Source organism: Paracoccus binzhouensis, assembly GCF_016446475.1.
Taxonomy (GTDB): Bacteria; Pseudomonadota; Alphaproteobacteria; order Rhodobacterales; family Rhodobacteraceae; genus Paracoccus; species Paracoccus binzhouensis.
In genome coordinates, this window is sequence record NZ_JAEHFP010000003.1 from 1 (window position 1) to 54580 (window position 54580).

The window sequence follows — 54580 nt, forward strand, 5'->3', positions numbered from 1 at the left end:
CGGCGCCCTCGCGGCCGCGCAAGGCCAGGCGCGCCGCCAGCACCGGGGCGGGGGCGGTGACCAGCAGCACGGCCAGGCCGGGCAGGCGCGCGGCGGCCTCGGCCAGGATGGCGCGGCTGGCATTGAACAGCACCGTGCCCGGCCCTGCCAATTCGTCGGCAGGGATGCCGTAATCCAGCCCATGCGCATGCCAGTGCAGGGCGAAATCGCCGGCAGCCCGGCGGCGGGCGAATTCCGCCGGGGTCACGGGGTCGAAATCCTCGCCGCCGGCATTGGCGGGGCGGGTGATGACCCGGCGGGCGGCGCGGATCCGGTCCGGCCGGGCGGCGCAGGCCATCGCCATCAGCGTGTCCTTGCCGGCGCCCGAGGGGCCGACGACGGCGACCAGCCGGGTCATGCCGCGGCCCCGGGCGTGAAGCCGGAGACATCCACCAGCCGGTCGCAGACCCGGTTGCGCGCCGCCTCGTCGTGGAAGATGCCCAGGATGGCGCCGCCGCGGGCCTTGGCCTCCTCGATCAGGGCCAGCACGACCTCGCGATTGGCGGCATCCAGGCTGGCGGTGGGCTCGTCCAGCAGCAGCAGCGGATAGGGATGGGCGAAGCCGCGGGCGATGTTCACCCGCTGCTGCTCGCCGCCCGAGAAGGTGGTGGGCGACAGGCCCCACAGCCGTTCCGGGATGTTCAGCCGCGCCAGCAGCGCGGCGGCGCGGGCGCGGGCCTCGGATTCGGGCGTGCCGAGCAGGCGCAGCGGCTCGGCCACCACCTCGATGGTGGGGACGCGGGGGACAACGCGCAGAAACTGGCTGACATAGCCCAGCCGGTCGCGGCGCAGGGCGATGATCTGGCGCGGCTGGGCCGTGACCACATCCACGCCCGCCACCCGGATCGCGCCCGAGGCGGCCAGGTAATTGCCATGGATCATCCGCATCAGCGTGGATTTCCCGGCCCCCGACTGTCCGGTCAGCCCGACGCATTCGCCGGCCTCCACGGTCAGGTTCGCCCCCTCCATCACCCGCAGGATGGCACCGCCCTGGTTGTGCAGGGTAAAGGTCTTGGACAGGTTCTCGATGCGGATCATGGGATTACACCTGCAGGACAGAGGATACGAGAAGCTGGGTATAGGCGTGCTGCGGATCGTCCAGCACCTGGTCGGTCAGCCCGGTTTCCACGACGTGGCCCGATTTCATCACCATCAGCCGGTCGGCCAGCAGCCGCACCACCGCCAGGTCATGGGTGACGATCACCACCGACAGGCCCAGGTCGCGCACCAGTCCGCGCAACAGGTCCAGCAGCCGCGCCTGCACGCTGACATCCAGGCCCCCGGTCGGCTCGTCCATGAAGACCAGCCGCGGCCCGGTGACCAGGTTGCGGGCGATCTGCAGCCGCTGCTGCATCCCGCCGGAAAAGGCCGAGGGGCGGTCGTCGATGCGTTCGGCGGCGATCTCGACCCGACCCAGCCAGTCGGTCGCCGTGTCGCGGATGGCGCCGTAATGGCGCTGGCCGACGGCCATCAGGCGTTCGCCGACATTGCCGCCGGCGCTGACGCCCATGCGCAGGCCGTCGCGCGGGTTCTGGTGGACATAGGCCCAGTCGCCGCGCAGCAGGCGGCGGCGCTCGGCCTCGGAAAAGCCCAGCACGTCGCGGCCCTCCCACAGGATCGCGCCCTCGTCGGGCCGCTGCAAGCCCGCCAGGCAGGACAGCAGCGTCGATTTGCCCGAGCCGCTTTCGCCGACGATGCCCAGGACCTCGCCCGGCCACAGATCGAAGGCGACCTCCGCGCAGCCGATGCGCGGGCCGTAGCGTTTCGTCAGCCGCTGGACCGACAAGAGCGGCATGGTCAGGTTCGCGCCGTCCATCACGCCACCTCCTGCGCGGAAAGCCGGCCGCGATGCCCGGCCGCCTGCCGCGCATTGCAGAAATCGGTGTCCGAGCAGACGAACATCCGGCTGCCGCGGTCGTCGGTGATGACCTCGTCCAGATAGCTCTCGGACGCGCCGCACAGGTCGCAATCGTGATCGGCCTTGGAGGCGACGAAGGGGTGATCCTCGAAATCCAGGCTGACCACCTGGCTATAGGGCGGCACGGCATAGATGCGGCTTTCGCGGCCGGCGCCGAACAGCTGGATCGCCGGATTGTCCGCCAGCTTGGGATTGTCGAATTTCGGGATGGGCGAGGGGTCCATGACATAGCGCCCCTCGACCTTCACCGGATAGGCGTAGCTGGTCGCGATCTCGCCATGGCGGGCGATGTCCTCGTAAAGCTTGACGTGCATCAGCCCGTATTCCTCAAGCTCGTGCATCTTGCGGGTCTCGGTCTCGCGCGGTTCGAGGAAGCGCAGCGGTTCCGGGATCGGCACCTGGTAGACCAGGATCTGCGCTTCGGTCAGCGGCTGTTCGGGGATGCGGTGGCGGGTCTGGATGACGGTCGCATCAGCGGTGCGTTCCGTCACGGCCACCCCCGCCGTCCGCTGGAAGAAGCGGCGGATCGAGACGGCGTTGGTGGTGTCGTCGGCGCCCTGGTCGATGACCTTCAGCCGGTCCCCGGGCGTCAGGCAGGCCGCCGTCACCTGCACGCCGCCGGTGCCCCAGCCGTAAGGCATCGGCATCTCGCGGCTGGCGAAGGGCACCTGATAGCCGGGGACGGCCAACGCCTTCAGCAGCGCGCGGCGGATCATGCGCTTGGTCTGTTCGTCCAGATAGGCGAAGTTGTAGTCGCTCACGGCGGTCCCCTTTCGGTCAGGGCGGTTTCCGGGGCGCGCCGCCCGGTCCTGCGGTGGCATGGCGCGTGACGGGGTGCGAGGGGCGCTCATTCGGCGGCCTCGCGCAGGGCCGTGGCCTCGGCCCGCAGGCGGCGCACCAGTTCCAGCTCGGACTGGAAATCGACGTAATGCGGCAGCTTGATATGTTCCAGGAAGCCGGTGGCCTGCACGTTGTCGCAATGCGACAGCACGAATTCCTGGTCCTGCGCCGGGGCGCCGGTGAAATCCTCGCCCAGTTCCTGCCAGCGCAGGGCGCGGTCCACCAGGCTCATGGAAATGGCCTTGCGTTCCGACTGGCCCATGACCAGCCCGTAGCCGCGGGTGAATTGCGGCGGCTCGGTCTTCGAGCCCTTGAACTGGTTCACCGTCTCGCATTCGGTCAGCTCGACCTCGCCGATCTCGACGGCGAAGCCCAGCTCGGGCAGCTCGACCTCGACCGCGACGCGGCCGATGCGCAGCTCGCCAACGAAGGCATGGGTGCGGCCATAGCCGCGCTGCGTGGAATAGGCCAGGGACAGCACGAAGCCCTCGTCCCCGCGCGTCAGCGCCTGCAGGCGCAGCGCCCGGTCGGCCGGCAGTTCCAGCGGCGTCCGGGTCAGGTCGGCGGGGGCGTCCTCGCCGGGCGGTTCGGCCTCGATCAGCCCGTCGCGGTCCAGAAGCCCGGTGACATGCGGCACCGGCTCGGCCGCCGCCGCGGCGGTCGGGGCGGGCGGCACCTCGCTTTCGGCCATCAGGGCGAAATCCAGCAGGCGGTGGGTATAGTCGAAGGTCGGCCCCAGGACCTGCCCGCCCGGCAGGTCCTTGAAGGTCGCCGAGACGCGACGGTCCACCGCCATCGCCGCCGTGTCCACCGGCCGCGAGGCGCCGAAGCGCGGCAGGGTCGTGCGATAGGCGCGGATCAGGAACACCGCCTCGATCAGGTCGCCGCGGGCCTGCTTGATCGCCAGCGCGGCAAGGTCGGGATCGTAGAGCGAACCCTCGGCCATCACCCGGTTCACCGCCAGCGCCATCTGTTCGCGGATCTGGGCGACGGTCAGCTCGGGGATGGCGGGATCGCCCCGGCGCTCCTCGGCGAGCCAGGCATGGGCGGCGTCGATGGCGCGTTCGCCACCCTTGACGGCGACATACATCAGCAATCCTCCACGATGGTGCTGCGGGGCAGGGCGGCCAGCCGGTCGCCGCAGGTCAGGATGATGTCGAAGCCCAGCGGGAACAGCGCCCGGTTGGCCCGGAAGGCGGCGGTTTCCGGCAGCGACAGCCGGGCCGTGTCCCGGATGCCGGGACCGGTCAGCCGCGGGCCGTCGGGTTCCAGCCGCTCGACCTCGACGATCAGCGTGGCCGAGCGGTCGGGAAAGGCGGGCTCGCCGATGCGGAAGCGCGTCACCGGCTGCAGATCGGGCCAGCGGCCAAGTGCGAAACCGGCATCCGCCGCCGCGGCCAGCGGCGCGCCGGTGTGGAAGGCGATCCAGCGGCGCAGGGCGTCATTGTCAAGAGCGCCGGCCAGGTGCAGGGCCGTCGTGGCATCGGTCAGCGTCAGCAGCACCGTGGCCGCCGCTGCCGACAGCCCCGGCGCGGCGCCGCCGGACACGGCATGGATGCGGCCGGGGCGGGCCATCGCGTCCAGGACGGCGCGGAAGGCATGGGCGGCGTCGCGGGCGGGATCGGCGAAGCCGCCGGCCAGCGGCGAGGTCAGGGGGGCGTTCATTGGTCCTCTCCGCGCATCATGGTGAAGAATTCGACCCGGGTGGCCGCGGCCTTTTCGGCGCGGGCGCCGCGGCGGGCCTGTGCCTCGGCGCGCAGCGGGGCGATGACCCGGGCCTCGATCCGGCCGGCCTGCTCGCCCTGCAACAGCGCGTCCAGCACCGCGGCGCGGCGGGCATGGTCGCGGTCGCGGCCCTGCACGCAGGCATGGCCGACCGCATCGCCCAGCCGGACCGAGCAGCGCGTCACCGTCATCTCGCCCAGGTTGAAGCGGCTGCCGGTGCCGCCGATCCGTCCCTCCAGCATGACGGCGCCGATCTCGGGTGCGCGCAGCAGCTCATGGGTGGGCAGGTCGGGGGCCAGGGCGGCAAGCCGGGCGGCCGGCGCCCTGGCAAGAAGCGACATCCAGTCGCGGCGGCGGGCGGTTGCTTCGGTCTGCGACATTGTGTGCCTCGACATCTTGCCAGCTTGTCTAGATTACTATACAACTAGACAAGTGATAACCCGCCGGAGCTCCCGGCTCAAGTCCCGAGTTGTGAATTTTCGATGACGACCAAGCAGCCGATCTGGAAATCCATCGCCGCCACGCTGGCGGCCGAGATCGCCGACGGGCATTACCGCCCCGGCGACAAGCTGCCGTCCGAGGCGGATCTGGCTGCCCGGTTCGGGGTCAACCGCCATACGGTGCGCCATGCCCTGGCCTCGCTGGCCGAGGCGGGGACGGTGCGCAGCCGGCGCGGCGCCGGCGTGTTCGTCGCCTCGGTGCCGACCGATTATCCGCTGGGGCGGCGGGTGCGCTTCCACCAGAACGTCGCGGCTTCGGGGCGCGCGGCCTCGCGCCGGCTGACGCTGCTGGACACCCGCGGCGCCGATGCGAAAGAGGCCGAGGCGCTGGCGCTTGCCCCCGGCGCCCCGGTGCATGTCATCGAGGGGGTGTCGCTGGCCGATGGCCAGCCGCTGGCGGTGTTCCGCTCGGTCTTCGATGCCGGCAGGTTTCCCGGCCTGCTGGCGCAGCTCGAGGCGCATGCCTCGGTCACGCGGGCGCTCGCGGAATGCGGGCTTTTCGACTATACCCGCGCCTCGACCCGGCTGACGGCGAAGATCGCGCCGGCGACCATGGCGCTGATGCTGGAACTGCCGCAGGGCGCGCCGGTGCTGCGCTCGGTGGCGATCAACGTCGATGCGGACGGACGGCCGGTCGAATTCGGCACCACCTGGTTCGCGGGCGACCGGGTGACGCTGACCGTCGCGCCCGAGAGCTAGGCGCCCTTGATGAGCTTGCGGCGCAACCAGCCCGACAGGCTGTCCATGGCGATCACGGTCAGCACGATCAGCACCATGTAATAGGCCACGTCCTCCCAGTCCTTCTGGGTCTGGATGGCCTGGGTCAGCAACAGGCCGATGCCGCCGCCGACGATGGCGCCGATCACCGTGGCGCCGCGGGTGTTGGATTCCAGGAAATACAGCACCTGGCTCAGCAGCACTGGCGTCACCTGCGGGATCACCCCGAAGCGCGCGCGCTGCAGGGTATTCGCGCCGGTCGAGCGCAGGCCTTCGACCTGCTTCTCGTCGATGTTTTCCAGCGCCTCCGAGAACAGCTTGCCGAAGCTGCCGGTATCGGTCAGCAGGATCGCCAGCGATCCGGTCATCGGGCCGGGACCGAAGGCGCGGGCCAGAACGATGGTCCAGATCAGCGCATCGACGCCGCGGATGAAGTCGAAGACCCGGCGCAGGCCGAAGCGCAGCGGCCCCAGCGGGTTCATGTTCGAGGCCGCCAGGAAGGCCAGCGGCAGCGAGATGATCGCCGCGCCGAAAGTGCCCAGAAACGCCATCAGCACCGTCTCGAACATCGCCCAGATCACGTCGCCGTGCCGCCACATGCTGTTGGTCCAGAAGTCATGGGCCATGGCGGCGATGTTCGGCCGGTCGGGATCGACCCGCTGACCCCACAGCGCCGAGGCGGCCAGTTCCGGCCAGCTCATATGCGCAAACGGGCTGTCCAGGGTGAAGAAGAACAGCGGCCAGCCTGCCGCATAGCGGAAGGTTTCGACCTTGCTGCGGGTATAGGCGAAGCGCCCGGCCCCGGTGGTGATGCTGACGCGGCTGTCCGAGGCGTTGATCCAGTCGGGCAGCGGTTCCGGTGCATCCAGCAGCAGCCGGTTGCCGTCCGGGCGGATGGCGATGGTGCCGGCCTCGGGGTGGAGATAGCGCGCGCCCTGGGGGTCGTAGACCACGCGGTGGCCCCGGCCCAGGTCGATGGTGGTGGTGTCGCCGGCGGTGGTGACGAAATCGGGCAGCCGGCCCTCGGGCCAGGTGCCCTTGGCCTCGCCCTCGACCGCGACGGTCAGCTTGCCGCTGCGGTTGTCGCGGGTGACATGGGTCTTGTGGCGCCAGAAATCCGACAGCAGCACCGCGGCATTGTCCATCCGCGCCCGGCTCGCCAGCCCGGCCAGGTCGAAGGCGACGGCGGCATAGGCCAGATAGGCCAGGATCGCCAGCGGCACCGCGAAAGAGATCATCCGGCGGCGCGCGAAGCCCGCCAGGATCGGCGCGGCGGGATGGGCGGCGGTCATCGGCGTTGCGTCGGTCATGCGTTGCGGCCTTTCACCAGGCGGGTGCGGGCGTGGTCGGACAGCCGGTCGATGGCCACGATGGTCACGAACAGCAACAGGAAGATCGCCACCACCTCGTCATAGCGGCCCTGGCCCCATTGCATGGCGATCTTCAGGTCATAGCCGATGCCGCCCGAGCCGACGAAGCCCAGGATGGCGCTGGCGCGCACATTGATCTCGAACCGCATCAGGCCGTAGGACAGCCAGTTCGGCGCCACCTGCGGCAGGACGCCCAGCCACATGCGCTGCCCCCAGCCGGCCCCGACCGAGGCCAGCCCCTCGACCGGCTTCGGGTCGGCATTCTCGGCCACCTCGGAGAACAGCTTGCCAAGCGCGCCGGCGGTGTGCAGCGCGATGGCGGCGACGGCGGGCACCGGGCCGCCGCCCAGGATGTAGATCAGCATCAGCGCGATGACGATTTCCGGGATGGCGCGGGTCGCGTCCATCATCCGCCGGAACAGCGGCGTCAGCCGCGGCCAGCGGGCCAGCCCGCGCGTCGAGAGCAGCGCCAGCAGCATCGCCGCCAGCCCGCCCAGCAGCGTCGAGACGGCGGCGATGTTCACCGTCTCGACCAGCGAGGGCAGGTGTTCCAGGACCATGCCGGGCAGGTTGGCGCGGTTCCGCCAGGCCTCGGACAGGACCTCGGCCGGGAAGGACAGCAGCATCGGCAGCCCGTCGACGAAGCCGCCGGCATTGCGCGCCTCGGCCAGACGGAAGCCGGACGCCATCAGCGCCACGAACAGGATCAGCAGGATGCCGCCATACATGCGGCGGCGGCGCGTCAGCTCCAGATAGGCGGATTCGATCTGGCGGGTGCCGGGGTCGCGCGGCGGTCCGAAGGCGGTGTCTACCATGTGATCCTCGGCACGGGAAATGCGAAAGCCGCGCCCGGTGGGGGGCGCGGCCGGGAACAAGGGCGGATCAGCTGTTCGATTCTTCCAGCTTGCGGGCGGCGACGACGCCCTCATAGGCGCTGTGATCGACCGGCACGAAATCCTTGGCCTCGCCATGGGCGACGCCGAAGGCGCAGGCCTTGTCGGTCTCGTGCAGGTCGGCGGTCAGCTGGATCACCTTGTCCTTGACCTCTTGCGGCAGGGCGTTGCGCACCACCATCGGGCCTTCCGGGATCAGCTTGGACTTCCAGATCTCGACCACGTCGTTCATGTCGACCAGCCCGGCATCGGCGGCCTTGCGCAGCGCGCCGGAATTGTAGCCGTCCTCCCAGTCGCCCAGGCCGTCGGCCCAGGTGACGCCGGCGTCGAAATCGCCATTGGCGACGCCGACGATGGTCTGCTCATGCCCGCCCGAGAAGCGCAGCTCGCCGAAATAGTCGTCCAGCGGGCCGTATTCCGCGCTCAGCTCGGCGGCCGGCACCAGGTAGCCCGAGGTCGAGTTCGGATCGGCAAAGGCGAAGCGCTTGCCCTTGGCATCGGCGATCGAGGCGATGCCGCTGTCCTTGCGCGCCAGGCCGATCGAGTAATAGCCGGTCGAGCCGTCGATGTTCTGCTTGGTCAGCACCGGGGTCACGGCCTGGGGATCGGTCAGGTAGATCTTGGCATAGCCCGAGGCGCCCAGCCAGGCCATGTCCAGCGTGCCGCCCAGCAGGCCCTGGATGACGCCGTCGTAATCGGCCGGGGTGAAGACCTTGACCGGGACGCCCAGGGCCTTCTCGATGGCGGCGCGGTAGCATTCGTTCGAGCTCATGCGGTCCTGGGCGTTCTCGCCGCCCAGGATGCCGATGTTGAACTGCTTGATCTCCTGCGCGGCGGCGGCGATCGGGGTCAGGGCGGTGGCGGTAACGGTGGCGGCGGCAAGCGCCAGGGCAGGAGTTTTCATGGTCTCTCCGTGGGATGATGCCTCGGCCGGGCGGCCGGGGCGGGTTCAGGCCAGCATGCGCGCCGCATAGGCGTCGTCCGGGGCCTTGTCGGCGGGGATCGCGGTCGAGGTGGCGGCCTCGTTGAAACTGTCGTCGGCGCCGTAGATGTCGCGCGCCGCGCCGGTCGAAAGCTGGTCGGGGGTGCCGTCGAAGACGATGCGGCCGTCGCGCATGCCGATCACCCGGTCGCAATAGCGCCGGGCGGTGTCCAGCGTGTGCAGGTTGGCGATGACCATGCGGCCGTCCTCGACATTGATGCGTTTCAGCGTGTCCATCACCACCTGGGCATTCATCGGGTCGAGGCTGGCGATGGGCTCATCGGCCAGGATGATCCGCGGATCCTGCATCAGGGCGCGGGCGATGGCGACGCGCTGCTGCTGGCCGCCCGACAGCGCCTCGGCCCGCTTGGGCGCCTGTTCGGCGATGCCCAGCCGTTCGAGGATGGCGATGGCCCGCAGGATGTCCTGGCGCGGCCACAGGTTGAACATCGTGGCCAGGGTCGAGCGGCGGTTCAGCAGCCCGTGCAGCACGTTCGACACCACGTCCATGCGTGGCACCAGGTTGAACTGCTGGAAGATCATCGCGCATTCGCCCTGCCATTGCCGGCGGGCCGCGCCGCGCAGCGCAAGGATGTCGCGCTCCTCGACCAGGATCTGCCCGGCGCTGGCATCGGTCAGCCGGTTCATCATGCGCAGGAAGGTGGATTTGCCGGCGCCGGAACGGCCGATCACGCCGACGAAGGCCGGCCCCTCGACCGAGAAGCTGATATCGTCCACCGCGGCTCTGCGGCCGAAGATCCTGGTCACGTTCCTGACTTCAAGCACCGATGGCCCCTTTCCGTCGTCCACGGGGCTGATAGGCCGGCGATGTTTCAGTTCTTCGGCATTGCGGTGAAGTTTCCGTGACGATCGCAGGACAGCCGCGGGCAGGGGCAGGGCCCCGGGACACCCGCGCCGGCCGTGTCGGGCAGGTGGCGGTCAGGCCGGCAAGGCGCGATCCGGCCACCATGCCCGATCCGGCGGGGCCGGTGCGGCGCCCGCCGGTCCTGCCGGCTGCCGTGCCGCAAGCGCGGCAGCCGGCGAAGGGTCAGGCCGCGTCCTCGATATGGCCGCCCAGGAACAGCTGGCCGACGCGCGGATCCCGAAGCAGCGCGTCGGCCCTGTCGAACATCCGGGTCTGGCCCAGTTCCAGCACCAGCCCGTAATCGGACATGGCCAGCGCCGCCTTGGCGTTCTGTTCCACCATCAGCACCGTCACCCCCTGGTCGCGCAGCCGGATCAGGGTCTGGAACACCTCCTGCACCAGGTTGGGCGACAGCCCGATCGAGGGCTCGTCGATCAGGATCAGCTTGGGGTCCAGAAGCAGGGCGCGGGCGATTTCCAGCTGCTTCTGCTGGCCGCCCGACAGTTCGATGGCCTTCTGGTCGCGGCGCTCGCGCAGCATCGGAAACTGGTCCATGACCTGCTCCATCCGCTGCCGGACCTTGGATTGGTCGCGGGCGGTGATGCCGCCCAGTTCGAGATTGTGGAACACCGACAGCTGCGGCACCACGTTGCGGCCCTGCGGCACATAGGTGACGCCGCGGGCGATCATCTCGGCCGGGCGCTTGCGGGTCACGTTCTCGCCCTCCAGCAGGATCTGGCCGGAATGGATGTTCAGCAGGCCGAAGATCGCCTTGAATACCGTGGATTTCCCGGCGCCGTTCGGCCCGATCACCGTGGTGATCGAGGCCTTGGGGATGCTGAACGAGGTGCCATTCAGGATGGTGATGCGGCCATAGCCGCCGGTGAGATCCTTGAGTTCCAGCATGTCAGCCCCCCAGATAGGCGTCGATGACCATCTGGTTCGCCCGGATCTCCTGGGGCGAGCCTTCGGCGATGATCTCGCCCTGCGCCAGCACGATGATGCGGGTGCAAAGCGACATGACGAATTCCATGTTGTGCTCGATCACCACGAAGGTGGTGCCGTGCTCGCGGTTATAGGTCAGCAGCCGCTCTTTCAGATGCGCCAGCATGGTCAGGTTCACCCCGCCCGCCGGCTCGTCCAGCAGCACGATGCGGGGACCGGCCATGAAGGCCATCGCGGCATCGACCAGCTTCTGCTGGCCGTAGGAGAGCGAGCCCGCCTCGGTGTCGCGATAAGGGGTCAGGTTGAAGAACTCGATCAGCTGCTCGGCCTTGCCGGTCAGGCCCGCGTCGGACTTGCCGAACAGCCGGCTCAGCATCGAGCCCTCGTGCTCCTGCCCGGCCAGGATGACGTTGTCGAGCACCGTCATGCGCGGAAAGACCGATAGCTGCTGGAAGGTGCGGCCGACACCCATAAGCGACAGGTCGGCCGGCCGCACGCCGTCGGTCGAGCGGCCGTTTATCTGGCAATGGCCGGCGCTGGGGCGCAGCTGGCCCAGGATGCAGTTGAACAGCGTCGACTTGCCCGAGCCGTTCGGGCCGATCAGGCCCAGGATCTCGCCCTTCTGCACGTCGAAGCTGACATCGTTCACGGCGCGGATGCCGCCGAATTGCTTCGAGATGTTGCGGACGGAAAGCACGGGGGCGGTCATAGCTGGAATCCCTTCTTCATGTCGCGGCGCGTCTCGTGCCGGGGGCGGAACTGGTTCCACAGCTTCTGACCCAGCCCGATCAGCCCCTGGGGCGAGAACACCATCAGCACGATCACCAGCGCCGAATAGATGATGAGGTAGTAGCCCTCGGTAAAGCGCAGGAGTTCCGGCAGCAGGATGACCACGGCCGCGCCCAGCATCGGGCCGAAGAAGAAGCCGGCGCCGCCCACCACCACCATCAGAAGCAGCTTCAGCGAATGGATCAGCGCAAAGCTGCCCGGTTCGATGAACTGCACCAGCGGCGATTGCAGCGCCCCGGCCAGCCCCCCGAAGGCCGAGCCGATGGCGAAGGCCAGAAGCGTCTGGCGGCGGATCTTCAGCCCCAGGCTCTCGGCGCGGATCGGGTTCTCGCGCAGTGCCTTGAAGGCCCGGCCCCAGGGCGAGCGCAGGATCCACCACATCACGAAGGCCGAGACCAGAAAGCAGGCCAGCGCGAAATAATAGAAGTTCAGGTTGCTGTCGGTGGCGATGCCGAAGACCGAGGGCCGAGGCATGCCGACCAGCCCGAAGGAACCGCCGGTGATCTCTTCCTCGTTGCGCAGCACCAGGAACAGCAGCGTGTTGAACGCCAGCGTCACGAAGGCCAGGAAATGGTGCTGCACGCGCAGCGCCGGCCAGCCAAGCAGCAGTCCGACCGCGAAGCAGGAGGTGATCGAGATCAGCGCCGCCGCGATCCAGGGCACGCCCGCCAGGGTCAAGAGCGCGGTGACATAGGCGCCGATGCCCATGAAGCCGGCCTGCGCCAGGCTGACCTGCCCGGCATAGCCCAGCGTCAGGTTCAGCCCCATGGCCGAGATCGAGAACAGCAGCCAGGAGGTCAGCGTATAGATGATGTAATTGCCCTGGCCGATGGGCGCCGCGACCAGCGCCGCGATGCCCAGGGCGATCAGGATGATGCGGATGCGGGTCATACGGCGCGTCCCTCCTTGGTGCCGAGCAGCCCCTGCGGGCGCAGCAGGATGATGGCGATGAGCAGGATCAGCGGCATGGCCGAGCGGTATTCGGCCGAGACATAGACCGCCGAGAGGTTGTCGATGACGCCGATCAGCAGCCCGCCGACCAGCGCGCCGCGGATCTGGTTGAAGCCGCCGACGATGGCGGCGATGAAGGCCACCAGGCCCAGCGTCTCGCCATTCGAGAACTTGGCCAGGTAGATCGGCGAGATCAGCACCGAGGCGATGGTTGCCAGCGCCGCGTTGATCAGGAAGGTATACATCACCATCCGCTTGACATCGACGCCCAGGATCTCGGCCACGGCGGGGTTCTGGGCGCTGGCCTGCATGCAGCGCCCGGTGCGGGTGCGGTTCAGGAACAGCTGCAAGCCGCCAATGGCAAGCATCGACACGGCCAGGTTGCCAATATCCTGCACCGAGACGCTGGCGCCGGCGAACTGGTAGACCTTCTGCGGAAAGATCGCCGGAAAGGGCTGGGCGGTGGCGCCGTAGAATTCCTTGACGCTTTCCTTCATCAAGAGGCCAAGCGCGATGGTGGCGATGACCAGCGGCAGGGTGCCATGCGGCAGCATCGGCTCGACCACCAGTTTCTTGAACAGCGCGCCGAGGATCAGAAGCGACAGGATCAGCGCGAAGCCGATGGCGGGCCACATCGGCAGGCCCAGCCCCATGCCGACCAGCACGAAGAAGGCCGGCAGCATGACGAATTCGCCCTGCGCGAAGTTGATGGTCTGCGACGCCTGCCACAGCAGGGTGAAGCCCACCGCGGCAAGGGCATAGATGGAACCGGCGGCAAGGCCGGAAATCAGGATCTGGATTAACTCGGCCATGAGAGCCTCACGTCAGGTTGACGGATACGGGGGCAGGCCGGCGGAATGCCGGTGCCAGCCTGCCTCGCGCTGTGTGGGCCGGTCAGTTCGGCGGCAGGATGGCCTTGACCACCTGCTTGCCGTCCTGGACCTCGACGAAGAAGCTTTCGCGCGACATTTCGCCGGTCTCGTCCCAGCTGACGTCCATCAGCACGCCGGGGCATTCGGCCACCGTCAGCGTCAGGCCGTGCATCTTGTCGGCGATGGCCTGGCTGTCCGCCTCGCCCACCATCTCGGCCACGCATTTGATGGTATAGGCGGCCGTGTAGCCCTTGATGGCGTTGTGATCGGGCGTGTAGTTGAACTTGGCCTTGAACTTCTCGACCATCTCGGTCATCGCCGGGATGTTGGCGTCGGGGGTCAGGCCGACATGGCCCATGGCGCCGTTGGCGGCGTCGCCGGCCAGCTCGATGACCTTGTGGCCGATCAGCGTCGTCTCGCCCACCAGCGGCAGGGTTACGCCCTGCTTGCGCGCCTCGCGCAGGAAGCGGGCGCTTTCCTCCTCGGTCAGGTAGACGAAGGCGGCGTCGGCCTCGATGCCCTTCAGCTTGACGACATCGGCCGAGAAATCGGTCTGTGCCTGTTCGGTGGGCAGGTCGGCGACGATCTCGAAGCCATGGGCCTCGGCCTCCTTCAGGAAGGATTCGTGCCCGCCCTTGCCGAATTCGGTATTGGCCCAGACCACGGCAACCTTCTTCACGCCCATCTCATCGGCCATGTATTTGGCCATCTTGGGCACGCCCTTCTGCGAGCCGAAGGCGGTGCGGAAGATGTAGGGGTTGTTCATCGCGGTGATCGAGGGCGCCTCGGAGCCGGTGAATTGCGGGATGCCAGCCTGTTTCGCCACCAGCATGTTCACCACCGTCGAGGACGAGAACACCGTGCCGGTGATCGCCACCACGCCGTCGTCGATGGCCTTCTGCACCATGGCGCGGCTGACCTGCGGGTCAGTCTGGCTGTCATATTCGGTGACGGCGACCTGTTCGCCCAGGATGCCGCCGGCGGCGTTGATCTCCTCGAAGCCCATCCGCACGCCGTCGCGGAAATTGGTGCCGGCGGCGGCGCCGGGGCCCGAAAGCTCGACGATCGAGCCGATCTTCAGCTCGGCCAGCGCCGGCATGGCGATCAGTGCCAGCGCGGTCGCGGCGCTGGCGGTCAGAGTTCTGAACATGGTGTTTCCTTCCTCCCTGGTTCGGACCCTGTTTTGCATGGGATCTCCTCTTCCTTCCGGTAATCTGCCATGGCATGCCCCGGGCGAACATTGCAAAACGTGCCGCGATGCATAATCGGCCGGTTATGAGGCGGCCCCGGGGCGTCCTTGGCGCGGCCGGTCAGTCCGGTTCGACCGGCCGGACCCCCATCAGCAGCTCGGCCAGCAGCAGCGCCTGCGCCTCGAACATGCCCGAGCCCGGCATGGTGCCGCAGCCCTTCGCGCGCGCGACGGCGATCAGCGGCGGCAGGGCCGGGCGGGTGACCACGTCGGCGACGAACTGGTCTGCGGTCAGCAGGTCCGTCTCGACCGGCAGCGGGTCGCCCTCGGCCATGCCCAGCGGCGTGGCATTGGCCACCAGCGCAAAGCCGCGCGGATCGGTGCCGCCGATGCGGACCCGGCCGGGAAAGGCGGCCTCCAATCGCGCGATCAGCGCGTCACGCCGCGCCGCGTCGATGTCGTGCAGCGCCAGTTCCGAGGCGCCGCGGGCCAGGATCTCGTAGGCGATGGCCGATCCGGCGCCGCCGGTCCCGACCAGCAGCGCCGGCTTTCCGGCGACGTCGAAGCCCTGTGCGGCGATGCCGTCCATGTAGCCCTGCCCGTCGGTGGCGTCGCCGATCCAGCCGCCGTCCCGGCGCAGCATGATGTTCACCGCGCCCGCCGCCCGCGCCCGCGCCGTGAGGCGACTGCAGAAGGCCAGACAGGGCGCCTTGTGCGGCACCGTCACCACGATGCCCGGGCAGTTCTGCACCGAGCCCGCCTGTGCCAGCCAGCCGGGCAAATCCCCGGGCAGGACATGGATCGGCACCACCATGCCGTTATGGCCGCGATCCGCCATGATCTGGCTCAGCGAGGCCGGCGATTTCACCTGGCCGATCGGATGACCGATGATGGGAAAGATCGCCGTCTCTCCGTCGATGCGCAGCGGTTGTGCCATGGGCTGGTTCCTCTTCCCTTGCGGCGGCCGATTCCGGGCCTCCTCCTGTTCGAGATGGAAGATTGCAGAATCTGGAATATCATTCAATATTAAAATTGACTTCTGATTCAACTTCTGGCTTGATGCCGGCAATGCAGCAAGGAGGGAAGCATGGATCGGATCGCTGTTGCCGTCATCGGTGCCGGTGTCATCGGGCGCACGCATATCGACACGCTGGCGCGCATGCCGGACCTGCAGCTGTCGGCGCTGGTCGATCCCGCCCCCTCCGGCCGGGCGCTGGCCGAATCGCTGGGCGTCCCCTGCCTGCCGGACGTGACGGCGCTGGTCGATTCGGGGCTGGCGCAGGCCGCCATCGTGGCGACGCCGAACGAGACGCATCTGCCGGTCTCGACGGCGCTGCTGGCCGCCGGCATCCCGGTGCTGCTGGAAAAGCCGGTGGCCGAAAGCCTCGATTCGGCGCGGCAACTGATCGCGGTGGCGGATGAAACCGGGGTGCCGCTGCTGGTCGGCCATCACCGGCGGCACAATCCGATCATCCGCGCCGCGCATGAGGCGATCCGCGGCGGCATGCTGGGCGATCTGGTCATGGCGACCGTGACCTGTTCGCTGGCCAAGCCCGATGAATATTTCCAGGCGCCGTGGCGGCGCAGCAGGGGCGCGGGCGGGCCGCTGCTGATCAACCTTGTGCACGAGATCGACCTGCTGCGGCATTTCTTCGGCGAGATCGCCGAGCTGCAGGCCATCGCCAGCCATGCCCGCCGCGGCTTTCCGGTCGAGGATACGGCGGCGGTCTGCCTGCGCTTTGCGGGCGGCGGGCTGGCGACGCTGTGCATCTCGGATGCGGCGGTCGGGCCTTGGGCCTGGGACCTGACGGCGGGCGAGAACATGGCGCGGTTTCCGGCGCATCGCGTCCCGGCGCATCACTATGCCGGCAGCCGGGCGGGGCTGTCGCTGCCCGACCTGCTGTTGTGGCAGCCGCCAGGCGCGCCGGACTGGACGCAGGAGCTGCGGCCCCGTCCACTGCCCGTCCGCCATGGCGACCCCTATCAGGCGCAACTGGCGCATTTCGCCGATCTGGTGCGCCATGGTGGCGCGCCGCGGGTCTCGGCCCGCGACGCCACCGCCAACCTGATCGTGCTGGACGCCATTCGCGCGGCGGCCGAGACGGGGCAACGTGTCGCGGTTGACCTTTCGGCGCTGAATCGCGAACCTGAAACCGTCTTCAACAGCGGAAGCAGATCATGAGCAGCGTTCTGGAAAAAGCCCTCGCCATCGTCGAACTTCTGGTCGATCACCCGATGGGCCTGCCGGTTACCACCATCGCGGCGGTGACGGAACAGCCGGCCAGCGGCGTGCACCGCACCCTGCAGGAACTGGCGCGGTTGGGCTATGTCCGGCAGTTGCAGGCGGGCGGCGATTACGCGCTGACCATCAAGCTGCCGGCCCTGGGCCTGGGCTTCATGGGCCGCGCCGGCATCACCGATGTCGCCCAGCCGGTGCTGGACCAGCTGGCCGCCGACAGCGGCGAGCTGATCCGCCTGTCGGTAATCGACGGCGAGCGGCTGATCTGGGTGGCGGTGGCGCAGGGCGCGACGCGCGGCTTGCGCTATGACCCGGGGCAGGAGCAGGGCGTGGTCGTGCACCTTGCCAGCTCGGCCGGCGGCAAGGCCTGGCTTGCCAGCATGAACGACGACGAGGCACTGGCGCGCGTCGGCGCGCAGGGCCTGCTGCGCCAGGCCGAGGGCATGGGACCGAACGCGCCGACCAGCATCACCCTGCTGCTGCAGCAGCTGGCAGAGGCGCGGGCGCGCGGCTATGCGACGGCGGTGGACAGCTATATCGCCGGCATGGCGGCCATGGCGGTGCCGGTGCGCTATCACGGCGACGGGCCGGTGCTGGGCTGCCTGTCCATCGCTGGTCCGGCGGTGCGCATGACGCCCGAGCGGATGGCGGAACTGGCGCCGCGCCTTCAGGCCGCGGCCGGGGAACTGGGCGCCGCCGCCGCGGGAACCAAGTATTTTCAGGCAAATGTCAGGGCGATCGACGCCGATGCCGAGGACGGGCGGAAAAGCGCATAGGCTTTTTCCCGGCTCGCGCCCCTGACGGGCAGGAGAGAATGGACGTTTCATCCGAACGCAGGCTGGCCTGCGATGTGCTGGTCATTGGCTCGGGGGCCTCGGGGCTGGCGGCTGCGGTCACGGCGGCGCATTTCGGCCTGCGCGTGGTCCTGGCCGAGAAGGCGCCGGTCTTCGGCGGCACCTCGGCCTGGTCCGGGGGCTGGCTGTGGATCCCACGCAATCCCCTGGCCCGCGCCGCCGGTATCGACGAGCCGCCGGAAGCGCCTCGTGAATATCTGCGCAGCGAACTCGGCAACCGCGCCAGCGACCCGCGGCTGGAGGCGTTTCTGGAAAACGGCCCCGAGATGGTGGCCTTCTTTCAGGACCATACGGCAATGCGCTGGGTGGACGGCAATGCGGTCCCGGATTTCCATGAGACGCCGGGGGCGGCGAAAGGCGGGCGTTCGGTCACCGCCATGCCCTATGACGGGCGCGAACTGGGCGACTGGATCGGCAAGCTGCGCCCGCCGCTGGACGTGGCGAGCCTGTGGGGCATGGGCATCGCCAGCGGCGCCGACATGCGGCATTTCTTCCGCGCCAGCCGCAGCCCGTGCTCGGCGCTATACGCGGCGGGGCGGATCGCGCGGCATCTGCGCGATCTGGCGCTGCACCGGCGCGGCATGCAGCTGGTCAACGGCAATGCGCTGGTGGCGCGGCTGCTGCGCTCGGCGCTGGACAAGGGCGTGGTGCTGCTCGACAGCGCGCCGGTCTTGGCGCTGGAACGGCAGGGCGGCCGCGTCGCGGGCGCGCGGCTTTCGACGCCGCAGGGCAAATTGCTGGTCGAGGCGGCGCGCGGCGTGGTGCTGGCCACCGGCGGCTTTCCGCATGATCCGGCGCGGCTGGAGGCGTTGGCCCCGCAGGCGGGCGGCGGGGCGGGGCATTTCTCGGCCGCGCCACGGGCCAATACCGGCGACGGGCTGCGGCTGGCCGAGGCTGCGGGCGCCACGGTCGATGGCGAGCTGGCCTCGAACGTCGCGCTGGCACCGGTTTCGCTGGTGCCGCGCCGGGACGGGACATCCGCGCATTTCCCGCATCTGGTCGAACGCGCCAAGCCCGGCATCATCGCCGTGACCCCGCAAGGCCGGCGCTTTGTCAGCGAGGCGGACAGCTATCACGATTTCATGCGGGCGCTGATCGCCGCCACGCCGCCGGGTGAGGCGCCGCATTGCTGGCTGATCGCCGATCACAGGGCGCAGCGGCGCTGGGGGCTCGGCTGGTCGAAGCCCTTTCCCTTTCCGCTGGGCCCGGCGTTGCGCAGCGGCTATCTGAAACGCGGCCGCACGCTGGAGGAGCTGGCCCGCGCCTGCGCCATTCCCGGCGTGGCGCTGGCCGAGACCGTGGCCCGCTTCAACGCCCATGCCGAACGGGGCGAAGACCCTGATTTCCACCGCGGCGAAAGCCTCTACAACCGCGTGCAGGGCGATGCGGAGCATGGGCCGAACCCCTCGCTGGGGCCGCTGCGGCGCGGGCCGTTCTACGCGGTCAGGATCGTGCCCGGCTCGCTTGGCACCTTTGCTGGGCTCAGGACCGATGCGGCGGCGCGGGTGCTGGGCCAGGACGGCCGGCCGATCCCCGGCCTTTACGCCGTGGGCAACGACATGGCCTCGGTCATGGGCGGGCATTACCCGTCGGGCGGCATCACGCTGGGGCCCGGCATGACATTCGGCTATATCGCCGGCCGCGTTCTGGCCGGCCTGCCCGTGACCGGGCTTTCACAGGAGGAAACGCCATGAGCTATTACGAACTCGCCACCCTCGACACGGTGATCTTTGGCGCGGGCAAGGCCGCGCCGGGCATCGAGGCCTGGGCGGCGCAAGGGCAGGGCCGGCTCTGCGGTGCCTGGGGCACCGATATCGGCACGCTGAACCGGGTCTTCGTGCTGCGCGCCTTCGACAGCCTCGCGCAGCTTTATGAGGAACGCGAGCGCGCCCTGCGCTCGGACAACCCCTTCGGCTGCGCCGATGAGCTGGTGCGGCTGTCGATGGAGAGCTATCGGGCGCTGGATTTCCTGCCGCCGGTCCAGCCCGGCAGCTTCGGCCCGGTCTACGAGTTCCGCACCTACAAGACCAAGGTGAACGGCATCCTGCCCACGATGGAGAAATGGCGCGCGGCGGTGCCGGAGCGCGAGGCCTATTCGAAGCTGACCGTCGCCATGTATGGGCTGGACGGCGAGCCGCGCCTGACCCAGATCTGGCCTTATGAAAGCCTGGCCGCGCGCAGCGAGGCGCGGGCGAAATCGGTCGCGGACGGCAAATGGCCGCCCAAGGGCGGACCGGACTGGCTGTCGCCCGACATGACCAGCCAGATCGCGCTGCCGCTTGGCTTCTCTCCGCTGCAGTGAGGCTGTGATGACGCATCCGCTTTCGCTGGCCTTCCTGACCACATTCGAGGTCGGCCCCGCCGAGGCTGTCCGCATCGCCGCCGCCACCGGCTATCAGATGGTCGGGCTGCGCATCCTGCCCGCCGCGCCGGGGGCCGAGCCGGATTATCCCTTGCTGACCGACGACCGGCTGCTGGCCGAGGTGCGCGCGGCGCTGGACGATACCGGCATCCGGGTCGGCGATGTCGAGATCATCCGGCTGAAGCCGGAAAACGACTGGGATCTGTTCGCCCGGTTCTGCGCCCGCTGCGAGGCGCTGGCGGCGCGCCACGTCCTTGTCGCCGGCGACGATCCGGACCTTGGCCGGCTGACCGACAGCTTTGCGCGTTTCTGCGATCTGGCCGCGCCGCACGGGCTGACGGCGGACCTGGAATTCATGCCCTGGACCGCCGTGCCCGACCTGACCGCGGCGCTGCGCATCGTCGAGGCGGCCGGCCGGCCGAATGGCGGCGTGCTGGTCGATGCGCTGCATTACGACCGCTCGGCCACCACGCTGGCGCAGATCGCGGCGCTGCCGCGGCAAAGGGTGAACTATGTGCAGTTCTGCGACGGCGCCGTGCCCTATGACCCCAGCGACGAGGGCCTGATCCGGGTGGCGCGGGGCGAGCGGCTGTTTCCGGGGTTGGGCGGCATCGACCTGATCGGCCTGGCCCGGGCGATCCCCGACGGCGTTACCGTCAGCGTCGAGGTGCCGCATCGCGCCCTGGCCGGCAAGATCGACGCGCCTGGTCGCGCCGCCATGGCCCATGCCGCGACCATGGCGATCCTGCGCGCGGCGGGCCGGGCCTGAACCGCATCGGCAGGGCGAATTTCCGCAAGAAATCCGCCCCGTTCCCAGCTAGGATCGGCGCATGAAGGAACTGACTCTCCGCCAGGTCGAGGTGATCCGCGCCGTGATGATGGCCGGCACGATCCAGGGCGCGGCCAAGCTGCTGAACGTCTCGGCCCCCGGCATTTCCCGGCTGGTCAAGCATACCGAGGAATCGCTGGACATCCGGCTGTTCGAGCGCAAGGCCGGGCTGTTCGTGCCCTCGACCGAGGCGGCGGCGATCTTCGAGATGGTGCATCAGGTCCATCGCCAGATGGAGAACCTGAACACTGCCGTGGCATCATTGCGCAAGGGCGAGGACGTGCGGCTGTCCTTCGCCTCGGCGCCCTCGATCGCGCAGTTCATCGCCGCCCGCGCGATCCGCGGCATCCGCACCCGCTTTCCCGACCTGTTCATCGACCTGAACATCCTGAAGATCGAGGAGACTTCGGACTATCTGCTGCTGGAGCGCGGCGAATTCGTGCTGATGAGCTCGGCCATCGACAATTCGGCGCTGTCCAGTGCGCCGCTGGCGCATGGCCGGCTGGTCGCCATCGTTCCCGAGGGGCACCGGCTGGCCAGGCAGCGGGCAATCTCGGTCCACGACCTGGCGCGCGAGCCCTTCGTCGGCGTCGATCCGGCCGATCCCTATGGCGAGATCCTGGCCCAGCCGTTCCGAGAGGCGGGGATCGAGCCGCGCTATTCCATGCGCGGCCGTTTCGCGCAGACCGTGGTCAGCCTGGTGCGGCACGGGCTTGGCGTGGCGGTGATCGACGAATTCTCGGTGGCCGAAGTCTATATGCCCGGCGTGGTGCGCCGGCCCTTGGCGGAGCCGGGCGGCATCACCGCCTGGGTGGTGACCAAGAAGGACCGGCAGCTGTCCAGCTTTGCCGAATATGCCATCGGCCGGTTTCGACGCGAACTTGCCGCCGCCGTGGCGCGGGAAAGCTGGGACGCGGCGCCGGACTGACCGGCCTCGGCGCATACGGAAATGCTGCCCGAAGGCGGCATTGGAACGCGACGGCGCAAGGGCCAGCCGCGATCACAGCGGGGCGATCACAGATGGATGCTGCGGAAGGCCGATTGCGAGATGCCCAGTTTCTTCAGGTCGCGGACATCCGGGGTGCGGTGCATGTCCACCGCGGCGGCGACATGGACGGCGGCGCGGAAGGTGCCGAAGAACGAGCGAAGGGACTGAAGGGCAGTCATTTGATTTGCCTGTCTGGTCAATGTTTCAACGACAGACAGATGGGCCCGCTGGTGCGCTTCTGCAACGCAGCATTTGGTCAAGGCCGCCATGACCCTAGATCATGGCGGCCCGGTTCCGGTCCGGCCGGGGCTCAGTCCTCGTCCCCGGCCAGCTGCGCCAGCACCTGGCCCTTGCCGCGCGCCCGCAGGATCAGCGGCACGATCAGCGCCAGCGCAGCCAGGCCCAGCAGCGTGGCGGCGATGGGCGAGTGCAGCAGATAGCCCCAGTCGCCCTGGCTGATCGACAGCGCCCGGCGCAGCTGCTGCTCGGCCATCGGGCCCAGGATCAGGCCGACGACGATGGGCGCGATGGGATAGCCGAACAGCCGCATCACATAGCCCAGCACGCCGAAGCCGAGCAGCATCCCCAGCTCGAAGGTCGAGGGGTTGGCGCCGATGGTGCCCAGCGTGGCGAAAAGCAGGATCCCCGCATAGAGCCAGGGCTTGGGAATGGTCAGCAGCCTGACCCACAGCCCGATCAGCGGCAGGTTCAGCACCAGCAGCATGGCATTGGCGATCAGCAGGCTGGCGATCAGCCCCCAGACCAGCGTCGGGTTGGTGGCAAAGAGCAACGGTCCCGGTTGCAGCCCGAATTGCTGGAAGCCCGCCAGCATGATCGCCGCGGTGGCCGAGGTCGGCAGGCCCAGCGTCAGGAGCGGCACCAGCGTTCCGGCGGCGCTGGCGTTGTTGGCGGCCTCGGGGCCGGCGACGCCCTCGATGGCTCCATTGCCGAATTCCTCGGGGTACTTCGTCAGCTTCTTTTCGGTCGCATAGGACAGGAAGGTGCCGATCTCGGCCCCGCCCGCCGGCATGGCGCCGATGGGAAAGCCGATGACGGTGCCGCGCAGCCAGGGTTTCCACGAGCGCGCCCAGTCCTGGCGGTTCATCCAGACCGAGCCCTTGACGGCGGTCACCTCGTCATCGACCTGCACGCGCTGGCCGGCGATGAACAGCGCCTCGCCCAGGGCGAACATGGCGACGGCCATGGTGGTGACCTCGATCCCGTCCAGCAGTTCCGGCACGCCGAAGGACAGCCGTGCCTGGCCGGTCAGCTGGTCGATGCCGACGCAGGCCAGCGCCAGGCCCAGGAACAGCGAGGTGAGCCCGCGCAGCGCCGAATCGCCGAAGGCGGCCGAGACGGTGACGAAGGCGAGCACCATCAGCGCGAAATATTCCCGCGGGCCGAAGACCAGCGCCAGCTTGACGATGGTCGGCGCCAGGAAGGCCAGAAGCAGCGTTGCCACCAGCCCGGCGATGAAGCTGCCGATGGCGGCGGTGGCCAACGCGGGGCCGCCCCGGCCCTTGCGGGCCATCTTGTTGCCTTCCAGCGCGGTGATGATCGAGGCGCTTTCGCCCGGCGTGTTCAGCAGGATCGAGGTGGTCGAGCCGCCATACATGCCGCCGTAATAGATGCCGGCGAACATGATGAGCGAGCCGGCCGGGTCCAGCCGGTAGGTGACGGGCAGAAGCAGCGCCACGGTCAGCGCCGGGCCGATGCCGGGCAGAACGCCCACGGCGGTGCCCAGCGTCACGCCGATCAGCGCGTAAAGCAGCAGCATCGGGTCGGCCGCGGTGGCCAGACCCTGCAGCAGGAAGTCTAAGGCGCCCATGGCTCAGCCCCCCGGGAAGAACAGCTGCTCCAGCGGCCCGGCGGGCAGGTGCAGCATCAGCAGTTGCGAGAAGATCGTCCAGACCACGAAGGCGAAGACGATGCCGATGGGAATGGTCATGGCCAGGTTGCGCTTGCCGAAGGCCCGGGCGGTAAAGGCGAACAGGATGCCGGTGGCGATCGAGAAGCCGGCCGTGTGCAGCAGCATCAGCTGCACGGCCAGTCCGGCGACGATCCACAGCACCGGCGCCGGGTTCTGCGCCGGGCGTTCGGGGAAATCGCCGCGCAGCCCCTCGACGGCGGTCCAGGCGGCCAGGCCGATCAGGCCCCAGGCCACGACGCGCGGCACGCTGGCGGGGCCGACGCCGGAATAGCCGCCCAGGTCGGCCAGGCGCGCGCTGTCCCACAGCATCACGCCGCCGATCACCGCCAGGCCGGCGGCGACGATCAGCGCCGCCGTATCCCGGCGGCGCGGCGGTTCATGGCGCTGGACGCTCATTTCACCAGACCGATGTCCTTGAGGATGGCGGCGGTCGATTCGATGTCCTTGTCAAGCTGGGCCTCGAATTCGGGACCGGCCAGCCAGGTGTCCATCCAGCCCTTGTCGGCCAGTTGCTTCTGCCAGTTTTCCGACTTGGCCATCTTCTCGATATCGGCGGTGACCTTGGCCTTCTGCTCGTCCGAGAGGCCGGGGGCGGCGGCGACCATGCGCCAGTTCTCGACCGCGACGTCCAGCCCGGCCTCTTTCAGGGTGGGGGCATCGACGCCCTCAAGCCGCTCGGGCGAGCTGACCGCCAGCAGGCGCAGGGTGCCGGCCTGGATCTGGGCCTCGAATTCGCCCAGGGACGAGATGCCCGCCGTCACCTGGTTGCCCAGGATCGCCGCCAGCGCCTCGCCGCCGCCGGAATAGGCGATGTAGTTGATCTTGGTCGGATCGACACCCGCCGCCTTGGCGATCAGGCCCACGGCGATATGGTCGGTGCCGCCGGCCGAGCCGCCGGCCCAGCTGACCGCGCCGGGATCGGCCTTCAGCTTCTCGATCAGCCCGGCCATGTCCTGGATGGGCGAGGCGGCGGGCACCACGATCGCCTCGTATTCGCCGGTCAGCCGGGCGATGGGGGTCACGTCCTTCAGCGAGACGGGCGAGTTGTTGGTCAGGATGGCGCCGACCATCACATAGCCGCCGACGATCAGCGCATCCGGGTTGCCCTTGTTCTGGCTGGCGAATTGCGCCAGGCCGATGGTGCCGCCGGCGCCGGGCACGTTCTGGACCTGCACCGATGGCGAGATGCCTTCCTCTTGCAGCACGGTCTGCATGGTGCGCGCGGTCTGGTCCCAGCCGCCGCCGGGATTGGCCGGCGCGATGATGGTGTAATCGGCCATGGCCGGCAGCGCCATGGCGCCGGCGAAGAGGCTGACGAGAACGAGATGCTTCATGGTTTTCCTCCGCATCGACCGGGCGCGTCGGCGCCGGTCCCGTTTCTGTTTTTTCTGGCTGCGGCCTGCATCTCTCCCGGAATGCGGGCGCTCCTCCGTGAGTCCGGAAACCGGACCCTGCGCCCTTTTCAGCACAGAAACCTGTCACGGACCTGACATGTCGCGAAAAAGCCGCGAAAAAATCTAGCGGCCCGACAGCGCGCGGTTCCAGCGCGCCAGCAGCCGGGCGCGGGTCGCCTGGTCCAGATAGGCCAGCAGGCCGGGGCTGACCGGCACCGGCTTCAGCCGCAGCCCGGCCAGGTCCTGCATGCCGCCCGCCGGCGTCGGCTGGCCCGCCACCTCGAGGCTGACGGCGGAAAGCCGCAGCGTCCTGGACAGCAGCCCCTGACCCTCGGGCGACATCAGGAAGGCCAGGAAGCCCGCGCCCTGTTCGGGATTGCGCGCCGCCGTGGGCACCAGCGCTACGCGCGAGACGACGACGGTGAAGTCGCGCGGCAGGATCAGCCCGATATCGGGATGCCGCCGCGCCCAGTCGGTGACATAGGAGCCGAGCAGGTTGTAGCCGAGCGCCAGCCGGCCGTCGGCGATCCGCTCCAGCAGCGCGCCGGTGGTGGCGTATTGGCGCACCCCGGCGCGGCCCATCGCTTCGGCCACCGCCCAGATGCCGGGATAAAGCTCCTGGTCGCGGGCCAGGAACAGGTAGCCCACGCCCGAGCGCGCCGGATCGTAGGTGCCGATGCGGCCCTGCGCCTCGTCCGGGTGCTCGGCCAGCCAGCGGATCAGGTCGGCGCGGGTGGCGGGGGGCTCCTGCCCGGCGAAGCTGGGCTTGTGATAGGCGAAGACCGCCGGCTCGAAGGTCAGCGCATAGACGGTGTCGCGCCAGTTCGCCCATTCCGGCCAGTCCGGCGTGTCGGGCGTGACCACCGGCCGGGCGAAGCCGTCATTCGCCAGCTTGACCTGCAGGTCCATGGCCGAGGAAAAGACGAAATCGGCCGTGCCGCCGGCCCCTTCGCCCGCCGTCTGGCTTTCGGCGACGATGCGGTCGTGCAGCGCGCCGGTCAGCAGGTCCTCGTAGCGCACCGCCAGGTCGGGATGCGTCCGCTGGAAGGCGACGATCAGCGGCCGGGCCAGGTCGCTGTCCAGCGAGGAATAGATCACCAGCTCCTCGCTCGTCCGGCCGGATGGGGGCGGGAAAAGCGTGGTCTCGGCAAGGCTCGCCCCGGCGGCAAGGACAAGGGCGATTGCTGGCAGAAGGGCGGGCAGGCGCATGATCGGGCCAGCTTGCCCGAGCCGCGCCGCGTTCACAAGCGCCCCCTTCACAAGCCCCGGTTCACAAGGCCTCCGCGCGCCGCTAGGCTGGCGGCGGGAAGGGGACGTCATGCGCATCTTGCTGGTCGAGGACAATCTTTCGCTGGCCGAAGGGCTTGCGCAGCTGCTGCGCCAGTCGGGCTATGCGGTGGACGTGGTGCATGACGGCGCCTCGGCCGAGGCCTTGGCGGCGGCGGAAAGCTTCGATCTGGTGATTCTGGACCTGAACCTGCCTCAGATGGACGGGCTCTCGGTGCTGCGCGCCATGCGGGCGCGGCGCAACCCGGCCGCGGTGATGATCCTGACCGCGCGCGGCACGCCCGAGGAGCGGGTGCGCGGCCTTGACCTTGGCGCCGACGACTACCTGATCAAGCCCTTCGACATCGGCGAGTTCGAGGCGCGCATCCGCTCGCTCCTGCGCCGGCAGGCGGGGCTGCGCACGGCGACGGTCAGCTTCGGCGGGCTGACCTTCGACCAGAACAGCCGCAGCTTCGCGGTGGGCGAGCAGCCGCTGGACCTGCCGGCGCGCGAGCGCGGGCTGCTGGAACTGCTGATCACCCGCGCCGGCAAGGTGGTGCCGCGCGAAAGCATCGTGCAATCGCTGACCTCGCTGGAAGACGACCTGTCCGCAAATGCCATCGAGCAATATGTCAGCCGGCTGCGCAAGCGGCTGGCGCCGGCCGGGCTGACGGTCAGGACCGCGCGCGGCATCGGCTATTTCCTGGACCGGGCCGAGCCTTGAGCGCCGGCCTGCAGCCAGCGCATCGCGGCGCGCATCCGCCGGGCCGCCCCTTCTCGATCCGCCGGCGGCTGCTCTTGTGGCTGCTGGTGGCCACGGCGGTCTTCGGCGCGCTGGCGCTGCTCGACACCTGGCGCGAGGCCAAGCGCATGGCGACGGCGCTGGCGGACCGGGTGCTGGCCGGTTCGGCCCTGGTGATCGCCGAGCGCGCCTCACTGGACGAGGACGGGCGGATCGCCATCGAGATCCCCTATGGCGCGCTGGAAATGCTCAGCTCGGCGGCCGAGGACCGGGTGTTCTATCGCGTCGACGGCCCGCCCGGACGGCTGGTCACCGGCTATGGCGACCTGCCGGTGGCGGCGGCTGTGCCGGGCGGCGACCCGGCCTTTTCGGACGGCAGCTTCCGCGGCGAGCCGGTGCGGGTGGCCAGCCTGGCCCGCGCCGCCTCGACCGGCATCGACGAGGTGCCCTTCATCGTCACCGTGGCCGAGACCACCAGCGCGCGCGAGGAACTGACCCGCACCATCCTGATGCGCTCGGCGCTGCGGCTGGTGTTGATGATGCTGGGCGCGGCGCTGATCGTCGGCATCGCGGTCACGGTCTCGCTGCGGCCGCTGCACCGGCTGGGCGAGGCCATCGCCACCCGCAGCCCCGACGACCTGGGCCCGGTCGAGACACCGGTGCCTTCGGAAGTGCGCGGGCTGGTCGGCACGATCAACGGCTTCATGCTGCGGCTGAAATCGGCGCTGGACGGGCTGCGCAACTTCACCGGCAATGCCGGGCACCAGCTGCGGACGCCGCTGGCGGTGGTGCGCACCCAGCTGGCGCTGGCGGCGCGGGCCCCGACCCTGGTCGAGGCGCAAGCCGCCGCCGCCAAGGGCGATGCCGCCGTCGCCCATGCCGAGCGCATCCTGGCGCAGTTGCTGCTGCTGGCCAAGGTCGATGCGGCGGCCGGGCGGGCCCTGGCGCCCATCGACCTGGCCGCGCTGGCCCGCGACCTCGCCGCCGAGCAGATCCCCGCCGCCGCCGAATCCGGCATCGACCTGGGCTTCGAGGGGCAGGGGCCGCTGCCCATCCGCGCCGAGCCGCTGCTTCTGGGCGAGGCGCTGCAGAACCTGGTTTCGAACGCAATCCTGCATGCCGGGCGCGGCGCCGTGGTCACCATCCGCGTGCGGCGCGAGGCGGGCACGGCCTTGGTCGAGGTCGAGGACGACGGCCCCGGCATCCCCGCCGAGGCCCGCGCCGCCGCCGTGGGCCGCTTCGCCCGCGGCCAGACCCAGGGGCCCGGCATGGGGCTGGGCCTGCCGGTCGTGGACGAAATCGCCCGGCTGTTCGGCGGCGAGCTGAGCCTGCACGAGGGCGCAGGCGGGCGCGGGCTTTGCGCGCGGATCCGCTTCCCGCTGGCCGGCTGACCGCCCGCGCCGCGACAACGGCGCGCTTGGGCCGGGGCCGCATGCATTCTTTCCCTGCGCCCCCTTTCCCTGCGCGCCCGAACCGGGCAGTTTCGCTGCACCGTCCCTTGCCCTGGATCCCCGCGCATGTCCTATGTCCTGCCCGCTCCCGTCACGCCCTCGGTTCCCGTCGCCGGCCGCGCCGAGCGTTTCGCGGTGCGCCGCATCTTCTGCGTCGGCCGCAACTATGCCGACCATGCGCGCGAGATGGGCCACGACCCGGAGCGCGAGCCACCCTTCTTCTTCTCCAAGCCGGCCGATGCGCTGCTGACCGACGATGCGCCGCTGCCCTATCCGCCGCTGACCGCCGACCTGCATTACGAGGCCGAGCTGGTTGTCGCCCTCGGCCACGGCGGCAGCGACATCCCGGTCGGGCAGGCGCCGGATCACGTCTGGGGCTATGCCGCCGGCAACGACTTCACCCGCCGCGACCTGCAGGCCGAAGCGAAGCGGCTGGGCCGGCCCTGGGACATGGCCAAGGGCTTCGACCATTCCGCCGCCTGCGGGGCGATCACCCCGGCGGCAGCATTGGCGGGGCCGCCGGACCATGGCCGCATCGCCTCGACGGTCGATGGCGTGCTGCGCCAGCAGGGCGACCTGTCCCAGATGATCTGGTCGGTGCCCGAGATCGTCGCCATCCTGTCGCGCCATGTCCGCCTGGCGGCGGGCGACCTGATCTTCACCGGCACGCCGGCGGGGGTTGGCGCGCTGTCCCGCGGCGCGCTGGTGGTGGTCGAGATCGACGGCCTTGCCCCGCTGCACACCCGGGTGATCTGAGCGGCGTGGCCGGGTCCGGGCCGGCGGGTGATCCGAGGGGCGCGGCTCAACCCCGCTCGCGGGCGATGTCGCGGGCGATGCGGGCGAAATCCGCCAGGCCAGGCGCGACGGTTTCCTGGCGCTGGGTGATGCCGACCGCGCCCGACAAGAAGCCCGCGCCGGTCGGCAGCTCGACCAGTTCGCCCTGCGCGATCTCGTGCACCACCACCCCGCGCGAGATGAACCACAGCGCCTCCGAGCCCAGGCAGATGCCGCGCCCCAAAGCCAGCGAGACGGTCTCGATCAGCGGCCGCAGCCCCGACAGCCCGTTTGCGGCCAGGTAGTCGTCGACCTGCGGCCGGATCAGCGCCGTGGTCGGCGGCAGGATCACCGGAGAGGCGGCCAGAGCCTCGGGGGCGGGCAGGGCGCGGGCGGGATGATCGGCGCGGGCGACCAGGGTGATCTCGTCCTCGTAGAGATGGTCGAAGCTCAGTCCCGCCATCTCGGCGGCGCCGGGCAGGCGGCCGACGACCAGATCGACCGCGCCTTCGCGCAAAAGCCGCATCAGGTGGAAATGTGGCCCGGTCTCGGCCGCCAGCAGGATCTCGGGGCGCAGGGCGTGAAAGCGCAGCACCACCTGGGGCAGGAAGCGGGTGGCGACGGTCGGCAGCACGCCGACGCGCAGCGCGCCGCCGCTGCCGGGCCGCAGGGCCGCCGCCCCGGCCTCGAGCGATTGCAGCGCCGCGCTGGCATGGCGGCGGAACAGCGCCCCCGCCTCGGTCAGCAGCAGCCGGCGGCCCTGGCGCAGGAACATGGGCTGGCCCAGCAATGTCTCCAGCTCGGCCAGGGTGCGGGACAGGGCCGGCTGCGAGATGCCCTGCGCCCGCGCCACGGGCGACAGCCCGCCTTCGGCCGCGATAGCTAGAAAGGCGCGGATATGGCGCAGCTTGATCCCCGGATGGATAACCGCATGATTATTCATTTCGGTTCATTTAGCATTATCCAAGCGATTTCCCTTATGCCAGATTATGAATCGAGGGAGATAGCCATGCAAGTTCTGATACGCCCCTGGGGGGCGATGCATTACCGGATCGACGGGCCCGCCGATGGGCTGCCGGTGCTTTTCGCCAATTCGCTGGGCACCGATCTGCGCCTGTGGGATCCGTTGCTGGCCGAGATGCCGGGCATTCGCGCCATCCGCTTCGACAAGCGCGGCCACGGCCTCTCCGACGAGGGCGGGGCCTTCCGCATCGAGGACCTGGCCGATGATGCGGCGGCGCTGATCGCGCATCTGGGCCTGGGCCCGGTGGCGCTGGTCGGCCTGTCCATCGGGGGCATGATCGCCCAGAGCCTGGCCGCGCGCCGGCCCGATCTGGTGCGTGCCGCCGTGCTGTCCAACACCGCAGTCCGCATGGGCAGTGCCGAAAGCTGGGCCGAGCGCATCGCCGCCATCCGCGCGGCCGGGATCGGTTCGATCGCCGACACGATCATGCAGCGCTGGTTCGCGCCCGGCTTCCGCGCCCGAGCCGAGCTTGCCGCCTGGCGCAACATGGTGGTGCGCACCTCGGCCGGCGGCTATGTCGCCGCTTGCGAGGCGCTGGCCGCCGCCGACCTGACCGAGGGCGCCCGGGCGCTGCGCCTGCCGGTGCTGGTGATCGCGGGCGACCGGGACGGCTCCTCCCCGGCAGAGCTGGTCGGGGCGACCGCCGCGCTGATCCCCGGCGCCGGATTTCATGTCATCGCCGATGCCGGCCATCTTCCTTGCGTCGAACAACCAAAGGTTTACGCCGCAATCTTGAAGCGCTTTCTGCAGGAAATCGCCCGATGACGACACGCTACGACCAGGGCATGGCCACCCGCCGCCGGGTGCTGGGCGATGCCCATGTGGACCGGGCCGAGGCCGGCAAGACCGCCTTCGACGCGCCCTTCCAGACCCTGATCACCGAATCCGCCTGGGGCTCGGTCTGGTCGCGCGACACCATCAGCCCGCGCGAGCGCTCGATGCTGACCATCGCGCTGCTGGCGGGCCTGGGCAACGATCACGAGCTGGCCATGCATATCCGCGCCACCGCCAATACCGGCGCCACGCCCCAGGACGTGCTCGAGGCGCTGCTGCATGTCGCCATCTATGCCGGCGTGCCGCGCGCGAACCACGCCATCAGGATCGCCAAGGAGACATTCGCCGAAATGGAGGAAAAGCGATGACCCTCAGCCATTCCATCGACCGCGGGCCGCTGTTCTTCCGCGACCGCGACTGGCACCCGCCGGCCTATACGCCGGGCTACAAGACCTCGATGACCCGGGCGCCGCATCGGGCGCTGGTGGCGCTCGGCTCGACGCTCAGCGAGGAAACCGGCCCCGCCTTCGGCCATGACATGCTGGGCGAGCTGGACAACAACCTGATCGTGAACTTCACCGGCCAGCCCGCCATCGGCGAACGCATCATCATGCACGGCCGGGTGCTGGACGAGAACGGCCGCGGCGTGCCGAACGTGCTGGTCGAGATCTGGCAGGCCAATGCCGGCGGCCGCTACCGCCACAAGAAGGACGGCTACCTGGCGCCGCTCGATCCGAACTTCGGCGGCTGCGGGCGCACCGTCACCGCGCAGGACGGTTCCTACGAATTCCTGACCGTGCGCCCCGGCGCCTATCCCTGGCCGAACCACGTCAACAACTGGCGGCCGATGCATATCCATGTCTCGATCTTCGGCACCGGCTTCGGCCAGCGCCTGATCACCCAGATGTATTTCGAGGGCGACCCGCTGATCGCCAGATGCCCGATCGTCAACACCATCGGCCAGGACCGCGCCATCCAGGCGCTGGTCGCGCCGCTTGACATGAACCGGGCGATCCCGATGGATTGTCTGGCCTACAAGTTCGACATCGTGCTGCGCGGCCGCCGCCAGTCGTTCTTCGAGAACCGCAAGGAGGGGATGTGATGCAACGGCTGGACTATCTCAAGGAAACCCCCTCGCAGACCGCCGGCCCCTATGTCCATATCGGCCTGACCCCGAACAAGCTGGGCAATGCCGGCATCTATCCCGCCGACCTGGGCGAAAGCCCGATCCGGCCGGGCGCGCGCGGGCAGGAGATCACCATCACCGGCACGGTGCGGGACGGCGCCGGCATGATCCTGCGCGATGCCCTGATCGAAAGCTGGCAGGCCGATGCCGAGGGCATCTTCCCGGGCAACGACCCGCGCGGCCCGGCCGATCCGAACGTCACCGGCTGGGCGCGGATCATCGCCGATTTCGACTCGGGCGAATGGACGCTGCGGACCGTCAAGCCGGGCCGGGTGCCGTTCCATGACGGCCGGCCGATGGCGCCGCACATCTCGCTCTGGATCGTGGCGCGCGGCATCAATCTCGGCCTGCAGACCCGGATCTATTTCGAGGACGAGGACAATGACTCCTGCCCGGTCCTGCAGCGCATCGAGCATCGTGAGCGCATAGGCACCCTGATCGCCCGCAAGACCGGCGCGCAGGCCTATCGCTTCGACATCATCCTGCAGGGTGAGAACGAAACCGTCTTCTTCGACCTGTGAGGCATCATGCTGGATCTGTCCGACAAGCCCTGCATCATCTGCGTCGCCATCACCGGCTCGCTGCCGACCAAGCACAACAACCCCGCGGTGCCGATCACCGTCGCCGAGCAGATCGAGTCGACCCATGAGGCTTTCGAGGCCGGCGCCAGCATCGCCCATTGCCATGTCCGCGACGACGAGGGCCGGCCGACCTCCGACCCGGAACGCTTCGCGCGGCTCAAGGAAGGGCTCGAGAAGCACTGCCCCGGCCTGATCGTCCAGCTTTCGACGGGCGGACGCTCGGGCGCAGGCAGGACCCGCGGCGGCATGCTGCCGCTGCGGCCCGACATGGCCTCGCTCTCGGTCGGCTCGAACAACTTCCCGACCCGGGTCTACGAGAACCCGCCGGACCTGGTCGACTGGCTGGCCGCCGAAATGCTGAAATACGGCGTCAAGCCGGAAATCGAGGCCTTCGACCTCAGCCATATCCTGCAGGCGGCGCAGATGCACCGGGACGGCCGCATCAAGGACCGCCCCTATGTGCAATTCGTCATGGGGGTGAAGAACGCCATGCCCGCCGACCGCGAGGTCTTCGACTACTACGTCCACACCGTCCGGCGGCTTTTCGGCGCGGACGTGCCCTGGTGCGCGGCGGGCATTGGCGCCAGCCAGATCCTGCTCAACGACTGGGCAATCTCCTCCGGCGGTCATGCCCGCACGGGGCTTGAGGACAATGTGCGCCTCGACCGCGACCGGCTGGCGCCCTCGAACGCTGCGCTGGTGAAGCGCGCCGTCGACCTCTGCGGGAAATACGGCCGCCCCGTGGCGACGGTGCAGCAGGCCCGGCAGATCCTCGGCCTGCGCGCCGCCGCCTGACCGCCCGTCTTTCCGTTTCCCCAATACCCTCGGGGGTCCGGGGGCAGACAGCCCCCGGCGCCACCCCGACAAAAGGATCCGCCGATGCCCGCCGCACTCGCCGACAGCGCCATCTATCGCAGCCTGTTCTCGGACGAGGCCACCGCCGCGCTGTTCACCGACAGCGCCGAGATCCGCGCCATGCTGCTGGTCGAGGGCGCGTTGGCCCGCGTGCAGGGCCGGCTGGGCCTGATCCCGGAAACCGCCGCCGCCTTCATCGACCGCGCCGCGCGCGAGGTGCAGATCGACCCCGCCGCGCTGGCCGCCGAGACCGCGACCAACGGCGTGCCGGTTCCGGCGCTGGTCGCCGCCTTCCGCAAGGCGATGCAGGCGCCCGACCATGCGCAATACCTGCATTGGGGCGCCACCAGCCAGGACATCATGGAAACCGGGCTGGCCCTGCGGTTGCGCCGCGCGACCCAGATCTGGGACGAGCGGCTGCGGGATCTGGTCCGCGCCCTTGGCCGGCTGGCGGGCGACCATGCCGATCTGCCCATGGCGGCGCGCACCTATGGCCAGGCGGCGACGCCCACCAGCTTCGGCGCCGTGGTCGCCGGCTGGGGCCATCCGCTGATCCGCCACCGCCGGCGGCTGGACGAGATCCGCGCCGGGATCGCCACCGTCTCGCTGGGCGGCGCCGCGGGCACGCTGTCGGCCATGGGTCCCGAGGGGCCCGCCGTCCGCGCCGCGCTGGCCGAGGCGCTGGAACTGGCCGATCCGGGCCATGGCTGGCATGCCGAACGCGACCGCATCGGCGGTTTCGCCGCCTGGATGGCGGGACTGGCCGCCAGCCTCGGCAAGATGGGCGAGGATCTCATCCTGATGAGCCAGTCCGGCATCGACGAGATCCGGCTGCAAGGCGCGGGCGGTTCCTCGACCATGCCGCAGAAGCAGAACCCGGTCGGCCCCTCGGTCCTGGTGGCGCTGGCCCGGCAGGCGGCGGCGCTGGCCGCGGCCATCCAGGCCGCCGGCATCCACCGCCAGCAGCGCGACGGCGCCGCCTGGTTCGTCGAGTGGCTGACCCTGCCGCAGCTTTGCATCTCGACCGGGCGCGGCATCGCGCTGGCGCTGGACCTGGCGGGACGCATCACCCCCGATGCCGCGGCCATGGCGCGCGGGCTCGAGGGCGGCTGCGGGCTGATCCATGCCGAGGCCTTCACCTTCGCCCTGGCCCGCCACATGCCGCGCCCCGAGGCGCAGGCAAGGATCAAGGCGCTGTGCAAGGAGGCCTTGGCGACGGGCACGCCCTTGCCGGGCCTGGTCAACCGCGATTTCCCGGATCTGGATCTCTCGGCGGCGGGTGGCCTCGGCACCGCCCCCGCCGAGGCCCGCGCCTTCGCCGCGGCCGCGCTGGCGTGATCCCCGGATCGGAAAAAGGGGGCCTCGCGCCCCGGCGCACACCGCACCTGCCGGCCACCTGCGATGGCACGAGGCGGGGCAGGGGCTTCAGCCCCGGGCATCCTCCAGCATCATCCGCGCCGCCTTTTCGGCGATCATCATCACCGGGGCGTTGGTATTGCCGCTGGTGATCGTCGGCATGACCGAGGCGTCGGCGATGCGCAGCCGGCCAAGCGCCCGCATCCGCAGCCGGGGATCGACCACCGCGCCGTCATCGGCGCCCATGCGGCAGGTGCCGACCGGGTGGAAGATGGTGGTGCCGACCGCGCCGGCCGCCTTGACCAGGTCTTCGTCGGTCTGGAAGGCGATGCCGGGGACATATTCCTCGGGGTCGAAGCGGTTGAAGGCCGGCTGCGCGGCGATCTTGCGCGCCAGGCGGATGGCGCGCACCGCCACCTCGCGGTCGGCCTCGGCCGAAAGGTAGTTCGGCCGGATCGCGGGATGGGCGCGGAAATCCGGCCCGGCGACATGGACCGAGCCGCGGCTTTCCGGCCGCAGGTTGCAGACCGAGGCGGTCATGGCCGGGAAGGGATGCACCGGGTCGCCGAACTTGTCCAGGCTGACCGGCTGGACGTGGAATTCCAGGTCCGGCGTCGCCTTGTCCGGCCCGGATCGGGTAAAGATGCCCAGCTGGCTCGGCGCCATCGACATCGGTCCCGAGCGTTTCAGCAGATATTCCAGCCCGATCGCCGCCTTGCCCAGCAGATGCGAGGCCTTCTCGTTCAGCGTCGGCACGCCGCGGACCTTGTAGACCAGTCGCAATTGCAGATGGTCCTGCAGGTTCTCGCCCAGGGACGGGACCTCGACCTGCGGGGCGATGCCGGCGGCCTGAAGCACCTCGCCGCGCCCGACGCCGGACTGTTCGAGGATCTGCACCGAGCCGATGGAGCCCGCCGCCAGCACCGTCTCGCGCAAGGCGCGGACCTCGCGGCGCTGGCCCTGATGGTGAAAGACGACGCCCGCGACCTCGCCCGCCTCGATCACCAGCCGCTCGACCTCGGCGCCGGTCAGGATGCGCAGGTTGGGGCGGTTTTTCACTGGGCCCAGGAAGGCGCGGGCGGCGCTCCAGCGCCAGCCGGCTTTCTGGGTCACGTCGAAATAGCCGCCGCCTTCATTGTCGCCGCGGTTGAAGTCGTCCGTGCGCGGGATGCCGGCCTGCTCGGCCGCGTCCATGAAAGCGTCGAGCACAGCCCAGCGGACCCGCGCGGTTTCCACCCGCAGCTCGCCGCCGGCGCCGTGCATGGCGTCGCCGCCGCGATAATGGTCCTCTTGCGCCTTGAACAGCGGCAGCACGTCGTCCCAGCCCCAGCCGGTGCAGCCCAGCTGGCGCCAATGGTCGTAATCCGCCGCCTGGCCGCGCATGTAGATCATGCCGTTGATCGAGGAGCAGCCGCCCAGCACCCGCCCGCGCGGATAAAGCAGCGCGCGGCCGTTCAGCCCCGGCTCGGGCTGGGTGCGGAAGCCCCAGTCGGTGCGCGGGTTGCCGATGCAGTAGAGATAGCCGACCGGGATATGGATCCAGTGGTAATTGTCGCGCCCCCCGGCCTCCAGCAACAGCACGCGGGTGCCGGGATCGGCGCTGAGGCGGTTGGCCAGCACGCAGCCGGCGCTGCCCGCGCCGATCACGATGTAGTCATAGCTTTCCATCGGATACTCCATGCAGGGCCTCCGCTGGCGGGCGAGGGCCGCGACATCACGATTCCGCCCTGAACCCGAGCCTTCTGCCGATTTTTGTTGCGAAGAACTCGCCCACCAGGCCTCTGCGGAACAGCAGGACGCAGACCATGAAGACGACGCCGGTGATGATGGTGACGGGGAAGTCGGAGGTGGCGAGGTAGTTCTGCAAGGTGACCACCAGGCCGGCGCCGACGATGGGGCCCAGGAGCGTGCCGATGCCGCCCAGCAGCGTCATCAGGATCACCTCGCCCGACATCTGCCAGGTCACGTCGGTCAGCGTCGCGAACTGGAAGATCAGCGCCTTGACCCCGCCGGCGAGCCCGGCCAGCGCCGCCGACATCACGAAGGCGCCCAGCTTGTAGCGCTGCACCGAATAGCCCAGCGAGATCGCGCGTTGCTCGTTTTCCCGGATCGACTTCAGGATCATGCCGAAGGGCGAGTTCACGAAGCGCCGGATGATCAGCAGACCCAGGACAAAGACCGCCAGCACGAAGTAATACATGTTCATCGGCCGGTTCAGGTCGATCAGCCCGAAGAGATGCCCGCGCGGCACAGACTGGATGCCGTCCTCGCCATGGGTGAAGGGGGCCTGCAGGCAGAAGAAGAAGAACATCTGCGACAAGGCCAGGGTGATCATGGCGAAATAGATGCCCTGGCGGCGGATGGCGATGGCGCCCATCACCAGCCCCAGCAGGGCGGCGCCGGCGACGCCCAGCAGGATGCCCGCCTCGGGCGACCAGCCCCAGACCTTGACCGCATGGGCGGTGAAATAGGCCGCCCCGCCGAAGAAGGTGGCATGGCCGAAGGACAGAAGCCCGGTATAGCCCAAGAGCAGGTTGAAGGCCGAGGCGAAGAGCGCGAAGGCCAGCAGCTTCATCAGGAAGATCGGATAGAGGAACATCGGCGCCACCAGCAGCCCGGCCAGGGCGAGGGCGACCAGCACCAGCTGGACCTGCCCGGCGCGGGGATGGGCCGTGACATGGTCCTCCGAAGCGACGGTTTCGGATTTTGCGGCCATGTCAGGCATCCTTTCCGAAAAGGCCCGCGGGCCGCAGGATCAGGACGATCGCCATGATGACGAAGATCACGATGTTCGAGGCCTCGGGGTAGAAGACCTTGGTCAGCCCCTCGACCACGCCCAGCAGATAGCCGGTGACGATGGCGCCGAGGATCGAGCCCATGCCGCCGACCACCACCACGGCGAAGACGATGATGATCAGGTTCGAGCCCATCAGCGGGCTGACCTGATAGACCGGCGCTGCCAGCACCCCGGCGAAACCGGCAAGCCCGGCGCCGAGCGCATAGGTCAGGGTCAGGAGCAGGGGCACGTTGACGCCGAAGGCCTGAACCAGCACCGGGTTCTCGGTCGCGGCGCGCAGATAGGCGCCGAGCTTGGTCTTCTCGATCAGCAGCCAGACCGCGATGCAGACCGCCAGCGAGGCGATGACCACCCAGCCGCGATAGATTGGCAGGAACATGAAGCCCAGGTTCACCGCGCCGGTCAACTGCGCGGGCGGCGCATAGGGCTTGCCCGAGGCGCCGAAGAAATAGCGGAACGTTCCCTCGATCGCCAGGGCCAGGCCGAAGGTGAACAGCAGGCCGTAGAGATGGTCGAGCTTGTAAAGCCGCGACAGCATGGTCTTCTCGACCACGGCGGCCATCAGCCCGACGATCAGCGGCGCAAGGATCAGCGCCAGCCAGTAGTTGATGCCGCCCCAGTTCAGAAGCAGCAGCGCCGCGAAGGCGCCCAGCATGTATTGCGCGCCATGCGCGAAGTTGATGACGCGCAGCAGGCCGAAGATGATGGCGAGGCCCAGGGACAAGAGCGCATAGAACGAGCCGTTGATCAGCCCGACCAGCAGCTGCCCCATCAGCGCCTGGACGGGAATGCCGAAGATCATGGTCATCTCACACCCCCAGTTCGCGATGCAGCAGGTCCATCTGCTGCGGCAGGTCGGCCACGGGGAATTCCGCCGTCATCCGGCCGTGGTCCATCAGGTAGAAGCGGTCGGCGACCTTGGCGGCGAAGCGGAAGTTCTGCTCGACCAGCACCACGGTCATGCCGCGGCCCTTCAGCTTCTGCAGCACCTCGCCGATGGCCTGGATGATGACCGGCGCCAGCCCCTCGGTCGGCTCGTCGAGCAAAAGGCAGCGCGCCCCGGTGCGCAGGATGCGCGCCATGGCCAGCATCTGCTGCTCGCCCCCCGACAGCTTGGTGCCCTGCGAATTGCGGCGTTCCTGCAGGTTCGGGAACAGCGCATAGATCTCCTCGACCGACATGCCGCCCGGGGCGACCCTGGGCGGCAGCATCAGGTTCTCCTCGACCGAGAGGCTGGCGAAGATGCCGCGCTCCTCGGGGACGAAGCCCAGGCCGGCGCGGGCGGTCTGGTGCAGGGGCAGCGCCATCATGTCGCGCCCGGCGAATTCGATCCGGCCCGTGCGCTTGCGCAGGATGCCCATGATGCTGCGCAGGGTGGTGGTCTTGCCCATGCCGTTGCGGCCCAGGATGCAGATGGTCTCGCCCTCGGCGACGGTCAGGTTCACGCCGTGCAGGACATGGCTTTCGCCATACCAGGCCTGCAGGTTCTCGACGGACAGAAGCGCGCTCATGCCTCGGACCCCATATAGGCGCTGCGCACGCGCGGATCGGCCGAGACGGTGGCATAGTCGCCCGCCGCGATGATCTCGCCGCGCTGCAGCACGGTGACGTGGTGGCAGATATCGGCCACGACGCTCAGGTTGTGCTCGACCATCAGCACGGCGCGCTCGGTGGCGAGGTCGCGGATGATGCCCGCGACCATGGCCACGTCCTCCTGGCCCATGCCGGCCATCGGCTCGTCCAAGAGCAGCACCTCGGGGTCCAGTGCCAGCGTGGTGGCGATCTCCAAGACGCGCTTCCTGCCATAGGACAGGTCGGCGGCGCGGTGGTCGCGATACGGCGCCAGGCCCAGTTGCTCGATCAGCTGATCGGCCCGCGCGTCCAGCCGGTCGAGCGACGAGAGTGGCAGCCAGAACTGCACCGCCAGCCCGGCGGGGCGCTGCAGGGCGACCTTGACGTTCTCGCGCACGGTCAGGTGCGGGAAGACGGCCGAGATCTGGAAGCTGCGCACCAGCCCCATGCGCGCCACCTTGTCGGGCGGCGTGCGCGTGATGTCCTGGCCCAACAGCGTGATCTGGCCCCGCGTCGGCTGCAGGAACTTGGTCAAGAGGTTGAAGACCGTGGTCTTGCCCGCGCCATTCGGCCCGATCAGGGCGTGGATGCGGGCGTGCTCCACGTCCAGATCCACGTTGTTCACCGCCGTGAAACCCGCGAAATCCTTGCCCAGGCCGCGGGCGGATAGCACCACCCGCGGCTCGGCCTGCGTTGCCAGGGACGCCGCCATCACTTGACCAGCGGGCAGCCGCTTTCAGCCGGGTCCAGATAGGCCTGATCGCCCGGAATGGTGGCGACGACCTTGTAATAGTCCCAGTCCTCGGTCACCTCGTCGGGCTTCTTGACCTCCATGAGATAGACGTCCGAGATCATCCGGCCGTTGGCCGCGACCTTGCCGTTCTGGGTGAAGACATCGCTTACCGGCAGTTCGTGCAGCTTGGCGGCGACGGCCTCGGTCTCGTCGGTGCCGGCGGCTTCGATGGCCTTCAGATACTGGGTGACGGCCGAATAGGTGCCGGCATGGACCATGTTCGGCATGACGCCGGTGCGTTCCTTGAAGCGCTTGCCGAACTCGGCCGATTCCGGGGTGCGGTTCCAGTAGAAGCTTTCCGTCAGGTTCAGCCCCTGCGCGGCATCGAGCCCGAGCCCGTGCACCTCGGCAATGGTGAAGAGCAGCGCGGCCAGCTTCTGCCCGCCCTGGGTGATGCCGAACTCGGACGCCTGCTTGATGGCGTTCTGCGTATCCATGCCGGCATTGGCCAGGCCGATCACCTTGGCGCCCGAGCTTTGCGCCTGCAGCAGGAACGAGGAATAATCCGTCGTCGCCAGCGGGTGGCGGACCGAGCCCACCACCTGACCGCCCTTTTCCTTGACGAAATTCGCGGTCTGCTCCTCCAGCGAATAGCCGAAGGCATAGTCGGCGGTCAGGAAGAACCAGCTGTCGCCGCCGGCCTCGACCAGCGCGCCGCCGGTGCCCACGGCCAGCGCATGGGTGTCATAGGCCCAGTGGAAACCCAGCGGCGAGCATTGCGCGCCGGTCAGCTCGGTCGTGGCCGCGCCGGTGGTGATGGTGACCTTGTTCTTTTCCTTGCTCAGCGCCTGCACCGCCAGCGCCACCGAGGAGGTGGTCAGCTCCATGATCGAATCGACCTGCTCGGTGTCATACCATTGCCGGGCGATATTCGAGGCGATGTCGGGCTTGTTCTGGTGGTCGGCGGTGACGACCTCGATCGGCGCGTCCAGCACCTTGCCGCCGAAATCCTCGACCGCCATCCGCGCGGCCTCATAGGAATACTTGCCGCCGAAATCGGCATAGACCCCGGACTGGTCGTTCAGGATGCCGATCTTGACCACCCCGTCCGAGATCTCGGCCAAGGCGGGCGTGGCGGCAAGGCCGACCGCAGCGGTCGTGAGCAGAATGTTTCGCACGTTTTCCTCCCCAGGATAGTCCCTTCCGGCGGTTCGTCTTGCCTGCCGGTTCGGGACGCTTTCTCACATGGGGGCCGCCTTCATGTCGGCCGCCTCCCTGACGGAACGATGCAGCGGAATCGGCTTTGACACAAGCGTTCAGAGAAGTTTAATTTCATACAGATCCTGTGCATTTCTGAACAGATGGCCAATCTCGACTGGGACGACCTGCAATTCTTCCTGGCGGTGATGCGCGAGCGGCAGCTGTCGCGCGCCGCGCGGCTGCTGGGCACCTCGCATGTCACCGTCTCGCGGCGCATCGACCGGCTGGAACAGGCGCTGAACACCCGGCTGTTCGAGCGCAATCCCCGCGGCTACGAACCCACCGCCGCCAGCCTGCGGCTGCTCGAGACCGCCGAGCGCATGGAGGAGGCGGCCAGCCAGATCCCGCTGGACCGCGGTGCCGCGGCCGGGCAGGTCCGCTCGCTGCGGCTGGCGATGCCCGAGGGGTTCGCCAGCCTGTTCTCGACTCATCTGCTGCCCGAGTTCCTGGCGCGGTTCCCGCTGCTCTCGCCCGAGCTGATCACCATGCCGCAGGTGCTGTCGCTGTCCCGGCGCGAGGCGGATATCTGGATCACCCTGGACCCGGTGACCAACGGGCCCTACCGCTCGGAACGGCTGGCGGATTACACCCTGCATCTTTACGCGACGCGCGACTATCTGCGGGCCATGCCGCCGGTCCAGGCCCCCGCGGACCTGCGCCCGCACCGCATCATCGGCTATATCGAGGAGATGATCTTCGCGCCCGGCCTCGACTATCTGGGCGAGGTGCATCCCTCGCTGCGGGCGACAGTGAAAAGTTCCAGCATCTTCAACCAGCTCGCGGCGGTTCGCAACGGGCTGGGGATTGGCGTGCTGCCGCATTACATCGCCCGGAAATATCCCGAACTGCAGATCGTGCTGCCCGACCAGGTGCGGCTGACGCGGACCTATTGGCTGACCTGCCACCGCGACGTGCGGATGATGCAATGGGCGGGGCAGGTCATCGCCTTTCTGGCCGCCAGCCTGCGGGCGCGGGGCGAGGAACTGGCCTTGCGGCTGCCGGAGTGATGGCCGGCAGGGTGCTCGAAGAATTGCAGATTGTTGTTTCAAGATGCTGATAAATATGTATTTATCGGCGCATGGCGGAACATTTTGCCGGATTTGGGAATCCATGCAGTATTTTCATGTTGTTGCGGATATTATTTCACATAGTTTCGAGGATATGCCGCAGATGCGGCAGCCGGTTCAGGCTGGATTGCAACCGTGCCCGCCATGAGGGGCCTTTTCCCCTGGCCGTCTCATAAGCCTCGCGCAGGTCTTCCGGGCGTTCTCGCGCCAGCACCCCGATCAGGAATTCGGCCTGGGCGCGATCCTTGCGGGCCTTGAGCGCGTCGGGCCCGTCGCGTCGCCGGTCGGCGACGATCAGCTTGTGGATGGCATAGCGCTCGGGGCGGGGCACCTGGATCAGGAAGCCGGCACGATAGAGCAGCGGCACCTGGATTGGCTCGGCGATCAGGTAGTTGAGGTAATGCAGGCTCTGCGCCGAGACGCCAAGCGCCGGCAGTTCGCGCAGGCCCTCGGCCGCGTCGAAGCAGGGGGTCAGGAACTCGACCAGCGTCTGCTGCGTGCTCTGGCGCCAGCGCCAGACATGCCGGCCCTCGGCCGAGGGCAGGGGGGCGAAGTCGAGGTCGCGGAATACTTCGGCCAGCGGCTCGGTCACCTGGTCGCCGAGGGCGATGGACAGCCGCTCGAAACTGGCGATGTCCACGTCATCGGTCATCGCCGCCTGGTCGAAGCCGATGCGCACGCCCAACTCGCCCTCGTAGCAGCGAAAGGCTTGCGTCCCGATCAGCGTGCCGCCCAGCCGGAACACGCCGCTGCGCGCCATGGCCGAGATCACCTGGCCCGAGCCGCGATCGGTCATCAGGCAGCCCTCGGCCCGCAGGATACGCATCAGGCGCGAACGCTCGGCCTGGCCTTGCTTTTCGGCGGCGCGGATGCGTTCGGCGCGCTCGAGCCGGGCGCGCAGTTCGGGGCCGTCCTCGCCGATATAGCGGTCGACGGTCTGGTCGCCGATGCGGAAATGGTCGTACCAGTAGGATTTCTGCCCGACCTTCTTCAGCCGCGGCGTGCCGCGCAGCTCACCCACCGCCGCATCGCGCAGGTGCCGCAGCAGGTCGGTCCAGGCGGCGACCGCCACCGGCGAGAGATCCTTCACCGCGCCTACCCCACGCTTTCCGATCCGTGGGGTATATAACATGCCGCGTCTTACCCCACAAATTATTTGTCGTGGGGTAGGCGTGCGCCAACGAGGGATCCCAGGTCCGTAGCTCGGTCCCGGGGCAGCGGGCGGGGGCGCTGCCCCCACGCTGCGCCGCCCCTGCGGGACCGCGCAGCGTTCCCCGGGGTATTGGGAAAACGGAAAAGCGCAGGGTCAGGCGGTCTTGCGGAGGCCCGGCATCTCGATGTTGATCTCGAGGCTCGACAGGTCGTCGCTGCGTTCCAGCTTGATGTCGACCGCGTCGCCATCGACATCCATGTGGCGGCGCACCACCTCGAGGATGTCGCGCTGCAGAAGCGGCAGGAAATCGGGGCCGGAATTGCTGGTGCGCTCATGTGCAAGCAGGATCTGCAGGCGCTCCTTGGCGGTCTGCGCCGAGCTGGGCTTGCGCTGGCGGAACGAGAAACCGAACATGGTCAGGCCGTCCGTCCCAGCAGCCGCTGGAAGAAGCCGCGCCGCTGTTCGCCGGGGTTCACCCGCATCTCGATCTGCTCGCCGACCAAGCGGCCGACGGCATCCATATAGGCCTTGCCGGCCGGCGATTTCTCGTCCAGCGATACCGGCGTGCCCTCGTTCGAGGCCTTCAGCACCGAGGTGCTTTCCGGGATAATGCCCAGAAGCGGGATGGCCAGGATCTCGAGCACGTCCTGCACGCTCATCATCTCGCCATTGGCCGAGCGGTTCTGGTCGAAGCGCGTGAGCAGCAGCTGCGCCTTGACGGCGCTGCCGTCGCCCTTTTCCGCCAGGAAGGTCTTGGAGTTCAAGAGCCCCAGCACCCGGTCGCTATCGCGCACGGACGAGACTTCCGGATTGGTGACCACCACCGCCTCGTCGGCGTAATACATCGCCAGATGCGCGCCGCGCTCGATCCCGGCCGGGCTGTCGCAGACGATATAGTCGAATTCCTCGCGCAGCTCGTCCAGCACCGCCTTGACGCCCTCGGTGGTCAGCGCGTCCTTGTCGCGGGTCTGCGAGGTCGGCAGCACGTAGAGGTTTTCCAGCCGGCGGTCCTTGATCAGCGCCTGCTTCAGCTTGGCGTCGCCCTGGATCACGTTGATGAAGTCGAAGACCACCCGGCGCTCGCAGCCCATGATCATGTCGAGGTTGCGCAGGCCCACGTCGAAATCGATCACGACCGTCTTGTGCCCGCGCATGGCGAGACCCGCGGCGATGGCGGCAGAGGAGGTCGTCTTGCCGACGCCGCCCTTGCCCGAGGTGACTACGATAACCTTGCTCACGAGCGTTTCCTTTCGATCATGGGTTATTTCAGCGATTCAATGCGCAGCCGCTCGCCGTCGAGCCAGACCTGCACCAGCTCTCGCGGCGTATCCGGGCCCAGGTCCTCGCTGGTGCGGTAGAGGCCGGCGATGGCCAGCAGTTCGGCATCGAGCGCGTGACAGAAGATCCGGGCCGAACTGTCGCCGTTTACGCCGGCCAGGGCGCGGCCGCGCAGTCGGCCATAGACATGGATGTTGCCGGTGGCGATCACCTCGGCGCCCGAACTGACCGAGCCGACGATCACCAGGTCGCCGCGATCGGCGAAGATCAACTGCCCCGAGCGCACTGGCTGGGTGATGAGCTTCGAGGACTGCGGAAGTTCCCTGACCACCTGGACCGCCTCAGGGCGGCTGCCCTGGCGCGACACCCGCTCCAGCGGCACGTCGCGGCCGCCGGGCAGCGAGATCAGCCCGGCCTTGGCCGCAGCCCGCGCCTGGGCGGCGGTGCCGCTTTGCACGCCGAAGACCGAAAGCTTGCGGGCGCGCAGGTCGGCGGTGAACTGCAGCAGCTCGTCGGCGCTGTCCATGCCCTCGGCCTGTTCCAGGTCGATGACCAGCGGGGCATTGTCGAAGAACAGCGGCGTCTGCGCCAGCCGCGCATCCAGCGCGTCGAAGAAGGTCCGATCCGGCCGTCCGGTCAGATGCAGCGCCACCGCTGTGAAGAAGCGGCCGCGGATTTGTAATGGTCTCACGGTCGCGACTCGCTCGGTCGCGCGCTTGCCGGATTGCATTCTCGTCTGCTCGGTTGTGCTCGATTCTGTGCCGCGCTGGATTGCGGCGCTTTGATCCGTCTTCCTAATACGTCGGGGCGGCAGCGTCCATGCGGTTCTGCCGCCGTTCACGATTTCGGCAGAACCGCGCCGGCGACCGGACCGGTTTGGGCGGGAATCCGTCATCTGGCGCCGGGATGCGATATTGGTTACATAAGACGGATTATCCATATCAAGCCGGCTGGATTGCGCGCGGCGGAGTGCAAGGCCAGGCAATGCAGGACCCTACCAGATATTTGGGGATACTTCGCCCTACCCCACTAGATATGGATTGACCAGCCCGCTCAGCCGTGGCTTACTGGCCGGGTCGTGGTTAACCCGGAGCGATCCGGGGGACGAAGAGGGAAGCCGGTGCGAATCCGGCACTGCCCCCGCAGCTGTGAGCGGAGAGCGACGCTGGAGCACCACTGGGCAACCGGGAAGGCCAGCTGAGCCGAGACCTGCGAGTCAGAAGACCTGCCATGACGCGAAAGGACGAAACCGTGCGGCGGGCGCGGGCTGGATCGGTTCGAAGGGCGCTGCCTTCGGCCTCGGCCTGCCTTTGTCGCGACCATGAAGGAGCAGAGGCATGACCATCACCGTTTACTCCAAGCCCGCCTGCGTGCAATGCACCGCCACCACCCGCGCCCTGGATGCGCGCGGCCTGGACTATCACCTGGTCGACCTGACCGAGGACGAGGCGGCGATGGAACTGGTCACCTCGCTGGGCTATCGCCAGGCGCCGGTCGTCATCGCCGACGAGGCGCATTGGGCCGGCTTCCGCCCCGACATGATCGGCCGCCTGTCCTGACCGGGGCCATGGGCGGGCTGGTCTATTTCTCCTCGGCCTCGGGGAATACGGCGCGTTTCGTGGCGCGGCTCGGCCTGCCGGCCGGGCGCATCCCGATTTCGCCCAAGGGCGCGATGCCCGCACCCGCCCTGCCCTATGTGCTGATCTGCCCGACCTATGCCGACGGCGCGGGGCGCGGCGCGGTGCCCAAGCAGGTCATCCGCTTCCTGAACGATCCCGACCGCCGCGCCGGCTTGCGCGGCGTCATCGCCACCGGCAACCGGAATTTCGGGGCGACTTACGCCTTGGCCGGTCGGGTGATTTCCGACAAATGCAACATCCCCGTGCTGTATCGATTCGAGCTGGCGGGGACCGATCTGGACATTGCCCGCATCCGGGCGGGGCTTGAAAAATTCTGGGGGACGGAATGCTTGACGATGGCGTAAAGGCCGAGCTGGACTATCACGCGCTGAACGCGATGCTGAACCTTTACGACGGCGAGGGGAAGATCCGCTTCGACGCCGACCGCAAGGCTGCGCGCCAGTATTTCCTGCAGCATGTCAACCAGAACACCGTCTTCTTCCACAACCTGGACGAGAAGCTGCGCTACCTGGTCGACGAGGGCTATTACGAGCCCGAGGTGCTGGACCAGTATTCCAGGAACTTCCAGCGCGCGATCTGGGATGCCGCCTATGCGCGCAAGTTCCGCTTCCCGACCTTCCTGGGCGCGTTCAAGTATTACACCAGCTACACGCTGAAGACCCGCGACGGCCAACGCTACCTGGAACGCTACGAGGACCGCGTGGTCATGGTCGCCCTGACCCTGGCGCGCGGCGACGAGGCGCTGGCCATGCGCTTCATGGAAGAGATCCTGTCGGGCCGTTTCCAGCCGGCGACGCCGACCTTCCTCAACGCCGGCAAGAAGTCGCGGGGCGAGCTGATCTCGTGCTTCCTGCTGCGGCTCGAGGACAACATGGAATCGATCGGGCGCTCGATCAACTCGGCACTGCAGCTGTCGAAGCGCGGCGGCGGCGTGGCGCTGATGCTGACCAACCTGCGCGAGGCCGGCGCGCCGATCAAGGGTATCGAGAATCAGTCCTCGGGCGTGATCCCGGTGATGAAACTGCTGGAGGACAGCTTCAGCTATGCCAACCAGCTGGGCGCGCGGCAGGGTGCGGGCGCGGTCTATCTGAACGCGCATCACCCCGACATCCTGCGCTTCCTGGACACCAAGCGCGAGAACGCCGACGAGAAGATCCGCATCAAGACGCTGAGCCTGGGCGTGGTCATTCCCGACGTGACCTTCGAACTGGCCAAGCAGAATGCCGACATGTATCTGTTTTCGCCGCATGACGTCGAGCGGGTCTATGGCGTGCCCTTCTCGGAGATCTCGGTCACCGAGAAATATGCCGAGATGGTGGACGACAAGCGCATCAGGAAGAAGAAGATCAACGCCCGCGAATTCTTCCAGACCCTGGCCGAGATCCAGTTCGAGAGCGGCTATCCCTATATCATGTTCGAGGACACGGTGAACCGCGCCAACCCCGTGCATGGCCGCATCAGCATGTCGAACCTGTGCAGCGAAATCCTGCAGGTGAACGAGGCCAGCACCTTCAACGAAGATCTGAGCTATGCCCACCTGGGCACTGATATTTCTTGCAATCTCGGTTCGCTGAACATCGCCGCGACCATGGACGGCCCGGACCTGGGCGCCACCGTCGAGGCGGCGATCCGGGCGCTGACTGCGGTGTCGGAAATGTCGGCCATTGACGCCGTGCCCTCGATCCGGCGCGGCAATGACGAGGCCCATGCCGTGGGCCTCGGGCAGATGAACCTGCACGGCTTCCTGGCGCGCGAGCGCATCCATTACGGCAGCCCCGAGGGGGTCGAGTTCACCTCGGTCTATTTCGCCGCCGTGGCCTATCACGCCATCCGCGCCTCGAACCTGCTGGCGCAGGAAAAGGGCCGGACCTTCAAGGATTTCGACAAGTCGAAATATGCCGACGGCTCGTTCTTCGACAAATATGTCAGCCGCGACTGGCTGCCCACCCTGCCCGACGTCGAGCGGGTGTTCGAGAAGGTCGCCCTGCCCACGCGCGAGGACTGGGCGGCGCTGAAGGCCGCGGTCATGCAGCACGGGCTTTACAACCGCAACCTGCAGGCGGTGCCGCCGACCGGCTCGATCAGCTATATCAACAACTCGACCAGCTCGATCCACCCGATCGTCGCCAAGATCGAGATCCGCAAGGAAGGCAAGATCGGCCGCGTCTATTACCCCGCCGCCTTCATGTCGAACGAGAACATCGAGTTCTATCGCGACGCCTATGAGATCGGCCCCGAGGCGATCATCGACACCTATGCCGCCGCGACCGAGCATGTCGACCAGGGCCTGTCGCTGACGCTGTTCTTCCCGGCCGAGGCGACGACGCGCGACATCAACCGCGCCCAGATCCATGCCTGGAAGAAGGGCATCAAGACGATCTATTACATCCGGCTGCGCCAGACCGCGCTGGAAGGCACCGAGGTGCAGGGCTGCGTGTCCTGCACGCTGTGAGCCGGGGGTTCACACCCCCCGGACCCGCTCCGTTTACCGGGGTTTCACACCCCCGGACCCCCGTGGGATATTTGAACAAGAAAGAAAGGTTCTTCCCGATGAAGGATCATGCCGTGCGGGCGCCCTTGCGCGCGATCAACTGGAACCGGCTGGAAGACGAGAAGGACCTGGAGGTCTGGAACCGGCTGACCGTCAACTTCTGGCTGCCCGAGAAGGTGCCGCTGTCGAATGACGTGCAGAGCTGGGCCACGCTGCGGCCGGCCGAGCGCGAGCTGACCATCCGGGTCTTTACCGGGCTGACGCTGCTCGATACGGTGCAGAATACCATCGGCGCGCCGTCGATGATGCCCGACGCACTGACGCCGCATGAGGAAGCGGTGCTGTCGAACATCAGCTTCATGGAGGCGGTGCATGCGCGGTCCTACAGCTCGATCTTCTCGACGCTGTGCCTGACCAAGGAGGTGGACGAGGCCTTCCGCTGGGCCGAGGAGAACCCGCATCTGCAGGCCAAGGCCCGGACCATCGTCGATAAATATGCGGCCGGGGCCGATCCGCTGAAGCGCAAGATCGCCAGCGTCTTTCTGGAAAGTTTCCTGTTCTATTCCGGCTTCTACCTGCCGATGTATTGGTCGAGCCGCGCCAAGCTGACCAATACCGCCGACCTGATCCGCCTGATCATCCGCGACGAGGCGGTACATGGCTATTACATCGGCTACAAATACCAGCGTGGGCTGGAGAAGCTGAGCGCCGAGAAGCAGCAGGAGCTGAAGGATTTCGCCTTTTCGCTGATCTTCGACCTTTACGAGATCGAGTCGCGCTATACGGCTGAGCTTTACGACGGCATCGGCCTGACCGAGGACGTGAAGGCCTTCCTGCATTATAACGCTAACAAGGCCTTGCAGAACCTGGGCTACGAGGCGCTGTTCCCGCCCGCCGCCTGCGAGGTCAACCCGGCGATCCTGGCCGCGCTGTCGCCCGACAGCGAGAACCACGACTTCTTCAGCGGCTCGGGCTCGTCCTATGTCATCGGCAAGGCGGTCGCGACCGAGGACGAGGACTGGGATTTCTGACGCCTCAGCCCTGGTCGGCGGCCCGGCTGCGGTCCTCGAGCGCCTCGACGATCCGGGCAGTCAGAGATTGCGGTGGCGGCGGCTCCAGGTCGCCCCAGCCGCGCTCCCGCGCCGCATCGAGGCCGAAGGCCGAAGCGCGGGGGATGCGTTCCAGCTCCTGCCAGGTCACCGGGCAGGCCACCGGCGCGCCGGGCCGGGCGCGGATCGAGAAGGGCGCGATGGCGGTGGCGCCGCGTTCGTTCCGCAGCCAGTCGATGAAGATGCGGCCCTTGCGGCCGGCCTTGGCCATGCTGGCGGTGAACCGCTCGGGCTGGCGCTCGGCGGCCAGCACCGCCACACCGCGGGCGAAACGCTTCAGCCGGTCCCAGCCCAGGATGCGGCGCAGCGGCACCACAAGGTGAATGCCCTTGCCGCCGGTCAGCAGCGGCCATGAGGAGAGGCCCAGATCCGCAAGCAGGTCGCGCAGATCCAGCGCCGCGCGGCGCACCGCGGCGAAGTCCAGCCCCTCGTCGGGATCGAGGTCCAGCACCAGCCGGTCGGGCCGCTCCAGCCGGTCGCGACGCGCCGCCCAGAGATGGAACTCGACGCTGCCCATCTGCACAGCGCCGACGATGCCGGCGGCATCGTTGACATAGGCATAGGGTGCCGCGGCGCCGTCGCTTTCGGTGATCTCGACCGTCTTCACCGCCTCGGGGAAGCCCTTGCCGGGATGTTTCTGGAAGAAGCGCTCGCCGGCCATGCCCTCGGGCAGGCGCAGAAGCGACAGCGGGCGGTCGGCCATCTCGCGCAGCATCGGCCCGGCCACCGCCTGGTAATAGCGCGCCAGATCCGCCTTGGTCAGGCGCGGCTTCTCGAAGATCACCCGCGCGCCGCTGCTGAGCGGGATCCCGGCGATCCGGATGGCATCCTGGGACATGCTTCCCTCCTTGCGGGTCAACGCCGCCGGGCCGGACCGGTTCAGCGCTCAGTCATCCAGCCGCGGCAGGAAGCCGCCTTGCTGGGCCAGGATGTGGTCATGGACGCGCTGCCCGGCCGGGGACAGCGCCATGTCCTCGCGCCGGAGCAGGAACCAGCTGCGCTGGATCGGCAGGCCGTTGGCCCTGACCGCCACCAGCCGGCCCGAGCGCAGTTCCTCGGTCACGGTATGCTGCGAGATCAGCGCGATGCCCAGCCCGGCGATCACCGCCTGCTTGATGGTCTCGTTCGTGCCCATCTCGACCATGCGCCAGGGGGTGCCGTCGCCGATGCGGTCCAGGAAGCGCGTCATCAGGATGCGGGTGCCCGAGCCCGGCTCGCGCGCCAGGAAGGTCTCGGCCAGCAGGTCCTGGGGCATGGCCGGGTCGGCCTGGGCCAGCGGATGGTCGGGCGGCGCCACGATGATATGCGGATGCGGGCCGATGGGCTCGGCCTGCACGGCCGGGCTGCGCGGCGGCCGGCCCATGATCGCCAGGTCCAGGGCCCGCGACTGCAGCCACTGGATCACGCTGTCGCGGTTGCCGATGCGCAGCGTCACCTCGACCTCGGGCAGCGCCCGGCGCAGTTCGGCCACCAGCCGCGGCGCGAAATATTTCCCGGTCGAGACCACCCCCAGCGCGACATTGCCGACATGGCCGCTTTGCAGTGCCGCCACCCGGCGGGCGCAGCCCTCCAGCGCCACGGCGATCTGCGCCTCGGCTGCCAGCACCGCCCGGCCTTCCTCGGTGGCCAGGAACACGCCATGCTCGCCGCGCATGACCAGGGGCGCCGCCATCAGATCCTCGAGCGCGCGCAGCTGGCCATGCACCGCCGGCGGACTGAGGCGCAGGTCGGCCGCTGCCGCGGTCAGCGAGCCGTTCTCGACCACGGCGCGCAGGGCGCGCAATTGGCGCAGGGTGATGGCGTCGATGCGGGACATTCGGAAATTCCGAAACATGCTTCTGCATTATTAAATGTTCCTTAAGGCCCGGCCATGTCAACAACGAAGCGGGACATGGGCCAGGGGAGAGGGGACGATGACCGCCGACAGGATCGACAGCGAGCGGATTCCCGAGGGATTGCGCCCGGTGATGCAGGCGCTGGCCGGGGCGGGGGCCGGGCTGGCCCGGCTGATCCGCCGCGGCGGCGATCTGGGCGCGCCGGTCGGCACCAATGCCGATGGCGACGGGCAGAAGGCGCTGGACCTGCTGGCCGATGACCTGTTCCACCATGCGCTGGCCGGGGTCGGGGTGCGCTGGTTCGCGTCCGAGGAGCAGGAGGAGGCGCTGGCGCTGGACCCGCAGGGGGCGCTGGCCCTGGCGCTGGACCCGCTGGACGGCTCGTCGAACATCGACACCAACCTGACCATCGGCACGATCTTCTCGATCTACCCGGCCGAGGCGACGGCCGAGGCCAGCTTCCTGCGCCCGGCCCGCCAGCAGATCGGCGCCGGCTACATCATCTATGGCCCGCGCTGCGCCATGATGGTCAGCTTCGGCGACGGCGTGCAGCATTACGCGCTGGACCCCGACAGCGGCCGCTTCCAGCTGGTGGACGGTCGGCTGGCCATGCCGGACTGTTCGTTCGAATTCGCCATCAACGCCTCGAACTACCGGCATTGGGCGCGTCCGGTCCGGGCCTATATCGACGATTGCCTGGCCGGGATCGATGGCCCGCGCGAGCGGAACTTCAACATGCGCTGGCTCGCCTCGCTGGTGGCCGAGGCGCATCGCATCCTGATGCGCGGCGGCGTGTTCCTGTATCCCGCCGACGCCCGCAAGGGCTATGAGCGCGGCCGGCTGCGGCTGCTCTACGAATGCGCGCCCATCGCCTTCCTGATCGAGCAGGCGGGCGGTCGGGCCACCGACACTTCCGAGCCGATCCTGGACCTGGTCACCACGGCCTTGCACCAGCGCACGCCCTTCGTCTTCGGCTCGGCCGAGAAGGTCGCGCGCATCGCCGCCTATCACGACCTGCCCGAAACCGAGATCTCGGCGCTGTTCGGCAATCGTGGCCTGTTCCGGGCCTGATCTGGAAAACCGGGGGACACCATGAGCAAGAAACATCCGATCATCTCCGTCACCGGCTCGTCGGGGGCCGGCACCACCACGATCAAGAACACCTTCGACCAGATCTTCCGCCGCGAGAGCATCACCGCCGTCAGCATCGAGGGCGATGCCTTCCATCGCTACGACCGCGCCGCGATGAAGGCCGAGCTGGCCCGGCGGACCGAGGCCGGCGACCACACCTTCAGCCATTTCAGCATCGAGGCCAACGAACTGGCCAAGCTGGAACAGGTGTTCCGCAGCTATGGCGAGACCGGCACCGGCATGACCCGGCACTATGTCCACGACGAGCGCGAGGCGGAACGCTACGGCGCCCTGCCCGGCCATTTCACCGAATGGGCCGAATTCGAGCCGGGCTCGGACCTGCTGTTCTACGAGGGGCTGCATGGCGCGGTCAGGACCGACGGCATCGACATTGCCGGCCAGGCCGACCTGAAGATCGGCGTGGTGCCGGTCATCAATCTGGAATGGATCCAGAAGATCCACCGCGACAAGGCCAGCCGCGGCTATTCGACCGAGGCCGTGACCGACGTGATCCTGCGCCGGATGCATGCCTATGTGCATGTGATCTGCCCGCAATTCACCCAGACCGACATCAATTTCCAGCGCGTGCCGGTGGTCGATACCTCGAACCCGTTCATCGCCCGCTGGATCCCGACCCCGGACGAAAGCCTGGTCGTCATCCGCTTCAGGAACCCGCGCGGCATCGACTTCCCCTACCTGACCTCGATGATCCAGGGCTCGTGGATGAGCCGCGCCAATTCAATCGTCATTCCGGGGCCCAGGATGGACCTCGCCATGCAGCTGATCTTCACGCCGATGGTCACGCGCATGGTCAGCGAATCGAAACGCGCCTGAACAGGAGGAGAGGATGAACCAGCTGGCAAGGATCGACACCGGCATGGAGGCGCAGATGGCCAATGCCATCCGCGCGCTGGCGATGGACGCGGTCGAGGCGGCGAAATCCGGCCATCCCGGCGCGCCCATGGGCATGGCCGACGTGGCGACGGTGCTGTTCAACCGCTTCATCAGCATCGACCCGGCGGATGCCGCCTGGCCCGACCGCGACCGTTTCGTGATGTCGGCCGGTCATGGGTCGATGCTGGTCTATGCCATCAACCACATGCTGGGCTATGACGACATGGACATGGACCAGCTGCGCAATTTCCGCCAGCTGGGCGCCCGCACTGCCGGCCATCCCGAATACGGCCATGCCAAGGGCGTCGAGACCACCACGGGCCCGCTGGGCCAGGGGCTGGCCACCGCCGTCGGCATGGCGCTGGCCGAGCGGATGATGAACGCCCGCTTCGGCGACGGGCTGGTCGATCACTGGACCTA

At 68.6% G+C, this 54580-nt stretch carries 59 protein-coding genes and 1 riboswitch (1 of these 60 cut by a window edge); of the genes, 24 read left to right on the forward strand and 35 right to left on the reverse strand.

The window, feature by feature from the left end; translation table 11 throughout:
- The 7 genes from I9P22_RS01880 to phnG form a co-directional block, all read right to left on the reverse strand.
- Positions 1 to 397 (reverse strand): phosphonate metabolism protein/1,5-bisphosphokinase (PRPP-forming) PhnN (locus tag I9P22_RS01880; RefSeq protein WP_199257712.1); only part of this gene is annotated, 397 nt, incomplete at its 3' end.
- Positions 394 to 1077: a phosphonate C-P lyase system protein PhnL gene (gene phnL / locus I9P22_RS01885; RefSeq protein WP_199257713.1), complete on the reverse strand. Its 684-nt coding sequence runs from the start codon at positions 1075 to 1077 to the stop codon at positions 394 to 396. The genes phnL and I9P22_RS01880, both read right to left, overlap by 4 nt.
- Positions 1078 to 1081: 4 nt before the next feature.
- Entirely contained in the window at positions 1082 to 1855 is a 774-nt protein-coding gene (gene phnK, locus I9P22_RS01890; protein WP_233253144.1) for a phosphonate C-P lyase system protein PhnK, read from the reverse strand.
- Positions 1855 to 2718: an alpha-D-ribose 1-methylphosphonate 5-phosphate C-P-lyase PhnJ gene (locus I9P22_RS01895; protein WP_332908987.1), complete on the reverse strand. Its 864-nt coding sequence runs from the start codon at positions 2716 to 2718 to the stop codon at positions 1855 to 1857. The genes phnK and I9P22_RS01895 overlap by 1 nt, the downstream gene beginning before the upstream one ends.
- A gap of 86 nt (positions 2719 to 2804) precedes the next feature.
- Complete coding sequence (locus I9P22_RS01900; protein ID WP_199257714.1) at positions 2805 to 3887, reverse strand: carbon-phosphorus lyase complex subunit PhnI; 1083 nt, start codon at positions 3885 to 3887, stop codon at positions 2805 to 2807.
- Entirely contained in the window at positions 3887 to 4462 is a 576-nt protein-coding gene (gene phnH / locus I9P22_RS01905; RefSeq protein ID WP_199257715.1) for a phosphonate C-P lyase system protein PhnH, read from the reverse strand. Before phnH ends, I9P22_RS01900 begins: the two co-directional genes overlap by 1 nt.
- A complete protein-coding gene (gene phnG / locus I9P22_RS01910) occupies positions 4459 to 4902 on the reverse strand; it encodes a phosphonate C-P lyase system protein PhnG (RefSeq protein ID WP_233253145.1) in 444 nt (147 codons plus the stop codon). The genes phnH and phnG overlap by 4 nt, the downstream gene beginning before the upstream one ends.
- Before the next feature lie 102 nt (positions 4903 to 5004).
- Between phnG and phnF the strand changes: the two genes are divergently transcribed.
- The gene (gene phnF, locus I9P22_RS01915) at positions 5005 to 5721 is read left to right on the forward strand and encodes a phosphonate metabolism transcriptional regulator PhnF (protein WP_199257717.1); all 717 of its coding nucleotides are present in this window, start codon (positions 5005 to 5007) and stop codon (positions 5719 to 5721) included.
- Here the strand turns inward: phnF and phnE (I9P22_RS01920) are convergent.
- The 10 genes from phnE (I9P22_RS01920) to I9P22_RS01965 all read right to left on the reverse strand — a co-directional run bounded on the left by phnE (I9P22_RS01920) (position 5718) and on the right by I9P22_RS01965 (position 15532).
- Positions 5718 to 7049, reverse strand: coding sequence for a phosphonate ABC transporter, permease protein PhnE (gene phnE / locus I9P22_RS01920; protein ID WP_199257718.1), 1332 nt, complete (start codon positions 7047 to 7049; stop codon positions 5718 to 5720). The genes phnF and phnE (I9P22_RS01920) overlap by 4 nt on opposite strands.
- Positions 7046 to 7924 (reverse strand): phosphonate ABC transporter, permease protein PhnE, encoded by an 879-nt coding sequence (phnE, locus tag I9P22_RS01925; protein ID WP_199257719.1) that lies wholly within the window; start codon positions 7922 to 7924, stop codon positions 7046 to 7048. The genes phnE (I9P22_RS01920) and phnE (I9P22_RS01925) overlap by 4 nt, the downstream gene beginning before the upstream one ends.
- 67 nt (positions 7925 to 7991) lie before the next feature.
- Complete coding sequence (gene phnD, locus I9P22_RS01930) at positions 7992 to 8906, reverse strand: phosphonate ABC transporter substrate-binding protein (protein ID WP_199257720.1); 915 nt, start codon at positions 8904 to 8906, stop codon at positions 7992 to 7994.
- Positions 8907 to 8951: 45 nt separating this feature from the next.
- Positions 8952 to 9770, reverse strand: coding sequence for a phosphonate ABC transporter ATP-binding protein (phnC, locus tag I9P22_RS01935; protein WP_199257721.1), 819 nt, complete (start codon positions 9768 to 9770; stop codon positions 8952 to 8954).
- Positions 9771 to 10032: 262 nt separating this feature from the next.
- Positions 10033 to 10755 (reverse strand): ABC transporter ATP-binding protein, encoded by a 723-nt coding sequence (locus tag I9P22_RS01940; protein WP_199257722.1) that lies wholly within the window; start codon positions 10753 to 10755, stop codon positions 10033 to 10035.
- Between the two features lies 1 nt (position 10756).
- Positions 10757 to 11503 (reverse strand): ABC transporter ATP-binding protein, encoded by a 747-nt coding sequence (locus I9P22_RS01945; RefSeq protein ID WP_199257723.1) that lies wholly within the window; start codon positions 11501 to 11503, stop codon positions 10757 to 10759.
- Positions 11500 to 12474, reverse strand: coding sequence for a branched-chain amino acid ABC transporter permease (locus tag I9P22_RS01950; RefSeq protein WP_199257724.1), 975 nt, complete (start codon positions 12472 to 12474; stop codon positions 11500 to 11502). Before I9P22_RS01950 ends, I9P22_RS01945 begins: the two co-directional genes overlap by 4 nt.
- Complete coding sequence (locus I9P22_RS01955) at positions 12471 to 13346, reverse strand: branched-chain amino acid ABC transporter permease (RefSeq protein ID WP_199257725.1); 876 nt, start codon at positions 13344 to 13346, stop codon at positions 12471 to 12473. The genes I9P22_RS01950 and I9P22_RS01955 overlap by 4 nt, the downstream gene beginning before the upstream one ends.
- An 82-nt stretch (positions 13347 to 13428) precedes the next feature.
- The gene (locus tag I9P22_RS01960; RefSeq protein ID WP_233253146.1) at positions 13429 to 14556 is read right to left on the reverse strand and encodes an ABC transporter substrate-binding protein; all 1128 of its coding nucleotides are present in this window, start codon (positions 14554 to 14556) and stop codon (positions 13429 to 13431) included.
- A gap of 160 nt (positions 14557 to 14716) precedes the next feature.
- Entirely contained in the window at positions 14717 to 15532 is an 816-nt protein-coding gene (locus I9P22_RS01965; protein ID WP_199257726.1) for a shikimate dehydrogenase family protein, read from the reverse strand.
- A 150-nt stretch (positions 15533 to 15682) separates the two neighbouring features.
- Here I9P22_RS01965 and I9P22_RS01970 point away from each other — a divergent pair, with 150 nt between their 5' ends.
- From I9P22_RS01970 to I9P22_RS01995, 6 genes are all read left to right on the forward strand, one after another.
- A complete protein-coding gene (locus tag I9P22_RS01970; RefSeq protein WP_199257727.1) occupies positions 15683 to 16777 on the forward strand; it encodes a Gfo/Idh/MocA family protein in 1095 nt (364 codons plus the stop codon).
- The gene (locus tag I9P22_RS01975; RefSeq protein WP_199257728.1) at positions 16774 to 17610 is read left to right on the forward strand and encodes an IclR family transcriptional regulator; all 837 of its coding nucleotides are present in this window, start codon (positions 16774 to 16776) and stop codon (positions 17608 to 17610) included. The genes I9P22_RS01970 and I9P22_RS01975 overlap by 4 nt, the downstream gene beginning before the upstream one ends.
- A gap of 38 nt (positions 17611 to 17648) precedes the next feature.
- Positions 17649 to 19382 carry an FAD-dependent oxidoreductase gene (locus tag I9P22_RS01980; protein ID WP_199257729.1) on the forward strand — a complete coding sequence of 578 codons (1734 nt, stop codon included), beginning with the start codon at positions 17649 to 17651 and terminating at the stop codon, positions 19380 to 19382.
- Positions 19379 to 19990, forward strand: coding sequence for an NIPSNAP family protein (locus tag I9P22_RS01985; protein WP_199257730.1), 612 nt, complete (start codon positions 19379 to 19381; stop codon positions 19988 to 19990). Before I9P22_RS01980 ends, I9P22_RS01985 begins: the two co-directional genes overlap by 4 nt.
- A gap of 7 nt (positions 19991 to 19997) precedes the next feature.
- Positions 19998 to 20819, forward strand: a complete 822-nt coding sequence (locus I9P22_RS01990) for a sugar phosphate isomerase/epimerase family protein (protein WP_199257731.1) — start codon at positions 19998 to 20000, stop codon at positions 20817 to 20819.
- 61 nt (positions 20820 to 20880) lie between these two features.
- Positions 20881 to 21807, forward strand: a complete 927-nt coding sequence (locus I9P22_RS01995; protein WP_199257732.1) for a LysR family transcriptional regulator — start codon at positions 20881 to 20883, stop codon at positions 21805 to 21807.
- Positions 21808 to 21893: 86 nt separating this feature from the next.
- Here the strand turns inward: I9P22_RS01995 and I9P22_RS02000 are convergent, their stop codons facing one another.
- The 5 genes from I9P22_RS02000 to I9P22_RS02020 form a co-directional block, all read right to left on the reverse strand.
- The gene (locus I9P22_RS02000) at positions 21894 to 22046 is read right to left on the reverse strand and encodes a hypothetical protein (RefSeq protein WP_199257733.1); all 153 of its coding nucleotides are present in this window, start codon (positions 22044 to 22046) and stop codon (positions 21894 to 21896) included.
- Between the two features lie 131 nt (positions 22047 to 22177).
- Positions 22178 to 23695, reverse strand: a complete 1518-nt coding sequence (locus I9P22_RS02005; RefSeq protein ID WP_199257734.1) for a tripartite tricarboxylate transporter permease — start codon at positions 23693 to 23695, stop codon at positions 22178 to 22180.
- A 3-nt stretch (positions 23696 to 23698) separates the two neighbouring features.
- Positions 23699 to 24193, reverse strand: coding sequence for a tripartite tricarboxylate transporter TctB family protein (locus I9P22_RS02010; protein WP_199257735.1), 495 nt, complete (start codon positions 24191 to 24193; stop codon positions 23699 to 23701).
- Entirely contained in the window at positions 24190 to 25131 is a 942-nt protein-coding gene (locus I9P22_RS02015) for a Bug family tripartite tricarboxylate transporter substrate binding protein (protein ID WP_199257736.1), read from the reverse strand. The genes I9P22_RS02010 and I9P22_RS02015 overlap by 4 nt, the downstream gene beginning before the upstream one ends.
- 183 nt (positions 25132 to 25314) lie before the next feature.
- Positions 25315 to 26400: an ABC transporter substrate-binding protein gene (locus I9P22_RS02020; RefSeq protein WP_199257737.1), complete on the reverse strand. Its 1086-nt coding sequence runs from the start codon at positions 26398 to 26400 to the stop codon at positions 25315 to 25317.
- 109 nt (positions 26401 to 26509) lie between these two features.
- On the opposite strand from I9P22_RS02020, the gene I9P22_RS02025 reads away from it, so the two are divergent.
- The 3 genes from I9P22_RS02025 to I9P22_RS02035 all read left to right on the forward strand — a co-directional run bounded on the left by I9P22_RS02025 (position 26510) and on the right by I9P22_RS02035 (position 29406).
- Positions 26510 to 27181, forward strand: coding sequence for a response regulator (locus I9P22_RS02025; protein ID WP_199257738.1), 672 nt, complete (start codon positions 26510 to 26512; stop codon positions 27179 to 27181).
- A complete protein-coding gene (locus I9P22_RS02030) occupies positions 27178 to 28590 on the forward strand; it encodes a sensor histidine kinase (RefSeq protein ID WP_233253147.1) in 1413 nt (470 codons plus the stop codon). The genes I9P22_RS02025 and I9P22_RS02030 overlap by 4 nt, the downstream gene beginning before the upstream one ends.
- A 126-nt stretch (positions 28591 to 28716) precedes the next feature.
- On the forward strand, positions 28717 to 29406 hold the full coding sequence (locus I9P22_RS02035) for a fumarylacetoacetate hydrolase family protein (RefSeq protein ID WP_199257739.1): 690 nt from the start codon (positions 28717 to 28719) through the stop codon (positions 29404 to 29406).
- A 46-nt stretch (positions 29407 to 29452) separates the two neighbouring features.
- Here I9P22_RS02035 and I9P22_RS02040 read toward each other — a convergent pair whose 3' ends face one another.
- On the reverse strand, positions 29453 to 30367 hold the full coding sequence (locus tag I9P22_RS02040; RefSeq protein WP_199257740.1) for a LysR substrate-binding domain-containing protein: 915 nt from the start codon (positions 30365 to 30367) through the stop codon (positions 29453 to 29455).
- Positions 30368 to 30433: 66 nt separating this feature from the next.
- Between I9P22_RS02040 and pcaD the strand changes: the two genes are divergently transcribed.
- The 6 genes from pcaD to I9P22_RS02070 all read left to right on the forward strand — a co-directional run bounded on the left by pcaD (position 30434) and on the right by I9P22_RS02070 (position 35182).
- Positions 30434 to 31213 carry a 3-oxoadipate enol-lactonase gene (gene pcaD / locus I9P22_RS02045; protein WP_199257741.1) on the forward strand — a complete coding sequence of 260 codons (780 nt, stop codon included), beginning with the start codon at positions 30434 to 30436 and terminating at the stop codon, positions 31211 to 31213.
- Positions 31210 to 31590, forward strand: coding sequence for a 4-carboxymuconolactone decarboxylase (gene pcaC, locus I9P22_RS02050; protein WP_199257742.1), 381 nt, complete (start codon positions 31210 to 31212; stop codon positions 31588 to 31590). The genes pcaD and pcaC overlap by 4 nt, the downstream gene beginning before the upstream one ends.
- Positions 31587 to 32324: a protocatechuate 3,4-dioxygenase subunit beta gene (pcaH, locus tag I9P22_RS02055; protein ID WP_199257743.1), complete on the forward strand. Its 738-nt coding sequence runs from the start codon at positions 31587 to 31589 to the stop codon at positions 32322 to 32324. Before pcaC ends, pcaH begins: the two co-directional genes overlap by 4 nt.
- Positions 32324 to 32929 carry a protocatechuate 3,4-dioxygenase subunit alpha gene (gene pcaG / locus I9P22_RS02060; RefSeq protein ID WP_199257744.1) on the forward strand — a complete coding sequence of 202 codons (606 nt, stop codon included), beginning with the start codon at positions 32324 to 32326 and terminating at the stop codon, positions 32927 to 32929. The genes pcaH and pcaG overlap by 1 nt, the downstream gene beginning before the upstream one ends.
- A 6-nt stretch (positions 32930 to 32935) precedes the next feature.
- Positions 32936 to 33784: a BKACE family enzyme gene (locus I9P22_RS02065; protein ID WP_199257745.1), complete on the forward strand. Its 849-nt coding sequence runs from the start codon at positions 32936 to 32938 to the stop codon at positions 33782 to 33784.
- An 84-nt stretch (positions 33785 to 33868) separates the two neighbouring features.
- Positions 33869 to 35182, forward strand: a complete 1314-nt coding sequence (locus I9P22_RS02070) for a lyase family protein (protein WP_199257746.1) — start codon at positions 33869 to 33871, stop codon at positions 35180 to 35182.
- Positions 35183 to 35269: 87 nt separating this feature from the next.
- On the opposite strand, the gene I9P22_RS02075 is transcribed toward I9P22_RS02070, so the two are convergent.
- The 6 genes from I9P22_RS02075 to I9P22_RS02100 are packed head-to-tail and all read right to left on the reverse strand — an operon-like array spanning position 35270 to position 41480.
- Positions 35270 to 36868: a GMC family oxidoreductase gene (locus I9P22_RS02075; RefSeq protein WP_199257807.1), complete on the reverse strand. Its 1599-nt coding sequence runs from the start codon at positions 36866 to 36868 to the stop codon at positions 35270 to 35272.
- Positions 36869 to 36914: 46 nt separating this feature from the next.
- A complete protein-coding gene (locus I9P22_RS02080) occupies positions 36915 to 37916 on the reverse strand; it encodes a branched-chain amino acid ABC transporter permease (RefSeq protein ID WP_199257747.1) in 1002 nt (333 codons plus the stop codon).
- A 1-nt stretch (position 37917) separates the two neighbouring features.
- Complete coding sequence (locus tag I9P22_RS02085) at positions 37918 to 38805, reverse strand: branched-chain amino acid ABC transporter permease (protein ID WP_199257748.1); 888 nt, start codon at positions 38803 to 38805, stop codon at positions 37918 to 37920.
- Position 38806: 1 nt separating this feature from the next.
- On the reverse strand, positions 38807 to 39508 hold the full coding sequence (locus tag I9P22_RS02090) for an ABC transporter ATP-binding protein (RefSeq protein ID WP_199257749.1): 702 nt from the start codon (positions 39506 to 39508) through the stop codon (positions 38807 to 38809).
- A complete protein-coding gene (locus tag I9P22_RS02095; protein WP_199257750.1) occupies positions 39505 to 40281 on the reverse strand; it encodes an ABC transporter ATP-binding protein in 777 nt (258 codons plus the stop codon). The genes I9P22_RS02090 and I9P22_RS02095 overlap by 4 nt, the downstream gene beginning before the upstream one ends.
- A complete protein-coding gene (locus I9P22_RS02100; RefSeq protein WP_199257751.1) occupies positions 40281 to 41480 on the reverse strand; it encodes an ABC transporter substrate-binding protein in 1200 nt (399 codons plus the stop codon). Before I9P22_RS02100 ends, I9P22_RS02095 begins: the two co-directional genes overlap by 1 nt.
- Before the next feature lie 183 nt (positions 41481 to 41663).
- On the opposite strand from I9P22_RS02100, the gene I9P22_RS02105 reads away from it, so the two are divergent.
- Positions 41664 to 42569, forward strand: coding sequence for a LysR family transcriptional regulator (locus I9P22_RS02105; protein WP_199257752.1), 906 nt, complete (start codon positions 41664 to 41666; stop codon positions 42567 to 42569).
- Positions 42570 to 42705: 136 nt separating this feature from the next.
- On the opposite strand, the gene I9P22_RS02110 is transcribed toward I9P22_RS02105, so the two are convergent.
- From I9P22_RS02110 to minC, 4 genes are all read right to left on the reverse strand, one after another.
- Positions 42706 to 43761 carry a nucleotidyltransferase family protein gene (locus tag I9P22_RS02110; protein WP_199257753.1) on the reverse strand — a complete coding sequence of 352 codons (1056 nt, stop codon included), beginning with the start codon at positions 43759 to 43761 and terminating at the stop codon, positions 42706 to 42708.
- Positions 43762 to 43935: 174 nt separating this feature from the next.
- Entirely contained in the window at positions 43936 to 44196 is a 261-nt protein-coding gene (gene minE, locus I9P22_RS02115) for a cell division topological specificity factor MinE (protein WP_199257754.1), read from the reverse strand.
- A 2-nt stretch (positions 44197 to 44198) separates the two neighbouring features.
- Complete coding sequence (gene minD / locus I9P22_RS02120; RefSeq protein ID WP_199257755.1) at positions 44199 to 45020, reverse strand: septum site-determining protein MinD; 822 nt, start codon at positions 45018 to 45020, stop codon at positions 44199 to 44201.
- 23 nt (positions 45021 to 45043) lie between these two features.
- Complete coding sequence (gene minC / locus I9P22_RS02125) at positions 45044 to 45790, reverse strand: septum site-determining protein MinC (protein ID WP_199257756.1); 747 nt, start codon at positions 45788 to 45790, stop codon at positions 45044 to 45046.
- 332 nt (positions 45791 to 46122) lie between these two features.
- Positions 46123 to 46307: riboswitch (cobalamin riboswitch) on the forward strand.
- 90 nt (positions 46308 to 46397) lie between these two features.
- Here minC and nrdH point away from each other — a divergent pair.
- The 4 genes from nrdH (at position 46398) to nrdF (ending at position 50222) form a co-directional block, all read left to right on the forward strand.
- Complete coding sequence (gene nrdH / locus I9P22_RS02130; protein WP_199257757.1) at positions 46398 to 46619, forward strand: glutaredoxin-like protein NrdH; 222 nt, start codon at positions 46398 to 46400, stop codon at positions 46617 to 46619.
- A gap of 8 nt (positions 46620 to 46627) precedes the next feature.
- Positions 46628 to 47044 (forward strand): class Ib ribonucleoside-diphosphate reductase assembly flavoprotein NrdI, encoded by a 417-nt coding sequence (gene nrdI / locus I9P22_RS02135; RefSeq protein WP_199257758.1) that lies wholly within the window; start codon positions 46628 to 46630, stop codon positions 47042 to 47044.
- Positions 47026 to 49152 (forward strand): class 1b ribonucleoside-diphosphate reductase subunit alpha, encoded by a 2127-nt coding sequence (gene nrdE, locus I9P22_RS02140; RefSeq protein WP_199257759.1) that lies wholly within the window; start codon positions 47026 to 47028, stop codon positions 49150 to 49152. Before nrdI ends, nrdE begins: the two co-directional genes overlap by 19 nt.
- A gap of 98 nt (positions 49153 to 49250) precedes the next feature.
- A complete protein-coding gene (nrdF, locus tag I9P22_RS02145) occupies positions 49251 to 50222 on the forward strand; it encodes a class 1b ribonucleoside-diphosphate reductase subunit beta (protein ID WP_199257760.1) in 972 nt (323 codons plus the stop codon).
- Positions 50223 to 50226: 4 nt separating this feature from the next.
- Here nrdF and ligD read toward each other — a convergent pair whose 3' ends face one another.
- Both ligD and cbbR read right to left on the reverse strand, forming a co-directional pair.
- Entirely contained in the window at positions 50227 to 51138 is a 912-nt protein-coding gene (gene ligD, locus I9P22_RS02150) for a non-homologous end-joining DNA ligase (protein WP_199257761.1), read from the reverse strand.
- A gap of 48 nt (positions 51139 to 51186) precedes the next feature.
- Positions 51187 to 52116 carry a LysR family regulator CbbR gene (gene cbbR, locus I9P22_RS02155; protein ID WP_199257762.1) on the reverse strand — a complete coding sequence of 310 codons (930 nt, stop codon included), beginning with the start codon at positions 52114 to 52116 and terminating at the stop codon, positions 51187 to 51189.
- A 97-nt stretch (positions 52117 to 52213) separates the two neighbouring features.
- Here cbbR and I9P22_RS02160 point away from each other — a divergent pair, with 97 nt between their 5' ends.
- The 3 genes in view from I9P22_RS02160 to tkt are tightly spaced (at most 21 nt apart) and all read left to right on the forward strand, a layout consistent with a single transcriptional unit that may run on beyond the window.
- Positions 52214 to 53206, forward strand: a complete 993-nt coding sequence (locus tag I9P22_RS02160) for a class 1 fructose-bisphosphatase (protein WP_199257763.1) — start codon at positions 52214 to 52216, stop codon at positions 53204 to 53206.
- 21 nt (positions 53207 to 53227) lie between these two features.
- Positions 53228 to 54100, forward strand: coding sequence for a phosphoribulokinase (locus tag I9P22_RS02165; protein ID WP_199257764.1), 873 nt, complete (start codon positions 53228 to 53230; stop codon positions 54098 to 54100).
- Positions 54101 to 54113: 13 nt separating this feature from the next.
- On the forward strand, positions 54114 to 54580 hold the 5' end (the start) of the coding sequence (tkt, locus tag I9P22_RS02170) for a transketolase (RefSeq protein ID WP_199257765.1). It continues 1537 nt past the right edge of the window; the window shows 467 of its 2004 coding nt (coding positions 1–467); it begins with the start codon at positions 54114 to 54116; the stop codon falls past the right edge of the window.

Coding starts and splice junctions, on each gene's coding strand:
- phnL (WP_199257713.1), bottom strand. CDS start 1,077: ATGATCCGCATCGAGAACCTGTCCAAGACCTTTACCCTGCACAACCAG.
- phnK (WP_233253144.1), bottom strand. CDS start 1,855: ATGGACGGCGCGAACCTGACCATGCCGCTCTTGTCGGTCCAGCGGCTG.
- I9P22_RS01900 (WP_199257714.1), bottom strand. CDS start 3,887: ATGTATGTCGCCGTCAAGGGTGGCGAACGCGCCATCGACGCCGCCCAT.
- phnH (WP_199257715.1), bottom strand. CDS start 4,462: ATGAACGCCCCCCTGACCTCGCCGCTGGCCGGCGGCTTCGCCGATCCC.
- phnG (WP_233253145.1), bottom strand. CDS start 4,902: ATGTCGCAGACCGAAGCAACCGCCCGCCGCCGCGACTGGATGTCGCTT.
- phnF (WP_199257717.1), top strand. CDS start 5,005: ATGACGACCAAGCAGCCGATCTGGAAATCCATCGCCGCCACGCTGGCG.
- phnE (WP_199257718.1), bottom strand. CDS start 7,049: ATGACCGACGCAACGCCGATGACCGCCGCCCATCCCGCCGCGCCGATC.
- phnE (WP_199257719.1), bottom strand. CDS start 7,924: ATGGTAGACACCGCCTTCGGACCGCCGCGCGACCCCGGCACCCGCCAG.
- phnD (WP_199257720.1), bottom strand. CDS start 8,906: ATGAAAACTCCTGCCCTGGCGCTTGCCGCCGCCACCGTTACCGCCACC.
- I9P22_RS01940 (WP_199257722.1), bottom strand. CDS start 10,755: ATGCTGGAACTCAAGGATCTCACCGGCGGCTATGGCCGCATCACCATC.
- I9P22_RS01945 (WP_199257723.1), bottom strand. CDS start 11,503: ATGACCGCCCCCGTGCTTTCCGTCCGCAACATCTCGAAGCAATTCGGC.
- I9P22_RS01950 (WP_199257724.1), bottom strand. CDS start 12,474: ATGACCCGCATCCGCATCATCCTGATCGCCCTGGGCATCGCGGCGCTG.
- I9P22_RS01955 (WP_199257725.1), bottom strand. CDS start 13,346: ATGGCCGAGTTAATCCAGATCCTGATTTCCGGCCTTGCCGCCGGTTCC.
- I9P22_RS01960 (WP_233253146.1), bottom strand. CDS start 14,556: ATGTTCAGAACTCTGACCGCCAGCGCCGCGACCGCGCTGGCACTGATC.
- I9P22_RS01965 (WP_199257726.1), bottom strand. CDS start 15,532: ATGGCACAACCGCTGCGCATCGACGGAGAGACGGCGATCTTTCCCATC.
- I9P22_RS01970 (WP_199257727.1), top strand. CDS start 15,683: ATGGATCGGATCGCTGTTGCCGTCATCGGTGCCGGTGTCATCGGGCGC.
- I9P22_RS01975 (WP_199257728.1), top strand. CDS start 16,774: ATGAGCAGCGTTCTGGAAAAAGCCCTCGCCATCGTCGAACTTCTGGTC.
- I9P22_RS01980 (WP_199257729.1), top strand. CDS start 17,649: ATGGACGTTTCATCCGAACGCAGGCTGGCCTGCGATGTGCTGGTCATT.
- I9P22_RS01985 (WP_199257730.1), top strand. CDS start 19,379: ATGAGCTATTACGAACTCGCCACCCTCGACACGGTGATCTTTGGCGCG.
- I9P22_RS01990 (WP_199257731.1), top strand. CDS start 19,998: ATGACGCATCCGCTTTCGCTGGCCTTCCTGACCACATTCGAGGTCGGC.
- I9P22_RS01995 (WP_199257732.1), top strand. CDS start 20,881: ATGAAGGAACTGACTCTCCGCCAGGTCGAGGTGATCCGCGCCGTGATG.
- I9P22_RS02000 (WP_199257733.1), bottom strand. CDS start 22,046: ATGACTGCCCTTCAGTCCCTTCGCTCGTTCTTCGGCACCTTCCGCGCC.
- I9P22_RS02005 (WP_199257734.1), bottom strand. CDS start 23,695: ATGGGCGCCTTAGACTTCCTGCTGCAGGGTCTGGCCACCGCGGCCGAC.
- I9P22_RS02010 (WP_199257735.1), bottom strand. CDS start 24,193: ATGAGCGTCCAGCGCCATGAACCGCCGCGCCGCCGGGATACGGCGGCG.
- I9P22_RS02015 (WP_199257736.1), bottom strand. CDS start 25,131: ATGAAGCATCTCGTTCTCGTCAGCCTCTTCGCCGGCGCCATGGCGCTG.
- I9P22_RS02020 (WP_199257737.1), bottom strand. CDS start 26,400: ATGCGCCTGCCCGCCCTTCTGCCAGCAATCGCCCTTGTCCTTGCCGCC.
- I9P22_RS02025 (WP_199257738.1), top strand. CDS start 26,510: ATGCGCATCTTGCTGGTCGAGGACAATCTTTCGCTGGCCGAAGGGCTT.
- I9P22_RS02035 (WP_199257739.1), top strand. CDS start 28,717: ATGTCCTATGTCCTGCCCGCTCCCGTCACGCCCTCGGTTCCCGTCGCC.
- I9P22_RS02040 (WP_199257740.1), bottom strand. CDS start 30,367: ATGAATAATCATGCGGTTATCCATCCGGGGATCAAGCTGCGCCATATC.
- pcaD (WP_199257741.1), top strand. CDS start 30,434: ATGCAAGTTCTGATACGCCCCTGGGGGGCGATGCATTACCGGATCGAC.
- pcaC (WP_199257742.1), top strand. CDS start 31,210: ATGACGACACGCTACGACCAGGGCATGGCCACCCGCCGCCGGGTGCTG.
- pcaH (WP_199257743.1), top strand. CDS start 31,587: ATGACCCTCAGCCATTCCATCGACCGCGGGCCGCTGTTCTTCCGCGAC.
- pcaG (WP_199257744.1), top strand. CDS start 32,324: ATGCAACGGCTGGACTATCTCAAGGAAACCCCCTCGCAGACCGCCGGC.
- I9P22_RS02065 (WP_199257745.1), top strand. CDS start 32,936: ATGCTGGATCTGTCCGACAAGCCCTGCATCATCTGCGTCGCCATCACC.
- I9P22_RS02070 (WP_199257746.1), top strand. CDS start 33,869: ATGCCCGCCGCACTCGCCGACAGCGCCATCTATCGCAGCCTGTTCTCG.
- I9P22_RS02075 (WP_199257807.1), bottom strand. CDS start 36,868: ATGGAAAGCTATGACTACATCGTGATCGGCGCGGGCAGCGCCGGCTGC.
- I9P22_RS02080 (WP_199257747.1), bottom strand. CDS start 37,916: ATGGCCGCAAAATCCGAAACCGTCGCTTCGGAGGACCATGTCACGGCC.
- I9P22_RS02085 (WP_199257748.1), bottom strand. CDS start 38,805: ATGACCATGATCTTCGGCATTCCCGTCCAGGCGCTGATGGGGCAGCTG.
- I9P22_RS02090 (WP_199257749.1), bottom strand. CDS start 39,508: ATGAGCGCGCTTCTGTCCGTCGAGAACCTGCAGGCCTGGTATGGCGAA.
- I9P22_RS02095 (WP_199257750.1), bottom strand. CDS start 40,281: ATGGCGGCGTCCCTGGCAACGCAGGCCGAGCCGCGGGTGGTGCTATCC.
- I9P22_RS02105 (WP_199257752.1), top strand. CDS start 41,664: ATGGCCAATCTCGACTGGGACGACCTGCAATTCTTCCTGGCGGTGATG.
- I9P22_RS02110 (WP_199257753.1), bottom strand. CDS start 43,761: ATGTTATATACCCCACGGATCGGAAAGCGTGGGGTAGGCGCGGTGAAG.
- minE (WP_199257754.1), bottom strand. CDS start 44,196: ATGTTCGGTTTCTCGTTCCGCCAGCGCAAGCCCAGCTCGGCGCAGACC.
- minC (WP_199257756.1), bottom strand. CDS start 45,790: ATGCAATCCGGCAAGCGCGCGACCGAGCGAGTCGCGACCGTGAGACCA.
- nrdH (WP_199257757.1), top strand. CDS start 46,398: ATGACCATCACCGTTTACTCCAAGCCCGCCTGCGTGCAATGCACCGCC.
- nrdI (WP_199257758.1), top strand. CDS start 46,628: ATGGGCGGGCTGGTCTATTTCTCCTCGGCCTCGGGGAATACGGCGCGT.
- nrdE (WP_199257759.1), top strand. CDS start 47,026: ATGCTTGACGATGGCGTAAAGGCCGAGCTGGACTATCACGCGCTGAAC.
- nrdF (WP_199257760.1), top strand. CDS start 49,251: ATGAAGGATCATGCCGTGCGGGCGCCCTTGCGCGCGATCAACTGGAAC.
- ligD (WP_199257761.1), bottom strand. CDS start 51,138: ATGTCCCAGGATGCCATCCGGATCGCCGGGATCCCGCTCAGCAGCGGC.
- cbbR (WP_199257762.1), bottom strand. CDS start 52,116: ATGTCCCGCATCGACGCCATCACCCTGCGCCAATTGCGCGCCCTGCGC.
- I9P22_RS02160 (WP_199257763.1), top strand. CDS start 52,214: ATGACCGCCGACAGGATCGACAGCGAGCGGATTCCCGAGGGATTGCGC.
- I9P22_RS02165 (WP_199257764.1), top strand. CDS start 53,228: ATGAGCAAGAAACATCCGATCATCTCCGTCACCGGCTCGTCGGGGGCC.